The 57,671-nt window shown below is 41.2% G+C and carries 54 protein-coding genes, 20 tRNA genes, 2 rRNA genes and 1 riboswitch; of the genes, 60 read left to right on the forward strand and 16 right to left on the reverse strand.

Features of this window, described 5'->3' with window-relative positions:
• The 22 genes from WFH04_RS08150 to WFH04_RS08255 form a co-directional block, all read left to right on the forward strand.
• Window positions 1–87 (forward strand): 23S ribosomal RNA (locus WFH04_RS08150); the annotation flags it as partial.
• 201 nt (window positions 88–288) lie between these two features.
• Window positions 289–404: ribosomal RNA gene (gene rrf / locus WFH04_RS08155) — 5S ribosomal RNA — on the forward strand.
• 171 nt (window positions 405–575) lie between these two features.
• Window positions 576–651, forward strand: a tRNA-Val gene (locus tag WFH04_RS08160).
• Window positions 652–673: 22 nt separating this feature from the next.
• Window positions 674–749, forward strand: a tRNA-Thr gene (locus tag WFH04_RS08165).
• 5 nt (window positions 750–754) lie between these two features.
• A tRNA-Lys gene (locus WFH04_RS08170) sits at window positions 755–830 on the forward strand.
• Between the two features lie 28 nt (window positions 831–858).
• Window positions 859–940 (forward strand) — tRNA-Leu (locus tag WFH04_RS08175).
• Between the two features lie 8 nt (window positions 941–948).
• A tRNA-Gly gene (locus WFH04_RS08180) sits at window positions 949–1,023 on the forward strand.
• Window positions 1,024–1,030: 7 nt separating this feature from the next.
• A tRNA-Leu gene (locus tag WFH04_RS08185) sits at window positions 1,031–1,119 on the forward strand.
• A gap of 21 nt (window positions 1,120–1,140) precedes the next feature.
• Window positions 1,141–1,217, forward strand: a tRNA-Arg gene (locus tag WFH04_RS08190).
• Between the two features lie 12 nt (window positions 1,218–1,229).
• Window positions 1,230–1,306 (forward strand) — tRNA-Pro (locus WFH04_RS08195).
• A 6-nt stretch (window positions 1,307–1,312) separates the two neighbouring features.
• Window positions 1,313–1,388 (forward strand) — tRNA-Ala (locus tag WFH04_RS08200).
• Between the two features lie 18 nt (window positions 1,389–1,406).
• Window positions 1,407–1,480, forward strand: a tRNA-Met gene (locus WFH04_RS08205).
• A gap of 8 nt (window positions 1,481–1,488) precedes the next feature.
• Window positions 1,489–1,565 (forward strand) — tRNA-Ile (locus WFH04_RS08210).
• A 21-nt stretch (window positions 1,566–1,586) separates the two neighbouring features.
• Window positions 1,587–1,679, forward strand: a tRNA-Ser gene (locus WFH04_RS08215).
• 181 nt (window positions 1,680–1,860) lie between these two features.
• A tRNA-Met gene (locus WFH04_RS08220) sits at window positions 1,861–1,935 on the forward strand.
• A gap of 3 nt (window positions 1,936–1,938) precedes the next feature.
• A tRNA-Asp gene (locus tag WFH04_RS08225) sits at window positions 1,939–2,014 on the forward strand.
• Between the two features lie 86 nt (window positions 2,015–2,100).
• Window positions 2,101–2,176 (forward strand) — tRNA-Phe (locus tag WFH04_RS08230).
• 6 nt (window positions 2,177–2,182) lie between these two features.
• Window positions 2,183–2,256: transfer RNA gene (locus WFH04_RS08235), tRNA-Gly, on the forward strand.
• Between the two features lies 1 nt (window position 2,257).
• Window positions 2,258–2,334: transfer RNA gene (locus tag WFH04_RS08240), tRNA-Ile, on the forward strand.
• A gap of 3 nt (window positions 2,335–2,337) precedes the next feature.
• Window positions 2,338–2,412, forward strand: a tRNA-Asn gene (locus tag WFH04_RS08245).
• A 9-nt stretch (window positions 2,413–2,421) separates the two neighbouring features.
• Window positions 2,422–2,512 (forward strand) — tRNA-Ser (locus tag WFH04_RS08250).
• 7 nt (window positions 2,513–2,519) lie between these two features.
• Window positions 2,520–2,591, forward strand: a tRNA-Glu gene (locus WFH04_RS08255).
• A 45-nt stretch (window positions 2,592–2,636) separates the two neighbouring features.
• Here the strand turns inward: WFH04_RS08255 and WFH04_RS08260 are convergent.
• Both WFH04_RS08260 and WFH04_RS08265 read right to left on the reverse strand, forming a co-directional pair.
• The gene (locus WFH04_RS08260) at window positions 2,637–3,368 is read right to left on the reverse strand and encodes a TraR/DksA C4-type zinc finger protein (protein WP_336823577.1); all 732 of its coding nucleotides are present in this window, start codon (window positions 3,366–3,368) and stop codon (window positions 2,637–2,639) included.
• A 176-nt stretch (window positions 3,369–3,544) separates the two neighbouring features.
• Window positions 3,545–4,456, reverse strand: a complete 912-nt coding sequence (locus tag WFH04_RS08265; RefSeq protein WP_336823578.1) for a 1,4-dihydroxy-2-naphthoate polyprenyltransferase — start codon at window positions 4,454–4,456, stop codon at window positions 3,545–3,547.
• A 287-nt stretch (window positions 4,457–4,743) separates the two neighbouring features.
• Here WFH04_RS08265 and WFH04_RS08270 point away from each other — a divergent pair, with 287 nt between their 5' ends.
• From WFH04_RS08270 to WFH04_RS08290, 5 genes are all read left to right on the forward strand, one after another.
• Complete coding sequence (locus WFH04_RS08270; protein WP_336823579.1) at window positions 4,744–6,129, forward strand: isochorismate synthase; 1,386 nt, start codon at window positions 4,744–4,746, stop codon at window positions 6,127–6,129.
• Window positions 6,122–7,834 carry a 2-succinyl-5-enolpyruvyl-6-hydroxy-3-cyclohexene-1-carboxylic-acid synthase gene (gene menD / locus WFH04_RS08275; protein ID WP_336823580.1) on the forward strand — a complete coding sequence of 571 codons (1,713 nt, stop codon included), beginning with the start codon at window positions 6,122–6,124 and terminating at the stop codon, window positions 7,832–7,834. The genes WFH04_RS08270 and menD overlap by 8 nt, the downstream gene beginning before the upstream one ends.
• Entirely contained in the window at window positions 7,827–8,657 is an 831-nt protein-coding gene (menH, locus tag WFH04_RS08280; protein WP_336823581.1) for a 2-succinyl-6-hydroxy-2,4-cyclohexadiene-1-carboxylate synthase, read from the forward strand. Before menD ends, menH begins: the two co-directional genes overlap by 8 nt.
• An 11-nt stretch (window positions 8,658–8,668) precedes the next feature.
• Window positions 8,669–9,487: a 1,4-dihydroxy-2-naphthoyl-CoA synthase gene (gene menB, locus WFH04_RS08285; RefSeq protein ID WP_336823582.1), complete on the forward strand. Its 819-nt coding sequence runs from the start codon at window positions 8,669–8,671 to the stop codon at window positions 9,485–9,487.
• 62 nt (window positions 9,488–9,549) lie between these two features.
• Window positions 9,550–10,998, forward strand: a complete 1,449-nt coding sequence (locus WFH04_RS08290; RefSeq protein ID WP_336823583.1) for an o-succinylbenzoate--CoA ligase — start codon at window positions 9,550–9,552, stop codon at window positions 10,996–10,998.
• Window positions 10,999–11,078: 80 nt separating this feature from the next.
• Here the strand turns inward: WFH04_RS08290 and WFH04_RS08295 are convergent, their stop codons facing one another.
• Window positions 11,079–12,026 carry a metal ABC transporter solute-binding protein, Zn/Mn family gene (locus WFH04_RS08295; RefSeq protein ID WP_336823584.1) on the reverse strand — a complete coding sequence of 316 codons (948 nt, stop codon included), beginning with the start codon at window positions 12,024–12,026 and terminating at the stop codon, window positions 11,079–11,081.
• 123 nt (window positions 12,027–12,149) lie between these two features.
• A complete protein-coding gene (gene yidD, locus WFH04_RS08300) occupies window positions 12,150–12,380 on the reverse strand; it encodes a membrane protein insertion efficiency factor YidD (RefSeq protein ID WP_336823585.1) in 231 nt (76 codons plus the stop codon).
• A gap of 105 nt (window positions 12,381–12,485) precedes the next feature.
• Between yidD and WFH04_RS08305 the strand changes: the two genes are divergently transcribed.
• The 8 genes from WFH04_RS08305 (at window position 12,486) to WFH04_RS08340 (ending at window position 20,831) form a co-directional block, all read left to right on the forward strand.
• Window positions 12,486–12,935, forward strand: a complete 450-nt coding sequence (locus tag WFH04_RS08305) for a Dps family protein (protein WP_336823586.1) — start codon at window positions 12,486–12,488, stop codon at window positions 12,933–12,935.
• Window positions 12,936–12,997: 62 nt separating this feature from the next.
• Complete coding sequence (locus tag WFH04_RS08310; protein ID WP_336823587.1) at window positions 12,998–13,186, forward strand: putative motility protein; 189 nt, start codon at window positions 12,998–13,000, stop codon at window positions 13,184–13,186.
• Between the two features lie 118 nt (window positions 13,187–13,304).
• Window positions 13,305–14,621 carry an NAD-dependent malic enzyme gene (locus tag WFH04_RS08315; RefSeq protein ID WP_336823588.1) on the forward strand — a complete coding sequence of 439 codons (1,317 nt, stop codon included), beginning with the start codon at window positions 13,305–13,307 and terminating at the stop codon, window positions 14,619–14,621.
• 59 nt (window positions 14,622–14,680) lie between these two features.
• The gene (locus WFH04_RS08320; protein WP_336823589.1) at window positions 14,681–15,013 is read left to right on the forward strand and encodes a transposase; all 333 of its coding nucleotides are present in this window, start codon (window positions 14,681–14,683) and stop codon (window positions 15,011–15,013) included.
• Between the two features lie 135 nt (window positions 15,014–15,148).
• Window positions 15,149–15,613: an NUDIX domain-containing protein gene (locus WFH04_RS08325; protein ID WP_336823590.1), complete on the forward strand. Its 465-nt coding sequence runs from the start codon at window positions 15,149–15,151 to the stop codon at window positions 15,611–15,613.
• Complete coding sequence (locus WFH04_RS08330) at window positions 15,603–16,397, forward strand: alpha/beta hydrolase family protein (RefSeq protein WP_336823639.1); 795 nt, start codon at window positions 15,603–15,605, stop codon at window positions 16,395–16,397. Before WFH04_RS08325 ends, WFH04_RS08330 begins: the two co-directional genes overlap by 11 nt.
• Before the next feature lie 114 nt (window positions 16,398–16,511).
• Window positions 16,512–18,542: a catalase gene (locus WFH04_RS08335; RefSeq protein WP_336823591.1), complete on the forward strand. Its 2,031-nt coding sequence runs from the start codon at window positions 16,512–16,514 to the stop codon at window positions 18,540–18,542.
• A 240-nt stretch (window positions 18,543–18,782) separates the two neighbouring features.
• The gene (locus WFH04_RS08340) at window positions 18,783–20,831 is read left to right on the forward strand and encodes a catalase (protein ID WP_336823592.1); all 2,049 of its coding nucleotides are present in this window, start codon (window positions 18,783–18,785) and stop codon (window positions 20,829–20,831) included.
• A gap of 48 nt (window positions 20,832–20,879) precedes the next feature.
• Here WFH04_RS08340 and pckA read toward each other — a convergent pair whose 3' ends face one another.
• Complete coding sequence (gene pckA, locus WFH04_RS08345; RefSeq protein WP_336823593.1) at window positions 20,880–22,469, reverse strand: phosphoenolpyruvate carboxykinase (ATP); 1,590 nt, start codon at window positions 22,467–22,469, stop codon at window positions 20,880–20,882.
• A 175-nt stretch (window positions 22,470–22,644) separates the two neighbouring features.
• A riboswitch (SAM riboswitch) is annotated at window positions 22,645–22,759 on the forward strand.
• A gap of 352 nt (window positions 22,760–23,111) precedes the next feature.
• On the opposite strand from pckA, the gene metK reads away from it, so the two are divergent.
• On the forward strand, window positions 23,112–24,320 hold the full coding sequence (gene metK, locus WFH04_RS08350; protein WP_336823640.1) for a methionine adenosyltransferase: 1,209 nt from the start codon (window positions 23,112–23,114) through the stop codon (window positions 24,318–24,320).
• A 434-nt stretch (window positions 24,321–24,754) separates the two neighbouring features.
• Here the strand turns inward: metK and WFH04_RS08355 are convergent, their stop codons facing one another.
• Window positions 24,755–25,267, reverse strand: a complete 513-nt coding sequence (locus WFH04_RS08355) for a gamma carbonic anhydrase (protein ID WP_336823594.1) — start codon at window positions 25,265–25,267, stop codon at window positions 24,755–24,757.
• Between the two features lie 104 nt (window positions 25,268–25,371).
• Here WFH04_RS08355 and WFH04_RS08360 point away from each other — a divergent pair, with 104 nt between their 5' ends.
• From WFH04_RS08360 to nhaC, 13 genes are all read left to right on the forward strand, one after another.
• Window positions 25,372–26,172: an alpha/beta hydrolase gene (locus WFH04_RS08360; protein WP_336823595.1), complete on the forward strand. Its 801-nt coding sequence runs from the start codon at window positions 25,372–25,374 to the stop codon at window positions 26,170–26,172.
• A 13-nt stretch (window positions 26,173–26,185) separates the two neighbouring features.
• Window positions 26,186–26,776, forward strand: coding sequence for a histidine phosphatase family protein (locus WFH04_RS08365; protein WP_336823596.1), 591 nt, complete (start codon window positions 26,186–26,188; stop codon window positions 26,774–26,776).
• Window positions 26,777–26,915: 139 nt separating this feature from the next.
• Complete coding sequence (gene lepB, locus WFH04_RS08370; protein ID WP_336823597.1) at window positions 26,916–27,443, forward strand: signal peptidase I; 528 nt, start codon at window positions 26,916–26,918, stop codon at window positions 27,441–27,443.
• Window positions 27,444–27,512: 69 nt separating this feature from the next.
• Complete coding sequence (locus WFH04_RS08375) at window positions 27,513–27,701, forward strand: hypothetical protein (RefSeq protein WP_336823598.1); 189 nt, start codon at window positions 27,513–27,515, stop codon at window positions 27,699–27,701.
• 121 nt (window positions 27,702–27,822) lie between these two features.
• The gene (locus WFH04_RS08380; RefSeq protein ID WP_336823599.1) at window positions 27,823–29,973 is read left to right on the forward strand and encodes an ATP-dependent helicase; all 2,151 of its coding nucleotides are present in this window, start codon (window positions 27,823–27,825) and stop codon (window positions 29,971–29,973) included.
• Entirely contained in the window at window positions 29,970–30,344 is a 375-nt protein-coding gene (gene crcB, locus WFH04_RS08385) for a fluoride efflux transporter CrcB (protein ID WP_336823600.1), read from the forward strand. The genes WFH04_RS08380 and crcB overlap by 4 nt, the downstream gene beginning before the upstream one ends.
• A complete protein-coding gene (locus tag WFH04_RS08390; protein ID WP_336823601.1) occupies window positions 30,341–30,706 on the forward strand; it encodes a fluoride efflux transporter FluC in 366 nt (121 codons plus the stop codon). Before crcB ends, WFH04_RS08390 begins: the two co-directional genes overlap by 4 nt.
• A gap of 138 nt (window positions 30,707–30,844) precedes the next feature.
• Complete coding sequence (locus WFH04_RS08395) at window positions 30,845–31,573, forward strand: thermonuclease family protein (protein ID WP_336823602.1); 729 nt, start codon at window positions 30,845–30,847, stop codon at window positions 31,571–31,573.
• Between the two features lie 298 nt (window positions 31,574–31,871).
• A complete protein-coding gene (locus WFH04_RS08400) occupies window positions 31,872–32,372 on the forward strand; it encodes an SRPBCC family protein (RefSeq protein WP_336823603.1) in 501 nt (166 codons plus the stop codon).
• A gap of 287 nt (window positions 32,373–32,659) precedes the next feature.
• Window positions 32,660–33,007: an ArsR/SmtB family transcription factor gene (locus WFH04_RS08405; RefSeq protein WP_336823604.1), complete on the forward strand. Its 348-nt coding sequence runs from the start codon at window positions 32,660–32,662 to the stop codon at window positions 33,005–33,007.
• Window positions 33,008–33,020: 13 nt separating this feature from the next.
• Window positions 33,021–34,316: an arsenic transporter gene (locus WFH04_RS08410; RefSeq protein ID WP_336823605.1), complete on the forward strand. Its 1,296-nt coding sequence runs from the start codon at window positions 33,021–33,023 to the stop codon at window positions 34,314–34,316.
• 29 nt (window positions 34,317–34,345) lie between these two features.
• Complete coding sequence (gene arsC, locus WFH04_RS08415) at window positions 34,346–34,762, forward strand: arsenate reductase (thioredoxin) (protein WP_408020178.1); 417 nt, start codon at window positions 34,346–34,348, stop codon at window positions 34,760–34,762.
• A 385-nt stretch (window positions 34,763–35,147) separates the two neighbouring features.
• Window positions 35,148–36,530 carry a Na+/H+ antiporter NhaC gene (gene nhaC, locus WFH04_RS08420; RefSeq protein WP_336823606.1) on the forward strand — a complete coding sequence of 461 codons (1,383 nt, stop codon included), beginning with the start codon at window positions 35,148–35,150 and terminating at the stop codon, window positions 36,528–36,530.
• Between the two features lie 231 nt (window positions 36,531–36,761).
• On the opposite strand, the gene WFH04_RS08425 is transcribed toward nhaC, so the two are convergent.
• Window positions 36,762–37,268 (reverse strand): isoprenylcysteine carboxyl methyltransferase family protein, encoded by a 507-nt coding sequence (locus tag WFH04_RS08425; RefSeq protein WP_336823607.1) that lies wholly within the window; start codon window positions 37,266–37,268, stop codon window positions 36,762–36,764.
• A gap of 4 nt (window positions 37,269–37,272) precedes the next feature.
• Window positions 37,273–38,352 (reverse strand): type III polyketide synthase, encoded by a 1,080-nt coding sequence (locus tag WFH04_RS08430; protein WP_336823608.1) that lies wholly within the window; start codon window positions 38,350–38,352, stop codon window positions 37,273–37,275.
• Between the two features lie 131 nt (window positions 38,353–38,483).
• Between WFH04_RS08430 and WFH04_RS08435 the strand changes: the two genes are divergently transcribed.
• On the forward strand, window positions 38,484–39,503 hold the full coding sequence (locus WFH04_RS08435; RefSeq protein WP_336823609.1) for an LLM class flavin-dependent oxidoreductase: 1,020 nt from the start codon (window positions 38,484–38,486) through the stop codon (window positions 39,501–39,503).
• 445 nt (window positions 39,504–39,948) lie between these two features.
• Here the strand turns inward: WFH04_RS08435 and WFH04_RS08440 are convergent, their stop codons facing one another.
• The 3 genes from WFH04_RS08440 to WFH04_RS08450 form a co-directional block, all read right to left on the reverse strand.
• A complete protein-coding gene (locus WFH04_RS08440; RefSeq protein WP_336823610.1) occupies window positions 39,949–40,398 on the reverse strand; it encodes a YaiI/YqxD family protein in 450 nt (149 codons plus the stop codon).
• A gap of 477 nt (window positions 40,399–40,875) precedes the next feature.
• A complete protein-coding gene (locus WFH04_RS08445) occupies window positions 40,876–41,907 on the reverse strand; it encodes a DUF4097 family beta strand repeat-containing protein (RefSeq protein WP_336823611.1) in 1,032 nt (343 codons plus the stop codon).
• Complete coding sequence (locus WFH04_RS08450) at window positions 41,900–42,223, reverse strand: PadR family transcriptional regulator (protein WP_336823612.1); 324 nt, start codon at window positions 42,221–42,223, stop codon at window positions 41,900–41,902. The genes WFH04_RS08445 and WFH04_RS08450 overlap by 8 nt, the downstream gene beginning before the upstream one ends.
• A gap of 169 nt (window positions 42,224–42,392) precedes the next feature.
• Between WFH04_RS08450 and WFH04_RS08455 the strand changes: the two genes are divergently transcribed.
• The 3 genes from WFH04_RS08455 to WFH04_RS08465 all read left to right on the forward strand — a co-directional run bounded on the left by WFH04_RS08455 (window position 42,393) and on the right by WFH04_RS08465 (window position 44,387).
• The gene (locus WFH04_RS08455) at window positions 42,393–42,761 is read left to right on the forward strand and encodes a hypothetical protein (protein WP_336823613.1); all 369 of its coding nucleotides are present in this window, start codon (window positions 42,393–42,395) and stop codon (window positions 42,759–42,761) included.
• A gap of 21 nt (window positions 42,762–42,782) precedes the next feature.
• On the forward strand, window positions 42,783–42,938 hold the full coding sequence (locus WFH04_RS08460) for a hypothetical protein (protein ID WP_336823614.1): 156 nt from the start codon (window positions 42,783–42,785) through the stop codon (window positions 42,936–42,938).
• 69 nt (window positions 42,939–43,007) lie between these two features.
• Window positions 43,008–44,387 carry a leucyl aminopeptidase family protein gene (locus WFH04_RS08465; protein WP_336823615.1) on the forward strand — a complete coding sequence of 460 codons (1,380 nt, stop codon included), beginning with the start codon at window positions 43,008–43,010 and terminating at the stop codon, window positions 44,385–44,387.
• A gap of 146 nt (window positions 44,388–44,533) precedes the next feature.
• On the opposite strand, the gene WFH04_RS08470 is transcribed toward WFH04_RS08465, so the two are convergent.
• Window positions 44,534–45,706, reverse strand: coding sequence for a multidrug effflux MFS transporter (locus WFH04_RS08470; protein WP_381482579.1), 1,173 nt, complete (start codon window positions 45,704–45,706; stop codon window positions 44,534–44,536).
• Between the two features lie 341 nt (window positions 45,707–46,047).
• Between WFH04_RS08470 and WFH04_RS08475 the strand changes: the two genes are divergently transcribed.
• The gene (locus WFH04_RS08475) at window positions 46,048–46,398 is read left to right on the forward strand and encodes a PadR family transcriptional regulator (RefSeq protein ID WP_336823617.1); all 351 of its coding nucleotides are present in this window, start codon (window positions 46,048–46,050) and stop codon (window positions 46,396–46,398) included.
• Complete coding sequence (locus WFH04_RS08480) at window positions 46,385–47,401, forward strand: HAAS signaling domain-containing protein (RefSeq protein ID WP_336823618.1); 1,017 nt, start codon at window positions 46,385–46,387, stop codon at window positions 47,399–47,401. The genes WFH04_RS08475 and WFH04_RS08480 overlap by 14 nt, the downstream gene beginning before the upstream one ends.
• A 375-nt stretch (window positions 47,402–47,776) precedes the next feature.
• On the opposite strand, the gene WFH04_RS08485 is transcribed toward WFH04_RS08480, so the two are convergent.
• The 3 genes from WFH04_RS08485 to WFH04_RS08495 are packed head-to-tail and all read right to left on the reverse strand — an operon-like array spanning window position 47,777 to window position 50,260.
• Window positions 47,777–48,733 carry a TRM11 family SAM-dependent methyltransferase gene (locus WFH04_RS08485; protein ID WP_336823619.1) on the reverse strand — a complete coding sequence of 319 codons (957 nt, stop codon included), beginning with the start codon at window positions 48,731–48,733 and terminating at the stop codon, window positions 47,777–47,779.
• The gene (locus WFH04_RS08490) at window positions 48,730–49,305 is read right to left on the reverse strand and encodes a branched-chain amino acid aminotransferase (protein ID WP_336823620.1); all 576 of its coding nucleotides are present in this window, start codon (window positions 49,303–49,305) and stop codon (window positions 48,730–48,732) included. Before WFH04_RS08490 ends, WFH04_RS08485 begins: the two co-directional genes overlap by 4 nt.
• A 49-nt stretch (window positions 49,306–49,354) precedes the next feature.
• Window positions 49,355–50,260: a cation diffusion facilitator family transporter gene (locus WFH04_RS08495; RefSeq protein WP_336823621.1), complete on the reverse strand. Its 906-nt coding sequence runs from the start codon at window positions 50,258–50,260 to the stop codon at window positions 49,355–49,357.
• Window positions 50,261–50,581: 321 nt separating this feature from the next.
• Between WFH04_RS08495 and argH the strand changes: the two genes are divergently transcribed.
• On the forward strand, window positions 50,582–51,904 hold the full coding sequence (gene argH / locus WFH04_RS08500) for an argininosuccinate lyase (protein WP_336823622.1): 1,323 nt from the start codon (window positions 50,582–50,584) through the stop codon (window positions 51,902–51,904).
• A 26-nt stretch (window positions 51,905–51,930) separates the two neighbouring features.
• On the opposite strand, the gene WFH04_RS08505 is transcribed toward argH, so the two are convergent.
• Complete coding sequence (locus WFH04_RS08505; RefSeq protein ID WP_336823623.1) at window positions 51,931–52,707, reverse strand: SDR family oxidoreductase; 777 nt, start codon at window positions 52,705–52,707, stop codon at window positions 51,931–51,933.
• A gap of 390 nt (window positions 52,708–53,097) precedes the next feature.
• Between WFH04_RS08505 and argC the strand changes: the two genes are divergently transcribed.
• From argC to argD, 4 genes are all read left to right on the forward strand, one after another.
• Window positions 53,098–54,132 carry an N-acetyl-gamma-glutamyl-phosphate reductase gene (gene argC, locus WFH04_RS08510; protein ID WP_336823624.1) on the forward strand — a complete coding sequence of 345 codons (1,035 nt, stop codon included), beginning with the start codon at window positions 53,098–53,100 and terminating at the stop codon, window positions 54,130–54,132.
• Between the two features lie 129 nt (window positions 54,133–54,261).
• A complete protein-coding gene (argJ, locus tag WFH04_RS08515; RefSeq protein WP_336823642.1) occupies window positions 54,262–55,449 on the forward strand; it encodes a bifunctional ornithine acetyltransferase/N-acetylglutamate synthase in 1,188 nt (395 codons plus the stop codon).
• The gene (gene argB / locus WFH04_RS08520; protein WP_336823625.1) at window positions 55,412–56,191 is read left to right on the forward strand and encodes an acetylglutamate kinase; all 780 of its coding nucleotides are present in this window, start codon (window positions 55,412–55,414) and stop codon (window positions 56,189–56,191) included. The genes argJ and argB overlap by 38 nt, the downstream gene beginning before the upstream one ends.
• Window positions 56,188–57,333, forward strand: coding sequence for an acetylornithine transaminase (gene argD / locus WFH04_RS08525; protein WP_336823626.1), 1,146 nt, complete (start codon window positions 56,188–56,190; stop codon window positions 57,331–57,333). Before argB ends, argD begins: the two co-directional genes overlap by 4 nt.
• The last annotated feature ends 338 nt before the right edge of the window (window positions 57,334–57,671 follow it).

A 57,671-nucleotide genomic window follows, 5' to 3' on the forward strand; every position in this document is an offset into this window, starting at 1 on the left:
TCAAAGATGATGAGGTTGATAGGTCCGGGGTGGAAGCGTGGCGACACGTGCAGCTGACGGATACTAATCGATCGAGGACTTAACCTACAAGAAAAGCGGAGACGACCGTTTGACCGCTGAGGCTGGACAAAGAATAAATTGTTCGGTTGATTGATGTACAATGTCTGTTTTATCCGGTTTTGAACGAACAAATTCGTTCCAAAAATGGTTAAAAAAACAAAAAAAGTACTTGCAAAACTAAATAGAATTGATATAATAAGTATTGTCCTTAAGAAAGACAAGCTATAGTCTGGTGACGATGGCGAAGAGGTCACACCCGTTCCCATCCCGAACACGGAAGTTAAGCTCTTCAGCGCTGATGGTAGTGGGGGGCTTCCCCCTGTGAGAGTAAGACGTCGCCAGGCAAACCATTTCAATTCATTACATATGCAAGTTATCAACAAAATGAAATACACGAGCGAACATAAATGAATGTATGGAAGCGATTGAGAGTAGGAAGGAGCGTACAATTGTACGTGACTGACAGATCGAAAGAAGCTGACGCAGCATTTCGAAGCTTATCGCAATTTCAACCCGGAGGATTAGCTCAGCTGGGAGAGCACCTGCCTTACAAGCAGGGGGTCGGCGGTTCGAGCCCGTCATCCTCCACCATAACACTAACAAATGATTTATTGCCGGTGTAGCTCAATTGGTAGAGCAACTGACTTGTAATCAGTAGGTTGAGGGTTCAAGTCCTTTCGCCGGCACCACTACCGAGCCATTAGCTCAGTCGGTAGAGCATCTGACTTTTAATCAGAGGGTCACAGGTTCGAATCCTGTATGGCTCACCATTTTTAACTAACTGTTTTGAATTACTATGCGGGTGTGGTGGAACTGGCAGACACGCTAGACTTAGGATCTAGTGCCGTAAGGCGTGGGGGTTCGACTCCCTTCACCCGCACTTTCAATGCGGAAGTAGTTCAGTGGTAGAATACGACCTTGCCAAGGTCGGGGTCGCGGGTTCGAATCCCGTCTTCCGCTCCATACAATTGCCGGGGTGGCGGAACTGGCAGACGCACAGGACTTAAAATCCTGCGGTAGGTGACTACCGTACCGGTTCGATTCCGGTTCTCGGCACCAGATATATATATCAAGCAATTTGCGCCCGTAGCTCAATTGGATAGAGCGTCTGACTACGGATCAGAAGGTTGTGGATTCGACTTCTGCCGGGCGCGCCAATAAGTTTTGTTCGGGAAGTAGCTCAGCTTGGTAGAGCACTTGGTTTGGGACCAAGGGGTCGCAGGTTCGAATCCTGTCTTCCCGACCACTTCATGGGGCCTTAGCTCAGCTGGGAGAGCGCCTGCCTTGCACGCAGGAGGTCAGCGGTTCGATCCCGCTAGGCTCCACCAATATAATATATTTTACCCGGCGGCGTAGCTCAGCTGGCTAGAGCGTACGGTTCATACCCGTAAGGTCGGGGGTTCGATCCCCTCTGCCGCCATCCTTGAAGGACCTTTAGCTCAGTTGGTTAGAGCAGACGGCTCATAACCGTCCGGTCGCAGGTTCGAGTCCTGCAAGGTCCACCACTACTTGAATAGATTTCTTACGGAGGAATACCCAAGTCCGGCTGAAGGGATCGGTCTTGAAAACCGACAGGGGTGTTAAAGCCCGCGGGGGTTCGAATCCCTCTTCCTCCGCCATTCTTTTCATCATTGTGGTTAATATATAGGAAAATACGAAAGTTACAACTAATATTATCGTGGGGTAGAGCAAATCACATAACGCAGAATGTGATTTGTGAAATTTACCAAAAGGAAATTTCAACTAACTCCCATAAACAGCTGAATGCGTAGGATTTTAAAATCTTACAACTAATATTATCGCGGGGTGGAGCAGTGGTAGCTCGTCGGGCTCATAACCCGAAGGTCGCAGGTTCAAATCCTGCCCCCGCAACCAAAAGGTCCCGTGGTGTAGCGGTTAACATGCCTGCCTGTCACGCAGGAGATCGCCGGTTCGATCCCGGTCGGGACCGCCATTATTATTTTTTACATAACTTATTGATTTGAAGAATAGCGAATTTCTTAAGTAGATAGAGAAATAATGCTTCTACAAGTCCTATGTGGCTCAGTAGCTCAGTCGGTAGAGCAAAGGACTGAAAATCCTTGTGTCGGCGGTTCGATTCCGTCCTGAGCCACCATTCTTTGCGGGTGTAGTTTAGTGGTAAAACCTCAGCCTTCCAAGCTGATGATGAGGGTTCGATTCCCTTCACCCGCTCCATGGGCCTATAGCTCAGCTGGTTAGAGCGCACGCCTGATAAGCGTGAGGTCGGTGGTTCGAGTCCACTTAGGCCCACCATATTCCGCAGTAGCTCAGTGGTAGAGCAATCGGCTGTTAACCGATCGGTCGTAGGTTCGAGTCCTACCTGCGGAGCCAATTTTATACGGGGAAGTACTCAAGTGGCTCAAGAGGCGCCCCTGCTAAGGGCGTAGGTCGCGAAAGCGGCGCGAGGGTTCGAATCCCTCCTTCTCCGCCATATTGTTGGCCCCTTGGTCAAGCGGTTAAGACACCGCCCTTTCACGGCGGTAACACGGGTTCGAATCCCGTAGGGGTCATATTGAAAAAAGCGACATTCAAAATTGAATGTCGCTTTTTTTATATTAGTCATTTAGGTAACTGTCTTTCCGATGATATGGTATATCTCCGAGAGGAGATTCGATTCCTTCATCATCTAATCTTTCCTCATATTCTTCCGATATCTCGGATTTAACGAAACCGCGGGATTGTCCAGTAATGTCCGTGCTGACAAATTCCTCCATTTCCTCCGCCGCGCCATCCATGATCTTATCATCATATAAAGTATTATAGTCATCATGATCCCCTGTAAAGTCTGATGGTGTTTCCGATGTCCCTGACTTCGCTATTTCCTGAAAACTGTCTTCACTATCACGTGCGATGCCTTTGCGTCGGTCTGCAAAGGAATTCGGTCTTGCCATGATCAATATGTCCTTTTCTGAAGGACGATCATGTGCTATTTGTTGCTCGGTGGTATGTTCTTTGCATCGTGTGGCGTAAGGAATTGCTTCTAATCGTTCTAAAGGAATTTCCTCATCACATATCTCACATCTCCCATATGTCCCGTCCTGAATTGCCTGAAGGGCAATGTCTACCTTTTCTACTTCATCATTAGCGTGTATATTTAGCGCTAGGTCTTTTTGGCGCTCGTATAATTCAGTTCCCATGTCGCCAGGATGATTGTCATACATCGATAATTCTCCTACTTCATCTTGAGCGCTGCCTTTTAGATCTGATTCTTCTTCAGTCTTTGTTAATTCTTTCTTTAATTTCAACAATTCATTTTTAAAGTTGTTTATTTGTGTATTTGATAACATGCTTCGCACATCCTTTTCATTAGTGACGTTAGTATGGACATTGGTGGTGTTGTTCATATCCAATAATTCGTAGCAATTTTGTTTATCAATTCCCTTTTTGTTGACCTGTTTAAACCTGTTTTAAAACATAATAAAGCCGACGTTATATTAACGTCGGCCTACTAGAAATTTATATTTTATAATAAATAGCCAATCAGGATCCCGATACCTAATAGTAATCCGAACAATGTGTTTGTAACGGCTGTATTTTTCATTGCAGGCATAACTTCCAGAGGCAAAGTATGTTTGCGAAAAGTAGCGATCGCTTTAATTGGTTTCGCCACGCTTAAGAATACTAATAAAGACCATGGTGTAAGTTGTCCAGTTATAATTAGAACGATAATCCATAAATAAGAGACGATAAAGAAAGCAGACAGGATGGAAATCGCGTTGTTTCTTCCTACAAGAATCGCGAGTGTCTTTCTGCCACCTTCCTTGTCCCCCTCTAAATCGCGAATATTATTAGACATCATAATTGCAGCGACTAAAAGCATGCTTGGAACAGAAATGAGGACCGCTTCAGTGGTTACGGTTCCTGTTTGTATATAGAAAGCAATCAATATTAACAGCATTCCCATTACAAAACCGGATACCAATTCTCCAAACGGAGTGTATGCAATCGGATAAGGGCCACCGGTATATAAGTAACCGATTAACATGGAAATCAAACCGACGATAGCTAACATCCACGAGGTTTGCATGCAAATATACACGCCGATTATGATGGCAATTGCGTAGAATGTAAGTGCGATATTTAAGACGGTTTTTGCTTTGACACCATTTCGCACAATTGTTCCGCCTATACCAACTGAATGCTCTGTATCCAGGCCTCTAACGAAATCATAGTATTCGTTAAACATATTGGTAGCCATTTGAATGAGCAGGCTTGCTGATAGCATTGCAATAAATAAAAGGAAATGTACATCACCGTACGTTAAGGCAATCATTGTACCTAAAAATACTGGGGCAAACGCAGCAGTCAACGTATGTGGACGTGTCAACTGCCACCAAATTCTCCATCCAGTGTCAGCTTTAATGGTTTGTTGCAAATTATTTCGCTCCTATCTCATTTAACTTGATACAGCAGATGCCACTTTCTATAAGCAGCGAGTAGCATGCTGTAATCGCATATTCAGAGGAAGGTTAGACTTCCCGCTCAACCATGTACTGGCCACCAAAGAATCGTGACGTTACATGGTTGATTGCATATACCATTGTACTTCAAAAGCGGGGATTAAGGTATCCCGTTTGCATTAAAAATGCTATCACTCCGATGTTTCGGTATAATAGAGATAAGAAAGTTATTCTTACTTACACATAATAAGGAGCGAAAACAATGAGTCGGAAGTTGACCGATAGCCATACTATGAAAAATACTATCAATTCTCCCTATACTCGTTTTTTTACTGAAACGATTGAGGTTGGGAGGATGTCGCCGTTCGCTTTTTTTGAAGCGGGATTTCAAAAATATAAAGAGGAACGTTTTTATTGGCAAAATGCCGATCAGACGTTAACTTTGGTTGGCATAGGACATGCTGTTACGTTAACAAGCGACTTGCATGAAGAGCGATATAAGGATATTTCTAACCAATGGAACGGCTTATGCAATACGTTGATAAAGGAAGAGGAAGATGCTGCCCCAATCTTGTTTGGCGGTTTTTCTTATGATCCGAATCAAGTACTTCAATCGGAATGGAATCAATTCCCTTCTGCTTATTTTGCTGTGCCTTCTTTTCAGCTGAAAATTGAAGATGGAAGATCATACGTATCGATTAATTTAGTGACGGATAAACCGGAGGCTTCTTTGGAATTTGAATGGCTACGGCAAGAAAGAGATCGTTTAATCCATCTTGCTCAAGTGAAGGAGTTTTCATTCCAATACGATAATCCGATCGTTTCAATGGAGGAGCGGGGAAAAGATCGTTATATAGAAGCTGTCAATAATGTTACAAGTCTTATTCAAAGCGGAAAGGCAGATAAAGTCGTCATTGCGAGGAGTCTTGTGTTGCATTTTGAACAAGAACTGTCCGCCGTTGCAGCACTTTATGCAATTTCAAATGAACAACAGGAGAGTTATCAATTTGCATTGCAGCATAATGATTGTCTTTTCTTTGGTGCTACACCTGAACGCTTAATTGAGATGAAGAATGGAAAAGTCCTTTCAGCATGTGTTGCGGGCTCGATTCGACGAGGCAACTCAGCAGAAGAAGACAAGCAATTAGGGGAAGCCTTACTTGCTGATCCAAAAAACAGGGAAGAACATCATTACGTAGTGGAAATGATTTCAAAAGTGTTCCGTACACATTGCCAACAAGTAGTTGTCCCTAAAAATCCTAAGTTGATGAAAATTAGAGATATCCAACATTTATATACACCTGTTGAAGGGGAAATAGCGAGTGAAAGTGATATTTTCACACTTGTGAAGGCACTTCATCCTACACCTGCGTTAGGCGGAGTCCCGACTTCAGCTGCAATGGAGATAATTCGACAAGAGGAAGGAATGGACAGGGGCTACTATGCAGCTCCAATCGGTTGGACAGACTCCTCTGGAAATGGTGAATTTGCAGTGGCTTTGCGTTCAGCGTTAATTAATGGAAAAGAGGCTTACTTATATGCAGGTGGAGGCATTGTAGCCGATTCAAATGCAGAAGATGAATATGACGAGACATGGGTAAAGTTCAGGCCAGTTTTACGCGCGCTTGGAGGACAGTTGAATGGATGATAAAAAAATTTTAACAGACCATGTGTTGCGATTGACAAACGCACTTTTAAACGCCGGTGTGGAGGCTGCTGTTATAAGTCCAGGCTCACGTTCCACCCCACTCGCTTATGCATTTGCAGCATCCAATGCTCTGAAAACCTATATGCAGATCGATGAACGCTCCGCTGCATATTTTGCATTAGGAATGGCAAAGGCATCAAATAAACCGGTCGTCCTGCTTTGCACTTCAGGAACAGCTGCGTCGAACTATCATCCGGCAATAACAGAAGCGTATTACGCTAAGATTCCACTTATTGCAATCACTGCAGATCGTCCCCACGAGTTAAGGGGAGTAGGAGCACCGCAGGCAATTGACCAATTGAATTTATACGGTAAACACGTTAAATTCAGCGTTGACTTACCGTTGCCTGATGAGCATCCGGCAATAGCTGATTTCTTGGATCGACATATTCAAAGAGCTGTTTCAACTGCGATGACAAGTCCTGCTGGTCCGGTTCATTTGAATGTCCCTTTGCGAGAACCATTGCTCATTGATTTTGAAAGGAAAATCGCTCCGTCGACTTTCGTTGAAAGCGTTAAAGGAAAAATAGGGTTAAGTGAAGTACAAGTAAACCGTTTAAATGACCTGCTTTCAAATACGAAAAAAGGATTGTTTATTGCAGGTGAATTGCCGGTCGGCTTCGATCAAGATGCCTTTTGGACTTTCGCTAAGTCCCTTCAATGGCCCATCCTTTGTGACCCGCTCTCCAATTTGAGATCGAATGTGCCAGCAGATTGCAGGGATCTATGCATTGAACATTATGATGCACTTCTAAAAAGTGAATCCTTTTGCGGCCGTGCAGTGCCCGATACTGTAATTCGAATTGGAGCCCAACCAGTTTCTAAGCCTTTAACTTTGTTTTTAAGCAAAGCTAAGCCACCTGTCTTTGTAGCAGTTGATGAATCTCCGGAATTCCGCGATTCGATTGGTGTTGTGACGCATCATATCCAAGCGGCTCCCGAAGCACTATTCAATTTGAAAATAACTAGTGAACATGTTGCGTACAAAAAATTATGGATTTCCGCAAATGAAATTGCGTCAGAAGTAACTGCTCAATATACTGGTGACTTAGGTGATGAGGGGATCATAGTAAAAAGACTGCTTGAATTATTGCCTTCGGAAAGTGATGTTTTTGTTGGCAGCAGCATGCCAATTCGTGACGTGGATACATTTTTCAGCAAGACAAATAAGGATATTGCGCTATTCGCCAATCGGGGAACAAATGGCATTGATGGAGTTGTATCAAGTGCATTTGGTGTACAAGCTGTTCGAAAACGGAATTCGTTTTTATTAATTGGAGATTTATCTTTTTTGCATGATGTAAATGGATTAGCCATTTCTCGTTTTCAAGAGACTGATTTGACAATCGTCATTTTAAATAATGATGGTGGAGGTATTTTTTCATATTTGTCACAGGCAACGGTGCCGAATCATTTTGAAGAATTGTTTGGAACACCGACAGGGCTTACGTTCGAACATATCGCTGCGATGTATGATGCACAATATACGGCGGTACAGAATGCTGACCAGTTTTCGAATGAACTGCAGAAAGAGAAAACGAAACCTATACGAATCATAGAAGTATTCACAAGTCGGCCAGTAAATGTAAAAACTCATCGAGCTTATTGGACTGAAATTATAGAAAGACTTGATCGCAATGAATGAAATTTCTTTGAAAGTTCGCGGAGTAGACTATTATGTGGAAATAAGCGGTAAAGAAGATCAACCTTCGATCGTATTTTTACATGGCTTCACAGGATCGACTGCAACTTGGAATGAAGTCCGTTCGAAAATAGCTCATCAATATAGAACGATTGCCATTGATTTGATCGGTCACGGGAAAACTTCTGTGCCGGATGATCCTTCACGTTACACAATGGAGCAAATTGTAGAGGATTTACATTGCATCTTTAAGCAAATTGACTTAGATAAGTTTTCTTTAATAGGGTATTCTATGGGGGGCCGCGTTGCCCTCTCATACGCTATTGCTCATTCTGAAAGCTTGAATTCCTTACTATTAGAGAGCGCTTCACCGGGTTTAAAAAGTGAGGAACAAAGGGCTGAGAGAAGAAAAGCGGATGCAAAACTATCTGAGAAAATCATTAAGGAAGGCATTCATAGTTTTGTTGACCTTTGGGAGAATATTCCTTTATTTCATTCGCAGAAGCGCCTTTCCTCTGAAACGAAAAAGCAAATTAGAAACGAACGGTTGCAACAGCGAGAAAAAGGCTTGGCGAACAGTTTGTTAGGATACGGTACTGGAAGTCAACAGTCCAATTGGCAGTACTTGCATACATTGCATCTACCTGTTCTTTTAATAACAGGGCAATTGGATGAGAAGTTTGTAACTATTGCCCGGGAAATGAAAAAAGAAGCACCATTATTTCAGCATACTATTGTAGAAGATGCAGGACATGCAATTCATGTGGAAAAACCTAAGCAATTTGTTACAATAGTAGAGGAGTTTCTGAACGATTTAAAAATTTGAGGAGGAATAACATGACACGTCAATGGGAAACAATCCGTACATATGAGGATATTAAATATGAGAAGTACAACGGCATTGCAAAAGTGACGATCAACCGTCCTGAAGTGCGCAATGCGTTCCGTCCAAAAACAGTTATGGAAATGATCGATGCTTTTTCTCGGGCAAGAGACGATGAAAGCATTGGAGTTATCATTTTGACTGGCGAAGGAGAAAAGGCGTTCTGTTCAGGGGGCGACCAAAAAGTCCGTGGACACGGCGGCTATGTAGGGGATGATGAAATTCCACGTTTAAACGTATTGGACCTTCAACGTCTAATCCGTGTCATTCCTAAACCAGTAGTTGCGATGGTAGCAGGTTACGCAATTGGCGGAGGACATGTATTGCATGTTGTTTGTGACTTGACGATCGCTGCAGATAATGCCCGTTTCGGACAAACAGGCCCTAAAGTAGGTTCTTTTGATGCGGGGTATGGTTCCGGTTATTTGGCACGTATTATCGGTCATAAGAAAGCGAGAGAAATTTGGTATTTATGCCGTCAATACGACGCACAGCAAGCTCTTGATATGGGTCTTGTCAATACAGTCGTTCCTTATGAACAATTGGAAGACGAAACTGTCAAATGGTGTGAGGAAATGTTGGCGATGAGCCCGACTGCACTTCGTTTCATCAAGGCAGCTATGAATGCAGATACAGATGGACTTGCTGGTCTTCAACAAATGGCAGGAGATGCAACACTTCTTTACTATACAACTGACGAAGCGAAAGAAGGACGCGATGCGTTCAAAGAGAAACGCAAACCGGACTTCGGTCAATTCCCACGCTTCCCTTAATCAATCATGAAAAACCGCCTTTTTCTAAGGCGGTTTTTCCTTAGGAAAGAGGAGATGTTTTTATGATTCCAAATTGGTTGTTACAGAGGGCATATTTAACGCCGGATAGAGTGGCATTGTCATTTGAACAACAGCAATGGACATTTCAGGAATTGCATGATGAGGCAATGCGCATTGCTCGGAAGCTATATGCAAATGGACTTCGTGAAGGTACGCGTGTTGCGCTTTTGGGGCCATCCAATGCACATATGATGTTCATGATTCACGGATGCCTATTAGGAAGTATTGAAATTGTCATGATCAATAGCAGATTGTCTGAAAAGGAAATTGCTTATCAGTTATTGGATTCTGAAGCAGAAGCCATTATTGTTGAAGATTCACTTGCGGAAAAGCTGCAAACAATTGATCGTAAAAAGTTGTTATTTTCATTTATTGCTTCTTCTGAGGAAATCGATTTTACCCCAATCAATACATGGAAAGCCGAACAAACCATTACAATCATGTACACATCGGGTACGACAGGTTTTCCGAAAGGTGTTCGGCAAACTGTAGGAAATCATACATCCAATGCATTGTCGTCCGTCTTGAATTTAGGCCTTTCGGAAAATGATGTATGGCTTTGTACAACACCGCTTTTTCATATTAGTGGATTTTCAATCATCGTCAGGTCCTTGTTATATGGCATGGGCATTAGGCTCTATGAAAAGTTCGACGCGATCGAGGCGGCTGAGGAAATTCAAAAAGGCTCGGTGACAAGAATGTCCGTAGTTGCAAATAGCTTGGATCGTATTTTACGTGAAATGGAAAAAAGCGAAATGTTCGCGCATCCTAATTTCCAAACGATGTTAGCTGGAGGGGGCCCGCTGCCGATCGATTATTTAAGGCGTGCAGAAAAACGTGGCATAGCTGTCTTGCAAACATATGGGATGACGGAAACAAGTTCACAAACAGCGACATTATCCGCAGATGATGCACTTAGAAAAATAGGCTCAGCTGGAAAACCGCTCTTTTTTAATCAAATTAAAATAAGGGATGCCGAAAAGCCGATGCAGCATGGGGAAGTAATGATTGCAGGACCGCATGTGACACCAGGCTATGTCGGCAGGTTTGCCGATCGAAACCCGTTAGAAGATGGTTGGCTCCCTACCGGGGATATCGGTTATATGGATCATGAAGGCTATTTGTATATTGTAGATCGACGTTCTGATTTAATTATTTCTGGAGGAGAGAACATTTATCCAGCCGAAATAGAAAATGTACTCGTTTCCCACCCATCCGTATTGGAAGCTGGGGTGTGCGGGCAGGAAGATGAGAAATGGGGCAGTGTACCAATCGCTTTTTTAGTTTGTAAAGAACCGATTGAAAAAGAAGAAATTGAAAAGTTTTGTTTAGAAAGATTAGCAAAATTTAAAGTGCCAAAATCGTTTTATATAGTTGACGAGCTTCCACGCAACGCTTCTAATAAATTGATGAGAAGGGAATTGAAGCATTTCAGAAAAAGGCCGCTCTAATAAACGTTTTTTTGCATGGCTGTTGCTATTCAAAAAGGACATAACATCTTAACTCGTTATGTCCTTTACTTGACCTTCAATTATTTTGAAAGAGCTTTTTCAAACACTTTTAAATTTCGTTCCATCAATGAGAAATAGTTCTCTTCATTTGCAATGTCTTCTTCCGTTAACACTCCTAAATTGTGCAATGTTAATGATTCGGCGCCAATTTCTTTACGGATTACTTCCGTTAGCTTAGAAGAAATATTTTGTTCAAATAAAATATAACGGACGTTTTGGTCTTTTGCCTGTTTAACGATGGATGCCAGTTCTTTTTGGGACGGTTCGCTCTGGGAATTCAATCCTGCAATTGCGACTTGATGCAAGCCATATTCATTGGCAATATATCCGAAAGCGGCATGCGACACAAAAAAGGTTTTTTTAGGGGCATTGTGTGCCATCTCTTTAAATCGATTGTCCAATTCAATCAAATCGTCTTCCAGTAAATCAAAATTTTTCTCGAAATCCTCTTTATGTTCAGGCATCTGATTGATTAACGTTTCTTTAATAGCTGAAGAAAGCTCAATACTTAAAATTGGAGAAATCCATACATGGGGATCTTTTTCGTGATGATGTTCGTCATGTTCCTGATCCTGATGTTCTTCTTCGTCTCCTTGCAATAGATCATCAGAAATGCTGTCAGCAACGGCAACCATTTTAACATGTTCTGTTGATAGCGTTTTTTCAGCTTTATTTACGAAGCCTTCAAGGCCTAAACCGATATAAAAGAATAAGTCCGCATCCGAAAGTGCAATCATATCTTTTTGGGAAGGGTCAAAAGAATGCTCATCAGCGCCAGCAGGGTAGATCGACTTCACATCTACATATTCTCCACCGATCCGTTCCGTGAAATATTGAAGTGGATAAACAGTTGTATAAACGGTAGCCTTATCACCTTTGTTTTCAGGCTTTTTTTCGCTTTTACTGCAACCGACTAGATATATGGTTAATGAAAAGATGAGCAGCAGCAGAATAATGTTTTTCTTCATATATACTATCCTCCGTAATAGTAATCATTACGATTGAATCGCTTTCCCATAATACAAGAACTTGCTTATAATAGCAAACAAAAAGAAAAACCGGACGTTTTGCCGGTTGTGAGAGGGGAACAATTAATCTTTATTTGGAAATTTCTCTGGTACTGGGTCATAACCGCCTTCATGGAAAGGATGACATTTCGAAATTCGGCGTATTGTTAATAAACTGCCTTTTAATGCGCCATGTTTTTGAATCGCTTCCACTCCGTAATGTGAACATGTCGGGTAAAAACGGCATGAAGGAGGGGTTAATGGTGATATAAATTTTTGATAGCCCTTAATTAGGCCAATAAATAAAGTTTTCATAAAAAAGCTCCTTACGTTCTTCTATGTTTAGTTTATTGGTTTTGGTGGTAAAATAACAGGGAGAAGCATCGAACTGGTAAATACGAGCGAAAAGGGGAATACTTAATGTCGACAGAGTTAATGAAAGAATTAAATGTCCAAGTATCTACTTGGTCGGTAATGTACACAAAGCTACATAATTATCACTGGTACGTGAAAGGAAAAGCATTTTTTACTTTACATGCAAAATTTGAAGAACTATATAATGAAGCTACCGCTCATATGGATGATATTGCTGAAAGGATTTTAACTTTAGGCGGCAAACCGACAGCTACATTAAAAGAGCATCTAAGGCAATCTGTCGTTGAAGAAGCAACTGGCAAAGAGCAAGCTGAAGATATGGTAAAGACGATTGCGGACGACTTCGATAAGATTATGAAGTCATTGAAAAAGGGAATGGAGACAGCCGGCAATGAAGGTGACGAAATGACAGAGGATTTATTGAATGCGATCTATCAAAGCATTGAAAAACATCAATGGATGCTGAATGCATTTCTTGGTGAAGACAATAAATAATGCAATAATCCTTAACAAATGACCGAACTCTCCGATAGAAGGATGGAGAGGAGGAATGGGAAATGGAACTGAATGCAATGATGGCAAGCCAGCTCAGAAGCTTGCAATCTACAGTGCAAATGAGTGTCATGAACAAAGCGCTTTCAATGAATGCCAATGTAGTAACGGATTTGTTACAAGGCATGGACAATCAATCTGTTCAAGCAGTGGTCCATCCTCATAAAGGTCAAACTGTTGATTTGAAGGCTTAGGATTTAGCAAGAGAGCACGTATTCCTCTGTTGGAATGCGTGCTTATTTTTTGTTGTGGCCTTTAATTGGTGTAAAATAGGGTAGGGAATAGGAAGAGGATTTTTTAGGAGGAAATAGCATGTCGGATATACAGTTTATTAGAAATTTAATTATTGAAACGCCTTCAGTGCCCGGGAACTTTGCAAAAGTGGCAGCGGCAATCGGTGAATTGAAGGGTGATATTGGAGATATCCAGACAATAAAAGTAGGGACATTATCTACAATACGGGATATATCAATTCAATGCCAAAGCGAAGAGCATTTACATACGATTGTTCAGGCCGTTAATGCAATCGGCAATGGAATTCATGTACATGCCGTAACAGACGATGTATTGCAAGCGCATGAAGGCGGAAAAATTCAAATGAAAAGCAGGTTTGAAATCCGTTCTTTAGGCGATTTAAGAAGAGCGTACACGCCAGGCGTTGCAAACGTATGTAAAGTGATTCAAGAAGACCCGGAGCAAGCAAAATATTTTACTGGAATTTCAAATACAGTAGCGATTGTTACGGATGGCACTGCGATTTTAGGATTGGGAAACATTGGGCCAGTGGCAGGAATGCCCGTCATGGAAGGGAAATCCGTCTTATTCGATCAATTTGCCGGAATTAGCGGGATTCCTATTTTATTGAATACAAGTGATCCAGATGAAGTGGTTGCGACGGTAAAACATATTCACCAAAGCTTCGGAGGTATTTTGCTTGAAGACATCGGATCGCCGCATTGCTTCGAAATCGAAGAAAGACTGAAAGCGGAATTAGATATTCCTGTCATGCATGATGATCAGCATGGGACAGCTGTTGTTACATTGGCATCCGTGTTGAACGCATGTAAACAGACAGATGTTGAATTGTCACAATCTGTCGTAGGGCAAATCGGTTTAGGGGCAGCAGGACTTGCAATTAGCAGAATGCTCATGGCATATGGAGTAAAAGAGATGTGTGGAGTCGATCGGAATCCGGATGCTATTGAAAGAATGAAAAAGCATGGCGGAACGATTTTAAATTCAATCGAAGAACTCATGGAAACTTGTGATATTGTCATAGCGACAACTGGTGTAGAGGGATTGATCAAACCAGAAATGGTAAGGGAAGGTCAAATCATCTTAGCATTATCGAACCCGAATGCTGAAATTAAACCTGAAGTTGCTTTGAAAGCTGGAGCAGCATACGCAGCAGATGGACGTCAAGTGAACAATGTATTAGGATTCCCTGGAATTTTCAGAGGAGCGTTGAATGCACAAGCGAAAGAGATTACTTATCCAATGCTGATCGGAGCTGCGCTTGCGATTGTCGATAGCACAAAGCCTGGTGATTTAGTTCCTCATCCACTTGACCCGAATGTACATGCAAATGTCGCAATCGCGGTTGAACGCATTGCAAATGAGGGGAAATAAAAAAATACTGCATTGATTCAATGCGATAAGCCATACTACCTAAAAAAGGATGGTTTTGTATGGCGAACGACAAGGTTAGAATGTATGTTTCTGTTAAAAATCAACAAGTATATCCTCATAAGCATGCAGCCCCGTGGGAATATGAAGTAGAAATGAGCAAGGAGTTTCTTCCGGTCTTTCATCAATTATTTTCCCAAATAGGAAAATTGGAATTCAGGAATTTTCTCAGAGGTCATACATTGCCTTATTTGCCCTATCACTATGATCGGGATAACCATGATATTGATCTTAGAACGAAGAAATTGTATGCTTTAATCCATGAATTTACAGACGATGAATCGAAAAGGTTCATTGAGCAGCTGCCCTATTTTAGAGAGCCGGCCAAACGTTAAAGTTGACTGTTTTAGTCCACTTCAAAAATTCTGCAAAAGGCTTCTCTATGTGATTGATTAATCGAATGGCTACATAGGTGAGGCCTTTTGTAGAAGAATGCCGGACGGTTCATTGATTGAAAGGACGTGATGTCGTTGGTTACTACGTTCAAAGATTTACAAGGCGCAAAAGTGGAACTAACATTTGGCGATAATCCGATGGGAATGGAGGCAAGACATGTTCTTGTCGTTTTAAAACATGAAGGAAAATGGCTTATGACTCGACATTTGCTTCGAGGCATCGAATTCCCAGGAGGCAAAGCGGAAGAGGGCGAATCAATCGAAGAGGCCGCAGTTCGCGAAACGATTGAAGAGACGGGTGTCCATATTACGGACTTAGTAAAATTTGCAGAATATGTTGTCATAAGCAATGTGACATTTTGCAAAGCGGTTTTCACTGGAAAAGTAGTCCAGATTGAAGAAGACCCGACGCTGTATGAAACTGCTGGGGCATTATGGATGTCAGATGAAGAGCTATCCAACTGCGATCAATTAAGTTTCCATATGAAAGATGCAGGGATGGCAAAAATTAAGGAATGGGTAAATGCCTATGATTCATAATGCCGCTATTTTGCATCGGCGGGATTACCCTTCTCCAAATCCTCATGTGCGCCTCGAAGAAATAACGTATTGGTCCGATGGCTATAAGGTGAAAGGCATGTTAGCTGAACCAGTAGAAGAGGGAATGTATGAAGGCATCGTTTATTTGCGCGGAGGCATACAGCATGTTGGTATGGTACGCCCATCCCGCATAGCGCAATTCGCCTCTCAAGGGTTTATCGTTTTTGCCCCTTATTACCGTGGCAACCGCGGTGGCGAGGGACGTGACGAATTTGCTGGGGAAGATCGACAAGATGCTGTAAACGCAGTCGATGTTCTGAAACAGCATCCAAACGTTGAGAAAGAAAGAATTCATTTATATGCTTTCTCAAGAGGCGGCTTAATGGCACTGTGGACGGCCATTCTCCGTGAAGATGTTTGTTCGGTTGTCATATGGGCAGGGATGTCCGATGTCGTGTTTACATATAACGAACGAAAAGACATGCGACGGATGATGAAAAGAGTGATTGGCGGAACACCTAATAATATGCCGGACGCCTATCGTGAACGGACGGCTTTATTTCGTATAAATGAAATTGAAGCACCTCTTTTGATTATTCACGGCATGAAGGATGAACATGTTTCTTTCGAACAGGCAATCCTTTTAGAGAATTCGTTGAGAGAAAATGATAAGCCGTATTATACATGGTATTTCCCCGACTATACACATCATTTTCCAGCTCAGCATAATGCACAAATTGTCCGTGACCTATGTATATGGATGAAAGAACAAGTAAATCTTTAAATCCTTATGGGAATCTCTCCCATAAGGATTTTTTATTGATAACTAACAGGAAATGTATCTCCAAGTATAGATTACTTAGTTAGGGTAAACCTTATAGAAGAGAGGTGATTGAACATGGAAAATAACAATAGCAAACAAGAGCAATTGGATCAGTACCGTGTACAAAACACAGGCAAGCCGATGACAACTAACGAAGGAAGAAAAATTTCAAATGACCAGGAGACTATAAAAGCAGGTGTGCGCGGTCCATCTCTTCATGAGGATTATTGGTTCTTAGAGAAGATGTCCCATTTTAACCATGAAGAAATACCGGAAAGAGTCGTACATGCTAGAGGATATGGCGCATACGGTGAGTTTGAGTGCTACCAATCAATGAGCCAATTTACGAGTGCAAAATTTTTATCGGAACCGGGGAAAAAGACGCCTTTACTATGTCGGTTTTCCACGGTGCAAGGAGCTAAAGGGTCTTATGATACAGCGAGAGATTTGCGCTGTCTCGGTGTTAAGATGTATACAGAAGAAGGGAATTATGATCTTACAACGATTGCTATGCCAGTGTTGATCATTCAAGACCCGATGAAGTTCCCAGACTCAATGCATGCATACCAAAATAAGCAAGACGATGGTATACCGACAGCGACAGGAGCACATGACAGGTTTTGGGATTTCGTTGCCAATAATCCGGAATCAATCCATATGGTGACGTGGATCATGTCCGATAGAGGCGTTATTAAAAATTATCGAGTGATGGAATCTTGGTCAATTAATACGTATTTATTTATAAACGATGAAGGAATTGCCACTTTCGTCAGATTTGTTTGGAAGCCTGTTTTAGGCGTCCATTCCTTGCTTCACGATGAAGCGCTCAAAATTGGCGGACTGGATCCTGATTATCATAGAAGGGATCTTCGGGAGGCGATTGACCGTGGAGCGTATCCTGAATACGAATTGGGTGTCCAATTGATCCCGATGGAAGATGAATTCAAATATGATTTTGATGTGCTCGATCCTGCCAAGTTTTGGCCAGAGGAAGTTGTTCCAGTTCAACTAATCGGCAAAATGACATTAAATAGGAATGTCGACAACTACTTCGCAGAATTGGAGCAAGTAGCCTTTAACCCTGCCAATGTCGTGCCAGGAATTGGTTTTTCTAACGACCCGGTGCTGCAAGGAAGGCTACTAACGTATAGGGATACACAACAGCATCGACTTGGCAGTGCCAATTACGATGAATTGCCTGTAAACCGTCCACTTTGCCCGTTTCATAATAATACACGAAGAGGCTATATGAGGATGCGAATTGATGTAGACCAAGTGAATTACCATAATAATTCACTGGCGAATAACACGCCTCATACATCGAAACCAGAAGAAGGCGGTTATGTCCATTATCCTAAAAAAGTGGAGGGGCATGTCATTCGAGGCCGAAGTGAATCATTTAATGATTTCTTTTCACAGCCGAGAATTTTTTGGAACAGTTTGTCACCTGTTGAAAAGCAGCATACAATCCAAGCGTTTAGTTACCAACTTGGGAAAGTGAAAAGTGAATCCGTTCGACAGCAAAATGTCAATTTATTAGCCAATGTTGATCAGGAACTTGCGACTGTCATTGCAGACAATATTGGGGTAGAGCGACCAACAGGGACGCATGTCCAAGTATCGACAAGCTATCCTTCACTTAGCCAGACGAGTACACCGAAATCAGCATATACGTTAAAAGTTGGGGTGTTAATTGGCAACGGATTTGATGCGAGTGAAGTTCAAGCAACCTTAAATACATTGCAACAAGGCGGTGTATTTGTTGAAATTGTTAGTGAGCGATTAGGTGTAGTCACCGGTTCAGATGGAACAGAGCTAAAAGTTACTCAAACATTTCTAACGACGAGCCCTTATTTGCTTGACGCAATTTACGTTGTAGGTGGCAAAGGGACATATGAAGAAAAATTCGAACAGGATATTTTAAATTATGTAAGAGTTGCCTATACACATTATAAGCCGATTGGCGTTGCTACATCAGGAGGTTCGTATATAGAAACGACAGAGAAAAACAATTTACATGGCGTAGTTTTTGCGAAAGATCGACCTGAATTTGCAAATGAATTCATTAACGCTATCGCCCAGCAACGCTTTTGGGATCGCAAGTAATGTAAAATAAAATACAATGCAAAGAATCAATTACTTATTTTCGTAATTGGTTCTTTTTTACATACAAAGCCTATTACTTTGTATATTAACAATTGCATGTATTTATAATGGATTGGAGTACTATTACTGGACTCGCAAATAATCCTCTAAGCGATGTAGACTACTAATTGGGTAACCTATCATTTCCGCCACACATATATATAGTTGGGGAAGACCTAATGTGTGGAAAGGTGAGTGAAAATGGATAACAATTTTGAAAATGTTGATCAAAATAAGAAACAAGAACAATTGGACGAATATCGTGTAGTAAACGCAGGAAACCCAATGACGACAAATGCATCAAGAAAAGTTTCGGATGATGAGAGGATTTTAACGGCCGGTAAACGGGGACCTGGATTGTTGGAGGATGTTTATTATTTTGAGAAAATGACATCTTTTGTCCGTGAAGAAATACCGGAAAGAAAGGTCCATGCAAGAGGATATGGGGCTTATGGAGAATTTGAATGCTATCAGTCAATGAAACAGTATACGAAGGCAGGATTTCTGCAGGAGGCTGGCAAAAAAACACCTTTGATCGTCCGATTCTCTACGGTACAGGGAAGTAAAGGTTCAAAGGATACAGCACGGGATTTGCGTTGCTTAGGTGTTAAGTTTTATACAGAAGAAGGAAATTATGATATGACGATGATTTCGTTCCCTGTTTTAATTAACCAGGATGCGATGAAATTTCCTGACGTTATGCATGCCTATCAACCAGAACCGAGAACGGGTATGCCACAAGCATCGGGTGCGCATGATACCTTCTGGGATTACGTTGCGAATAACCCCGAAGCACTTCATATGACGTTATGGGTTATGTCAGATCGCGGCATTATTAGAAGTTATCGGATGATGGAATCCTGGTCTGTTAATACGTACCTATTTGTCAATGATCAAGGGGTCGCGACATTTGTAAGATTTGTTTGGAAACCTGTACTTGGGTCGCATTCTTTGCTTATGGATGAGGCGCAGAAAATCGGCGGCATCGATCCCGATTATCATCGTCGGGATTTAAGAGAGGCGATCGATCGAGGCGCTTTTGCAGAATATGAATTAGGTGTTCAGTTAATTCCGATGGAAGATGAATTTAAATATGATTTTGATATTCTGGATTCTACAAAATTTTGGCCTGAAGAGCTTATCCCTGTCCAAATCATCGGCAAGATGACGTTAAATCGGAATGTGGATAATGAGTTTGCAGAGCTTGAACAAGTAGCATTCAACCCAGCAAATGTCGTTCCTGGAATTGACTTTTCAAATGATCCTGTTTTACAGGGAAGGTTAATTGCTTACCGGAGTGCACAATATCATCGTTTGGGAAGTAAAAACTATGAGGATTTACCAGTTAACCGACCTGTTTGTCCATTCCATAATAATCAGCGAAAAGGATACATGAGGTATCGGATTGATGTTGATGAAACGAGTTACCATAGAAACTCCTTAGAAAACAATACACCGTATACAACCCCGCCTGAACAAGAGGGATATGAGCATTACCCTATGAAAGTGGAGGGGCGTGTCACACGGGAGCGCAGTGAAAAATTCGATGACTATTTTACACAGCCAAGGATTTTCTGGAATAGTTTAACGCCTATTGAAAAGCAGCATATGATCGAAGCGCTTAGCTATCAAATCGGAAGTTGTAGAAGCAAATCAGTCCGCCAGCAAAGTGCCGATATTTTAGTGAATGTCGATAAAGAGTTGGCCAATATTGTTGCGGATAATGTTGGCGTAGAGCGACCAAATGGAACGCATGTACCGGTTTCAACAAGATACCCTTCTTTAAGTCAGGCAAGCACACCAAAGTATGCATATTCGTTAAAAGTCGGTGTATTGATTGGCGATGGATTTAACGCGAATGAAGTGAGAGCAACTCTTAATACATTGCAGCAGTACGGCGTTTTCGTTGAAATTGTCAGCGAAAAATTAGGCACAGTTACTGGTTCAGATGGTACTGTAATGGAAGTTACCAATACATTTTTAACGACAAGTCCTTATTTGTTGGATGCGCTCTATGTAGTAGGAGGAGAGTCAGACAACGAAATGAAATTTATGCAAGACATTATGGAATTTGTAAGAGTTGCCTATACACATTATAAGCCGATTGGTATCGCTGCATCGGGGCGTTCATATTTACAAACAACAGATAGAAACAATTTGGATGGCGTCGTATTTGCAGAAAACAATCCGAACTTTGCAAATGAATTTGTCAATGCAATTGCCCATCAACGATTTTGGGATCGAACGTAAAGAAAAAAACACACATGGATTGATAGGATCACCATGTGTGTTTTTATATTATTCAGCGATAGGTCCGCCTTTTTGGACGAAATCATCGGAAACGTACTTAAATTTCTTGAAGTTTTCACGGAAAAGGTGAGCGAGTTCTTTTGCTTTTTTGTCATAAGCTGCTGGATCGCTCCAAGCGTTGCGAGGGTTCAGAACTTCGCTTGGAACGCCTTCAATTGCTTTCGGCATAGCAAGGCCAAAAATTTCATTTACTTCGAATTCAATATCGTTCAATTGTCCGGCGATTGCAGCATTTACCATTGTACGAGTATGTTTGAGCTCCATACGCTTACCTACGCCATATTCGCCGCCAGTCCAGCCAGTGTTGACAAGGAACACTTGTGCATTATGCTCGTCAATTTTTTGCCCTAACATTTCTGCGTATACTGTCGCAGGCAACGGCAGGAACGGAGAACCGAAGCAAGTTGAGAAGGTTGCTTCAGGAGCAGTAATCCCACGTTCAGTGCCGGCTAATTTCGAAGTGAAGCCGCTAAGGAAATGATACATCGCTTGCTCTTTCGTCAATTTAGAAATTGGGGGCAACACGCCGAATGCATCAGCAGTTAAAAACACAATTGTTTTCGGATGGCCAGCCATTGACGGCTTTGCAATGTTTTCGATATTATGGATTGGATAAGCAGCACGCGTGTTTTCAGTTAATGAATTATCATCATAATCAGGAACTCGTGTTTTGTCATCCAAAACTACGTTTTCAAGCACAGAGCCAAAACGGATTGCACCGAAAATTTCTGGTTCTTTTTCTTTTGATAAGTTGATGCATTTCGCATAGCAGCCGCCTTCGATGTTAAAGACGCCGTTATCGGACCAGCCATGCTCATCATCGCCAATCAATTTGCGTTTCGCGTCTGCAGAAAGCGTCGTTTTGCCTGTACCGGATAGTCCGAAGAATAGTGCGACATCGCCTTCTTCTCCTACGTTAGCGGAACAGTGCATCGGCAGGATGCCGTGCTCAGGCAGCAAGTAGTTCATTACTGAGAAAATCGATTTTTTCATTTCTCCAGCATATTCAGTTCCGCCGATTAGCACGATGCGTTTTTCGAGAGAAACGATAATAAATGTTTCGGATTCAGTGCCGTCGACTGCTGGGTCTGCTTTAAAAGTAGGAGCCGATAAGATTGTAAATTGTGCCTCATGTGTAGTAAGCTCTTCTTCAGTCGGGCGGATGAATAAGTTATGGACAAATAAGTTTTGCCATGCAAATTCATTGACGACTTGAATGGAAAGCTGCGATTCTTTATCCGCACCTGCATATCCTTTGAAAACGAATAATTCGTCTTTCGCTTTCAAGTGGTTGATAACTTTTGTATATAATGAATCAAAAATTTCTTGAGAAATCGGCCGGTTCACTTTGCCCCAATCGATTTTGTCTTTTGAAGAAGGTTCCTCAACAATGAATTTATCCTTAGGGGAGCGCCCTGTATACTTGCCGGTTTCAGCAGATAGCGCACCATCCGCAGAGAGCTTTGCTTCTCCTCTTGAAGTAGCTTTCTCGATCAGCTCTGCCACTGAAGGCTGGATATTGACATTAGCTCCTGAAAGCAATTCATTTAGTCCATTTTCGATCTTCGCAGAAATCATATGTTTTGTACCGTCCTTTGCGTATTAATCCCATATAAATGGGTATCATTACATTCCGTAAATAGTATAACACATTAAGAATAATAATCTATACTAATTCAAAACTCAAGCAGTTAAGCTCAAAAAGATTTGACAAAGTGAAAACTTTTTCGTAGCATGGTTACATGAACGGATACTCTTATCCCGAGCTGGCGGAGGGACAGGCCCTATGAAGCCCGGCAACCTGCGTAGTGCAAGCTACGAGAAGGTGCCAAACCTGAGGCAAGGTTTTACACCTTGGACGATAAGAGTGAAAGGTGCTGCATTTGAAATCATGCCTTTCCTCATGTGCTTTTACGTGAGCGAAGGGCTTTTTTATCTTCATTAAGATAGAGATCCATCTTTGAAGCGTTGAGATACATTTCACTTTTTAGCGAGAGTTCCTATACTCGACAAATGAAGATAAGCCTCCGGCGGTTGTCATGAATTTTGCATTGCGCATTCAGGCGCATGCAAAACGATGATGCGACTATGCCAAGGCCCAATTGATTTTATCAAGCCCTTAATCCTTGTGTATGTTGACGTCGACTCTCTTCAGGCGTGGAACTATCTGGGAAAAATAGAGTACCGTATCAATATTTGCAAGCCGTTAAGGAGGAAATTATAATGACAAACCGCCGACTGTTTACTTCAGAATCAGTAACGGAAGGACATCCAGACAAAATGTGCGACCAAATTTCGGATGCCATTTTGGACGCTATTTTAGAAGAAGATCCGAATGCACGAGTCGCATGCGAGACGACAATTACGACAGGATTAGTGCTTGTGATCGGAGAAATCACAACAACGACTTATGTCGATATTCCAAAAGTTGTTCGGGATACTGTGAAAGAAATCGGCTATACTCGCGCCAAGTTCGGATTCGATTGGGAGACATCTTCCGTTTTAACTTCGATCGACGAACAATCGCCTGATATTGCTGCGAGCGTTGACCAAGCATTAGAAGCACGTGAAGGAACGATGACGGACGAAGAATTGGAAGCAATCGGAGCGGGCGACCAAGGATTAATGTTTGGGTATGCTTGCAATGAAACACCAGAACTGATGCCGATGCCAATTAGTTTGTCCCATAAGCTGTCACGCAGACTAGCGGAAGTGAGAAAAAATGATACACTTCCTTATTTGCGTCCGGATGGTAAAACGCAAGTGACAGTTGAGTATGATGACAACAATCGTCCAATACGGATTGATACAATCGTCATTTCTACACAGCATCATCCTGATACGACACTTGAACAAATCCAGCAAGACATTAAAGAGCATGTCATTTATCCAGTCGTACCGAAAGAATTATTGGATGAAGATACAAAATACTTCATCAACCCTTCAGGTCGTTTCGTTATCGGCGGTCCGCAAGGAGATGCCGGATTAACAGGACGTAAAATCATCGTTGACACTTACGGTGGATATGCTCGCCACGGCGGCGGAGCCTTCTCCGGAAAAGACGCGACGAAAGTTGACCGTTCCGCTTCCTACGCAGCGCGTTATGTAGCGAAAAACATTGTTGCTGCTGGACTTGCAGAGCGTTGCGAAGTGCAGTTGGCGTATGCGATCGGCGTTGCGAAACCTGTCTCTATTTCGATTGATACATTTGGAACAGGAAAAGTTGAGGAAAGCAAATTGGTTGAGCTTGTGCGCGAACTATTCGATTTACGCCCTGCAGGCATAATCAAAATGCTTGACCTTAGACGTCCAATTTATAAACAAACTGCAGCATATGGCCATTTCGGCCGAACGGATGTTGAGCTTCCTTGGGAGCAGACAGACAAAGCGGCAGAGTTGGTTGAAAGGACCGGTTTGTCAGTACGGTAATAAAATATCTATGTAGGAAGCAAGGGTTCATTCCTTGCTTTCTTTTTTTATTGTAGGTATATGAAACGCCTCGCTCGAAATGTGTAGAGAACCGTTAGAATGAAGAGCTGAATCGCTCGAAATCTGCAAGTGTCCCCTCGAATGTTGTGTAAAATGGCTTGAAGAACCCCTGTCTCTGCTTGAATGCGGAAGTGCTTGAAGTTTTCATGTATCCGCTCGAAGTGTGTGGATAACCGCTTGAAGCCCTCGTTCTCTGCCCGAATTGGGTGTTAAGACGCTCGTATTACAGCTGAAACCGCTCGTATGGTGTTATAGAACGCATAAACTACACGTTTGCCGCTCGATACTAATTCGTTAATTACAAGCATTACAAAAGGTTGTAGCACCCAACAAAACATAAAACAGACGCTGCCCCTATTCAGAGCAGCGCCTGTTTATTTTTGCATCTTTTTATAAACCTGTCCTTTTTCAACATAGCTGTTGACGATGCGCAACATATCTTCGCGGTCTTCGTCGTTTAATTCACGGACTACTTTTGCTGGAGAGCCCAATGCCAATGTGTTTGGCGGGATTTTCTTGCCGGGGGGTACGAGGCTGCCGGCACCGATAAATGCGCCTTCGCCAATTTCTGCGCCATCTAAAATAATTGCTCCCATTCCAATAAGAGCACCTTTACGGATGATACAGCTATGTAATGTTGCTTTATGCCCAACAGTTACATCGTCTTCAATAAGCAGAGTGCGATTCGGGCTTTGGTGCAAGCAGCTTAAATCTTGGATACTTACACGCTCGCCAATTATGGTTGGCGCTACATCTCCCCGGATAACGGTGTTGAACCAGATTGAACTATTTGCGCCAATTGTTACATCCCCTGTAATTGTTGCGTAGTCAGCGACATAGACAGAAGGGTGAATTTTTGGAGATTTTTCTCCATACGGATAAATCATGATGACCACCTCATTTTATCAAAATCGTGTATAATCTATCATATCATAAAAAACATGATGATCTTTTAATCTAATTGAATTGCACGAACGGAGGACGATGGAACATGTGGAAATGGGAAGCAGAAGGACAGCCGAAAGCGGTTGTTGTCATTGTCCATAATGCATATGAACATCATCGTCGATATGCATGGCTCATTCAAGAATTACGCATAGGCGGTTTTCATGTTGTAACGAGCGATTTACCTGGCCATGGCGAGGAAAAGGGCAATAAACTACACGATGAATCTTTTGAGTCTTATGTGCGTCATGTGAAAAGCATGATGGAAATCGGTTTGCAAGACGGCTTGCCTATGTTTGTCATTGGACATGGATTAGGCGCTACGCTCATTATGCACATTTTACAAACTCAGAAATTGGAATGCGCTGGTTGTATTTTCATGTCTCCTTGGCTGTCGCTGAAACACCAGCCATCTAAATTTTCGGGAGTATTAACAAAGTTATCGAGCTCCGTTAAATTAAAGCATGATGTGACGATTGAGATGCTGACGAAAAATTACGACCTGCATGTTGAATATCAAAATGATCGATTTTATAGTTCAACAGTTGTCACATCTTGGTATCGCGAGCTGCTGTCGATGATGAAGTCGGTCATGGCGCACGAAGAGAGTATTCAAGATGTGCCGATGTTAATTCAGACGGGGGAGAATGACAAAATCACCGATATTTCATTTGCGAAAAAATGGTTGCAAAATCAACAGCTCTCCGAATTTCAATATAAAGAATGGAAAAGGCTCTACCATGATTTACATCAAGAGCCTGAGCGAGTAGAAGTGTATTTATACATTCAAGCTTTTATGGACAATGTGCTTCGATCATTAGGTTACGTTATAGATTCAAATCATTAAGGGAGTGGTTGAGATGACAGTTATCGGTTTTGTAAGACATGGGGTAACAGCTTGGAATAAAGAAGGCAGGGCGCAAGGCAGTTCAGACGTCCCTTTGGATGAAGAAGGGATTGAAATGGCCGGACGTGTCGCTAAACGATTGTCTACTGAACAATGGGATGCCATTTACACAAGTCATTTAAGCCGTGCGAAAAAAACGGCGGAAATTGTAGCTGAGAAATTGCCGCAAGCTATATTCGTTGTCGATCAGCGATTGGCGGAGCGAGGTGGCGGATTAGTTGAAGGCACGACCGAAGCGGAACGCATCGAAAAATGGGGCATCAATTGGAAAGAATTGGATCTCGGTTTCGAGCCGCATGATGCAATTATTGAAAGAGGGATGGCCGCCATTCGAGATATAAAAGAAAAGCACCCAAATGAAAGGGTACTGTTGATTAGCCACGGAGCTTTTATTAAAAGACTATTCAACGAACTCATTCCGGATGAACAATATGAAAAAAGTTTGGATAACACATCAGTAACTATAGTCGAATTGTCGGATGAAAGAAATAGATGCCACTTATTCAACTGTACAGCGCATTTAAAGCAGGCAATGGATGCATAGCACAAAAATTTATAGACTCTACTAACTTGTAGCAGCAGTTTTTAGAGAATATTGTAGTGGAAATCATTTTCTATAAATCATTTAAGGCAAAAGTTCGTTATAATAGATAATAGCTTTGAATGGATGGAGGAATTGAATCGTGAAAAAAGAAACAAAAAAAGAGATTTTCTCATGGGTGAAATCACTTGTTATCGCATTTGCTTTAGTTTTAATCGTACGGCAGTTTTTATTTTCTCCTGTATTAGTCTCAGGACAATCAATGGAACCGACATTCGAATCGAATAACCGGGTCGTCATTTCCAAAATCCACAAACTGGATCATTTCGATTTAGTCGTTTTCCATGCGCCGAATTCAAAGGAAGACTATATTAAACGAGTAATCGGGCTGCCTGGCGATACAGTTGTCATGAAGGATGATCGTCTTTTCATAAACGGAAAAGAATATGATGAGCCTTATATTCAGGAAAACAAAGATAAATTGTTCAAAGATCAGAAACTGACGCAGGACTTTGAAGTAACCGTACCAGAAGGTCAGCTTTTCGTCTTGGGCGATAACCGGAGGAATAGCACAGATAGTCGTGCGATTGGCTGTATCGATGAGTCCTCTGTCGTTGGAAAAGTGGAATTCAGATTTTATCCATTCAATTCAATCGGCTTTCCAAAATAATTATTTTGATGATTACATTTCTCCATTGAGGGTATTCTAAAAAGGACTATTTTTGGAGGAGTGATCAAGTTGGCTGAAGATAAGCGACATAAGCGTGCTCACAATGAAGCGGACAATGAGACAAAGGCAAATATGGCCGGTGTGGAATATTCGGACGAGCAAAGACGTCAAAATGAAGTTGCCTCCACTGCATATACGGGTAGTAAAAATGAGAAAGTCGATATTCAAAATGACAAGCTTGAGTCTGGCGGATTTTAACGTAATTATGAAAAGAAACCTCTGCGTAAAATAGCGTAGAGGTTTTTCTTTTGTGTATCTAAACAAATGGGTGTTCGTATGTTACAGTATGTGTAGGAACATATTGAAGGAGCAAATGGCAATGGATGATTTTTTTGAACGAAAGAAAAAGGAATTGAATATCGAATTAAATGAAATACAAAAATTAGCCGTCATGCAATCGGAAGGCCCTTTGCTTCTTTTATCATGCCCCGGTTCAGGTAAAACTACAACAATCATCATGAAAATTGGTTACTTACTTGAAGAAAAAAACGTGCCTGCAAGCCGTATTAAGGCAATTACGTTCAGCAGGGCTTCTGCTAGGGATATGGCTGAGCGGTTCAAGAAATTTTTTCCTGATCAAAAACCAGTGGAATTTTCGACAATACATAGCTTGGCATTTACTATTACACGTCAGTTTTTGCAAAAGACGGGTGTAACCTATGATCTAATAGAAGGATCTAATAGCAGGAAAGGATCTGTGCAAAAGCATTTTCTATTAAAAGATTTATATAAAAAGGTTCTAAAAGAAGATTGCACAGAGGATGAATTAACTGCACTTTCAACTTTTATCAGTTCTTTGAAAAACCGTATGATTCCTTTTAATGAATGGCAAGAGATTGAAGGGCCTTTTGAAAGAGCGGGACAAATTGCGTTACAGTACGAACAGATGAAAACACGTACATACAAACATTTACTCTTAGATTTTGACGATATGCTCACAATTGCTGAACAAGCATTGCGCACGGATGAAGAGTTGGCGGCTTATTATCAAGGCTTATATGATTATTTACTTACCGATGAAAGTCAGGATACGTCTCTTGTCCAACATCGAATTATTGAGCATATCGTCGCTTTCCACGGCAATTTATGTGTTGTGGCGGATGACGATCAGTCCATTTATACGTGGCGAGGAGCAGAACCGGATTATTTATTGGACTTCAAAAAGGTTTATCCGGATGCTCAATTGCTGAAAATGGAAAGAAATTATCGATCTTCAAAGGAAATTGTCGATGCATCAGCTCTTTTCATTGAGCGAAACAAGAACCGCTATCCGAAAAAAATGCATACAGCTAATCCGGAAGCAGGGCCGATCCAGATCAAACAATTGGAAGATCCCAAACGGCAGTTAGAATATATTACATATGAATTACTAAATGAGCAACGTTTGAACGAAGTGGCAATTTTATTTCGAAATAATTCTTCCTCAACCTTATATGTGAATGAATTGCACCGCCGAGGCATCCCTTTCTATATGAAAGATGCGGATGACAAGTTTTTCTCCCATTGGGTCGTTGAGGATATTTTGAATTTCATGCGTCTCAGCTTCAATATGACTCGGAAGGATATATTTTTAAAAATCATTATGAAAATGAACGCTTATATTTCCAGATCAATGATCATTACTTTTGAACGAACAAATACAAGGGGCAATGTTTTTGATTCGTTTATGGAGTGTGTGGATTTAAAAAAAGACCAAATCGACAAATTGAAGCATTATCAAGAGGTATACGATAAAATTCCTCAAATGCGTCCAGCACAAGTCATTCGAATGATTCGCTATGAATTGGACTATGAAGAGGCGTTGAAAAGCCGCGCGAAAAAATTTGGTTTTCGTTTCGATCAGCTTTCAACAATTTTGGATACGCTTGAAGGGATTGCGTCTCAATTAAAGACGATGGTTGAATTTGCGAACCGTTTAAAAGAGCTTGAGCAAGCCGTCCAGAAAGCGAAATATCACCCTTCCGAAAATGCTGTGACACTTTCCACTTTCCATAGCGCAAAAGGATTAGAGTTTAGACGAGTGTTTATGATTGATCTCGTCAAGGGAATCATTCCTTCAGACGAAGATGAAAAAGACCGAACGCTTTTGGAAGAGGCAAGGCGATTATTTTACGTTGGCATGACAAGGGCAAAAGAGCGATTAGAATTGCTTTCCTATCAGTCAGTGGATGGAAAACAGAAAGAGGACTCGAAATTCATTAACGAAATGCGAGGGATCTTAATGAAACCTGAAGAGAGGAAAATGGAGAAGCTGCAAAAAGCGGATGTATCGATTCCTTTAAATCCAGACGGAATCTGTCAAAGGGAAGAATTATCCGTAGGCATGCACATATCTCACAGAGTATTTGGCCGCGGAACGATTCAAGAAATCACCGATGAAATGGTGTCCATTCTTTTTGGAAATACAGAAAAACGTTTATCTCTTGAAATGGTCTTATCCCGTAGGCTGTTGGAAAAGGTAGCTGTATGAAAAACGCTTTGTTCGTCGGTATTGCTGGTGCATTTGGTGCAATTGCGAGAGTGTGGATGGGCACGATTTTTCATAGTGAGGCCTTTCCATTCGGCACGCTCATTCCGAATTTAATCGGTTCGTTTTCATTATGTTTTCTATCCGGAGGGGCAATTCGGAAACTGACTTCGGATGAATCATTACAAACTGCCGTCACGACAGGTTTTTTAGGTTCCTTTACAACTTTCTCCGCGTTTAGTTTAGAGACTGTAGAGCTGTTTCAAAATGGACAACATCTGTTAGGCATTGCCTATTTGTTATTGAGCATAGTTGGCGGACTGGCTGCTGGATTGTTAGGCAGCAGCGTATCTCGTAAGAAGGTGTCAGTATGACCTTTGCAGATCTTGCCATAATCGGATTAGGCGGGGGCATCGGCACATTGATTCGATACATTCTTGCATTGAAATGGAATGCAACACGTTCATTGCCAATAGGGACTTTATTCGTCAACTGGTCGGGTTCTTTTTTGATCGGTTTCATAGCAATGCTCAACTTGAATAGTTTATGGACGTATTTTATCATTTCAGGCATTGCGGGTGGGATGACGACTTTCTCTACGCTCAATAAAGAGTTAGTGATCTTATGGAAAGATGGTAAAAGAAAAATATTTTTCTTTTATTTAATTGGAACGTATAGCATCGGAATTTTCTTCGCTTACTTAGGGATTGTGGCGGGTAGGTTACTGGCGCCATAATCCTTTTTCTGTTTGCTAATTGAATGGTCCAGCAGCTACAATATTGAAGTCTCAACTGATCGGATTCTATGGAAGAAAGGCATACGAATCGATCTTGAAACGAATGTACGAAATAACTTTAGAAAGGAAGTAACAAGTTTGAGCAGTAAAAGAAGAAATAAAAAGAAGAAAAATAGTGTGCTGTCAGCAGTCGTTGTAATTATTTTGGCAGCTGTCTATTTGGTCTGGGGAAAAGAAGATGCAGAACCGACCCGTTCGGGGCTTATTCCGGTTGAACTCATTAAAACAATTGATGGCGATACAATTAAGATCAAATACGAGGGCAAGGAGCAAAATGTCCGTTATTTATTAATTGATACACCCGAAACAAGTCATCCGAGATTAGGAAAGCAGCCTTTCGGAGAGAAAGCGAAGGAGCGGAATCAGGAGTTGCTCAATAGCGGAAAGTTAGAAATTGAATTTGATATAGGCGAAAAATATGATAAATATAATAGACTATTAGCTTATATTTATATTGATGGTGAAAGTGTCCAAGAAAAATTATTGGAAGAAGGATTAGCGAGAGTCGCTTATGTCTACCCGCCGAATACACGTCACTTAGATGCATATGAAAAGGCACAGGAGCGCGCTAAAAAAGCAGGGATCGGCATTTGGACATTAGAAGACTATGCAACGGATCGTGGATTTGATAGCGATACCTATTCCATTACTGACAAAAATACAGAAACGAATTCCAAAACGGATGCTGAGGAATCCTTTAAGAACTGTACGGAGCTGAGGAAAAAATACCCGAACGGTGTTAAAAAGGGGCATCCTGCTTATTCTGAAAGGATGGATGGCGATAAGGATGGCTATGCTTGTGAATGAACAATGGAGTTGGAAGCACGGAGTCTTGGGGCTGAAGTTGTCGCTATCTATGCGGATGTTTCAAATGCAGAGGATGTAGATCGTTTCGTATCGATTGCAGAGAAATCCTACAAACCTCAAAAAGACTGTAGACAAAGTGAAAAGATGCTTTGTCTACAGTCTAATGGATAATTAGTTTATCTAAACGGGTATACTGATTTTTGGTATAACCAATTTCGTTTATAACGAACAACGTTTTACGTTTTAAATAATGTTATAATCAATCGAAAGAAAACGAATTATGCAAAGGATGGTTCGCATGACAAAAACATCAAAAACAACTCTTAAAATGAACCGCAAGTTTAAAGTTCCAGCGGAAAAAGTGTTTGCCGCGTGGACGAACGAAGAATTTCAAAAAAAGTGGATGTTTACTATGGAACATACGAATAAAATTGCAAAGAGTGATCCTCGAGTCGGCGGAACATGGGAAATTGTGGATCACCGAGGTGGAAAAGACTACCGAGCCATTGGCGAATATAAATTGGTGGAACCGCCAACAAAACTCGTATTCACATTCAAAATGCCTCAATTTAGTGATTTAGAAGACGACATTACAGTCGAGATTCATCCGTTAGATTCAAGTTGTGAAATGATCTTCACACAAGAAATTAACGTTCCCCATGAAGAAGGTTGGACAGAAGAAGATATTGAAAAAGCACATGAAGAATGGAAGAAAGAGACCGAAGAAGGATGGCATTATATGTTTTTAGGTTTGAAAGAATTAGTAGAAACAGGGAAAATTACATATCCAACATTGTAGTATAAAGAACCTACCGAATCCACATTACTTTGAAGAAAAAATCCTGAACCGTTGTTAAGGGCATGCCTCCTATTCTGAAATGATGGATGGCTAGCTTGAATGGTAGATAAATCAAGGACAGATTGTGGAAAGAATCTGCTTCTCAACAGTTCACCAAATTTAGTATCGGGTCAATCAAAGTCTTAATTTTAGTGATGATTACTGAAATTAAGACTTTTTTATTTTACACTTTTGCATTTACTTATATAAGCATATAATTATATTGTTGTTAACAAGGAGGGTTTAATATGAGTACAAGAGTGACAGCTGATTTACAACAGGCTTCACAGCTTCTGAAACTATTAGGCGATCGAACACGTTTGACGATGGTCAAGCTTCTGTCTACTCATGATTGTTGTGTCTGCGAATTTGTTGCGATATTCAACATGAGCCAACCAGCCATTAGCCAGCATTTACGTAAGATGAGAGACAACGGCTTAGTGAAAGAAGAGAGAAGAGGGCAATGGATTTTTTATTCGATAAATCGAGAGCATGAAGATTATCATTTGATACAGAGCATCCTTGACCAGTTGCCAAACCAAGATCAATTAATTGTCGAGTTGGAACAACAAGGTTTACGCATTTCGTGCGAATAGGGAGGTACAGTTATTGGTTTCAGTTATAACTGCGTTAAGTATTTTTATGATTACGCTAGTGTTTGTAATTTGGCAGCCAAAAAATTTATCAATCGGATGGACGGCTTGCATTGGCGCAGCGATTGCACTCTTATTGGGAGTCGTTGATTTTAATGATGTCTTGGACGTTACAAGTATTGTATGGAATGCGACATTAGCGTTCGTGGCCATTATTATCATTTCTTTAATTTTAGATGAGATCGGATTTTTCGAGTGGGCTGCGTTGCATATGGCACGTATTGCGAATGGTAGCGGTATCCGAATGTTCATTTACGTCAGTATTTTAGGTGCTATCGTTGCAGCTTTATTTGCGAATGACGGTGCAGCGTTGATTTTAACACCGATTGTGCTGTCGATGGTGCGTAATTTGAAGTTCAGTGAAAAAATGGTCTTTCCATTCATCATGGCGAGCGGCTTTATCGCTGATACGACATCTTTGCCTTTCGTTGTCAGCAACTTGGTGAACATCGTTTCAGCCGACTTTTTCGGAATTGGTTTTGTCGAATATGCAACAAGGATGATTGTTCCAAATCTGTTTGCGCTTTTGGCAAGCATCTCTGTGCTTTATTTATTTTTTCGTAAAAGTATTCCGGGAAAATATGACATGGCGGATTTGAAGCAGCCAAACGAGGCAATCAAAGACCGTAAAATGTTTAAGCTGTCATGGTTTGTGTTGGCAGTATTATTAATTGGCTATTTTCTAAGTGAATTTTTGCAGATTCCCGTCTCTTTCATTGCGATAATAGCCGCGTTTTTCTTTTTGCTAATGGCAAATAAAAGTCCAGCAGTGGAGACTAAACAAGTGCTGAAAGGAGCACCATGGGCAATCGTCTTCTTTTCAATTGGGATGTATGTCGTTGTGTATGGTTTGAAAAATGCTGGTTTGACGGTCATCCTGTCAAATCTTATTCAACTTGCTGCTGATCAAGGATTATTGACCGCGACGCTTTCTATGGGCTTTATCGCTGCTTTTTTATCTTCCATCATGAATAACATGCCAACAGTCATGATCGATGCTTTAGCAATTGCAGAAACGAATACGTCAGGAGTCATTAGAGAAGCACTTATTTATGCAAATGTAATAGGATCGGACTTAGGGCCAAAAATTACACCGATCGGATCCTTAGCAACTTTGTTATGGCTGCATGTGCTTTCTCAAAAGGGCGTAAAAATCAGCTGGGGCTCGTATTTTAAAGTCGGTATTATCTTAACGATTCCTACGTTGTTCATTACACTATTTGGATTGTATTTATGGTTGTGGATTTTATAAATGTATTAAGAAAGGGATAATCTATTGTTGTGAAAGAGACATTGTACTTTCTATGCACGGGGAACACATGCCGCAGCCAAATGGCCGAGGGATGGGGAAAGCAAATGTTAAGCGACAATTGGAATGTATTCAGTGCAGGTATTGAAGCACACGGAGTAAATCCTTTAGCCATTAAAGTCATGTCAGAGGCCGGGATTGACATTTCTGATCAAACATCGGATAAAGTCGATTATGCTATTTTGAAGAACGCGGATCTTGTCGTGACGCTTTGTGGAGATGCTGCAGATCATTGTCCAACGACTCCATCATCCGTACAACGTAAACATTGGGGATTTGATGATCCTGCTAAGGCGACAGGCACTGAAGAAGAGATTTGGAGGGAGTTTCAACGCGTACGTGATGAGATCGGTGAACGGATTAGAAAGTTTGTCAGGGAGGAAGCATAATGATCTTATAAACTGGGCCATGCCAACCTATACTGAAAAAATAACTAATACTTGTCTGCCTAATCACTTACATAGTTCGAAAAACCTCTTGACATTTACGACAGACATGATAAGATTCAAAACAATATAGCGCGCTATAAATTTAATTGTATAACCTTGGAGATTTGGCGCAGTAATGTCGTCGTAGGCAGCAATAAGAAACTGAATGGTCGATGGAAATTCAGGCAGCGACGAACATGAAGTACACCAAAAGCAATTCTCCTTTTTGAATGAAGTGGATGACGGCTTATGCTGTCTTCAATTAGGGTGGTATCGCGGAGAACTTCTTCGTCCCTTGTGTAGGGATGAAGGGGTTCTTTTTTATTTTATCGAGGAGGAAGCGGCCATGTTTAAGATTAAAGCGATTCATAAGCCTACTGCAGTAGAATCGTTTCTGCTTGTGATAGGAATTATCATATTAATTAGCGTCAGTATTATTAAATTCGAATCAGTTCCGCATTTGCCGATTCTGTTTTCGATATTATTGCTGATAGCGTATGGGCTAACGAAAAAAATTCCGTTTAAACATCTCGAAAAGGGATTGATAGATGGCGCTGGAGCTGGAATGGGCGCAGTTTTTCTGTTTTTCTTTATCGGTATTCTAATTAGCAGTTGGATGATAGGAGGTACGATTCCAACTCTTATTTACACAGGTTTTCAGTTAATTACACCTACATTTTTCTTTGCAATTGTTTTTGTCGTTACGGCAATTGTCGGCATTTCCATCGGGAGTTCATTGACTACAGTCGCAACAGTTGGCGTTGCATTTATCGGTATGGCGCATGTTCTTGACCTGTCATTGCCGATTGCTGCGGGAGCAATTGTCTCCGGTGCATTCTTTGGAGATAAAATGTCCCCTTTATCGGATACGACAAACTTGGCTTCCTCCATCGTAGGGGTTGATCTATTTGAGCATATCCGCAATATGGGATGGACGACAGTGCCCGCATTTTTCTTATCACTTTTGCTCTTCGGTATACTATCTCCAGGAGCCAAGAAAGATGATTTCGAACAGATTGCATTGTTCCAAAATACTTTGTTAGAGACAAACATGATTCATTGGTACGCAATTATCCCGTTAATTCTTTTGTTTGTATTAACGATCAAAAAAGTTCCGGCATTGCTCACTTTAGCCATCAGTTCAGCGGTCGCTGTCATTATTTCATTTTTCCACCAAAGTTTCGCTATTTCCGAAGTGTTAGAAATCCTGTTTTTCGGCTTTAAGTCTACGACGGGGGTGGCAGATGTAGATGCTTTATTGTCACGAGGCGGAGTGGAAAGTATGATGGCTACGGTCGGTCTCGTCCTATTGGCGCTAAGCATGGGCGGATTGTTATTTAATTTAGGTATCGTTCAAACATTGCTTGCGAAAATTGAAATGTTGCTCAAAAAAGTCTCGTCTGTAATAATGGCATCCGCCTTAACCGCGATTGGTATAAACGTAATGATCGGAGAACAGTACTTGTCCATATTATTGACGGGCCAAGCGTTCCAATCACAATATGAAAAAGTCGGTTTAGCAAATAAAAACTTGAGCCGGGTAATGGAAGATGCAGGAACGGTCGTCAATCCATTAGTGCCATGGAGTGTATGCGGCATTTTCATTACAGATGTGTTGAATGTGTCAACAATATCGTACTTGCCATTTGCATTCTTCTGCTTGTTATCGCCAATTTTGACAGTAATGTTCGGTTATATGGGGAAAACGTTGACTCGCATCCCTTCTTAACAGTAAATGCGCGCCAAGCTCCTTTATAGGTAGCTGGCGCGCATTAGAGTTTATTGGCGTAGTTAGTTGCTATACTGTCGTGCATCACATATATACTGACGAAGTCAGTCGGATTCACTCCACAGGTCTACTGACACGCTTCTCTTCTTTATAGACGTGAAGAAATTCATCTGTCTGCTCCGCTGTTCACTGTTTCTTGTTTAAAGAAAGTCATTCAATCAAAAACTGTTCTCAGTAATTTGTCACTTCTGCCAACGCTTTTTCTTCTGCCGGAATTCGTACGGTCATCATCCATATATTTAGGCATGTGAATAGGAGGGCAGTGAAATAGGCGTTGAAGAGGAGGGGCAGTACGATGAGCTCAGTTGCTACGATGATGTAATTTGGATGCCGCAACCATTTATAAGGCCCTTTTCGAACTACTTCCGCGTTTGGGAGGACGATGATTTTTGTATTCCAATACTTTCCTAAAGATAATAAGCACCATACTCTGAACACCTGAGCAATGACAAATAAGGAAAGCCAAACGATCCAAATGGCGGATACTGATCGATTGAAAAATACTACTTCTGCGATGAGTGAGACGAAAAAAGCAATATGCATGGCGACCATAAAAGGATAATGCCCCTCGCCGGCTTCGATTGCACCTTTGCTTTTCATCCAGCGTTCATTGCGCCGCGCGACGAAAAGCTCGATGATCCTTTGTAATATGACTAACATAAGAATATAGATGAACATCCGCTCACTCCCATTTTAATAGCAACAATTCGCCGCTGAAGCCTGGACCTAATGCTGCCATTAAGCCATACTCCCCAGCTGCAGCTTCGTTTTCCATAAATTCCTTCAGTACGTAAAGAACAGTTGGTGATGACATATTGCCATGGTTTCGCAAAATATTTCTTGAGATTTCTGTTTTGCTGGAATCAAACCCCATCGCTGCTTCGTAGGCCTCTAACACTTTCTTGCCGCCTGGATGCGCAACGAAATGTGCAATATCATCTTTATCCAAATGATAGGAATGTAAAAACTCATGTACGAAAGGTCCTAACCAAGTTGAAATGATGGAAGGGATGCTTTTTGAGAAAATGACGTACAATCCATTGTTCTGAATATCCCAGCCCATAACATCTTCAGAATCCGGCATTAATTTAGATGTCGTGCCGAGGATGGAAGGAACAGTACCTGAAGTAGCAATTTCAGATTGATTGCCTGATATTAATGCGCATGCGACCCCATCGGAAAATAAGGAGACGCCAACTAAATTACTCTTTGAATAGTCCTCTTTTTGGAAAGTCAAACTGCAAAGTTCAATCGAAAGAACGATGACATTCGCCTTCGGAAAGGCTTTGCAATATTCGTAAGCCCTGCTAATTCCGGCAGCTCCTCCGGCGCATCCGAGTCCCCATATTGGAATTCTTTTCGTATCATCGCGGAACGGAAGACGGTTCATAATGCGCGCTTCTATACTTGGCGTTGCAATGCCTGTGCTTGAAACAAAAAAGATTGCGTCAATTTCTGATGGTGAAACGGATTTAATTAACCCATCCCCATTGTTCAAACAGTGATTGATTGCTTCAATCCCTAAGTTCACTGCATGATGGATAAATAAATCATTCCGTTCTTTAAAATCATGCGGCTCGCTATACCATTCAAGCGGCATGCAAACATCTCGCTTTTCAATTTCCGCATTCTCAAACACTTTTAGTAGTCTTTCAATATCTTTATATCGATTGCTGAATAAGGAGCGAGTCAGCTCTACCGCCTGCTCTTGCTTCACTTCGTAAGGAGGGAGGACGGTGCTAACAGAAAGGATTTTCGGCATAAGAAACCTCCATATTTTCTTTTTATTCTTTTACCACTTAAAAGTCCGTGCAAACAATTGATGAGGCAATTCTTATGAGATTACAAATTACTTTGTGTACAATGGTCAACAATAGATAGGAGGATGTTGACATGTCCATTAAATTGAGTATTTTAGACCAATCGCCAATTGCTGAAGGGAGCAATGCAACCGAGGCTTTGCAAAATACTGTTCAGTTGGCGAAAAAAGCAGAACAATGGGGTTATCATCGATTCTGGGTATCTGAACATCATGACTCTACGACGTTAGCAGGTTCTTCCCCTGAAATATTGATGGCTCATTTGGCTTCTATTACATCATCGATTCGTATCGGTTCTGGTGGAGTTATGCTTACACATTATTCTCCATTTAAGGTGGCTGAAAACTTTAAACTGCTGGAAGCACTCTTTCCTGAAAGAATCGATGCAGGCATTGGACGTGCTCCTGGTGGGATGCCACGGGCTACATATGCGCTGCATGACGGCAAATATCGGGATGTCCATAAATTCCCACAGAAAGTCGATGATTTGATCATGTATTTAAATGACAGTATTCCTTCCGATCATCCGTATGTTGGATTGAAAGCGACCCCAGTCACATGTACCAATCCTCCAATTTGGATGTTAGGTTCTAGTCAAAACTCCGCATTGTTGGCAGCTGAAAAAGGTTTGCCATATATGTTTGCGCAGTTTATCAATGGCGAAGGGGGTGAAGCTTGTGCGTCCATTTACCGTGAACGTTACAAGCCGTCTAACAGTCAGCCGAAGCCACAGCAGGCAGTCGCCATTTTCTTCGCATGTGCAGAAACGGAGGAAGAAGCTGAAAGGATCGCTTCATCGTTAACTCTTTCTATGCTGATGTCAGAACAGGGGATGTCTTCGAAAGGAATTCCTTCACCAGAAACGGCAATGGCTTATTCATATAGTCATTTTGAGCAAAAGCGTGTCCAAGAAAATCGTAAAAGGATGATTGTAGGAACACCGAAATCGGTCCGCCGCCAAATTGAAGAGTTGTCTGCCGTGTATGAGGCGGATGAAGTGATGTTAGTCATGATCGCTTACGATTTTCAGGATAAACTACGTTCGTATGAATTGATTGCAAAAGAAATGGGATTACAGCAGCATGGAAAGTGATTGAAAAGATCGTAAGGTATTGTATGTAAGTGGCAAACTGTTTATGAAAGGCCACTGCAAGCAGGGTTTTCAGTCTTTTAGGGTTTGTTGTAAAGGATAGGAGTTTCTTCAGCTTGGCTTGAAAACGCTTAGCATGTGGATGATAGTCTAAGAAAGCGATGTCCACAGCGCCTTAATTTTTGCAAAGGACGCAGAAATTAAGGCCAATCGAACTCAGAGGTGCCTTAATTTCTGCACAGGTCGCAGAAAAACGGCCAATCGAACTCGGAGGTGCCTTAATTTCTGCACAGGTCGCAGAAAAACGGCCAATCGAACTCAGAGGTGCCTTAATTTCTGCACAGGTCGCAGAAAACGGCCAATCGAACTCGGAGGTGCCTTAATTTCTGCACAGGTCGCAGAAAACGGCCAATCGAACTCTTCGTTGTTCGATTCGCTGTAGGCGGGTTTATTCTTTGCTGAGAAGTGTTTTGCAGAGTTCTCTCAATTGAAAAGAGAAGCGCTCATTCAGTTCTTTTGATCGTTTTTTTGGACCACGCAGTCTGCCGCCGGCCATTCTAATTTTCTGTGCGGTATGTCTAGCGAATAGCAATTGATCAATGTTTTCTTCTGTATATCGCCTTCCATTCTGATCTATCGGATGAGCCAATTTAGCCAATACCATTGCCGCTAACCCATAATCTTGTGTAATGACGATGTCTCCTTTTTGCACTCTGTTCACTAAAACAAAGTCAACTGCATCTGCACCTTTGGAAACGATGATCGTTTCAGCGCCTTCTCGATGCATTTCGTGTGCAGTATCGCAAATGAGCTTGCATGGCAAATTAAATTGTTTAGCGATCGAAATGGTTTCATTTACAACAGGACATCCATCTGCATCGACAAAGATCGTAACCATCTTATGACCCCTTTTCGTTTGTTGTTGAATGATAGTTCATAAAAGGATTGATGTCTCACTATATCATATTCTTTTGTTTTTATTTGATTCGGAAAGGGTTAAACACGTAAAAAAAGTGCAAAGGAGAGACTGTGATGGTTAGGGAAGAGAACAAGGGAAAGTCAATTGTCTGAGCGATATGGGCGAGAAGTGAATGCGAAGAATAAAGCTGTAGAGCTCAATCAAGTGTATGAAGAGGAAAAGGTGATCTCTGCAGACTAATTACCGCTATTATTAAGAGAAGATGAATTTAATAAGCTGGTTGGAGAAGAGAATTATGACAATGTTACAGACTTCAACATGATGAACTCTATCAATAGTCGAGCAAACTGTCCGGAAAATATCTTCTTGAAAGATCCGGACAGTTTCCATTTGTTTTGATACCCCTTTTGCTGTACGTTAATGAATCGATGCATACGTTTGCTCAACCGAAAGCTATCACTTCACGGTAATTCTGCCGTTGTCTGATTTCAAGCGAATCTGATATTGTTCAGAACCGAATCGTGTGCGTGTGTTCCTTTCCCCATACACATCGATTTTGCCGTATCCAGTTTTCGCAATGATTGTTGCATTTTCAGGCATTTGATCGGTTTGGATTTCAATGCTGCCATTATCCGTTTGGAAATCGATATGGTGGTTCAATTGCTCTGTTTGTAACGTAATCCTGCCGTTGTCTGTTACTCCTGTCACATCGCTCTTAATGTCAACGAATTCGAGTCTGCCATTATCCGACTCTGCATAAATCGAGTCCGCTTCGATATGACGCATATGAATTCTCCCGTTATCCGTCTTCGCTTTCAGACGGTCCGTTTGTACTTTCTTAATCACGATTCTGCCATTATCGGTTTCTGCTGTTAAAGAGGTCGAAGCGACTTCATCGATTTCAATTCGTCCATTATCTGTTTTTGACATGATGTTACGTCCGATTAATTTTTGTGCTTTTATTCTACCGTTATCTGATTTCATTGCGACAGATTCATACACTTTTTTCGGAATAAACACGTTCAAAGCCACCGCCCTTGTATGGAAATTAAATAAGAATAACCAATGAGACTTGTTCTTTAACCGAATCTTTAATGTTTCCCCAATAACATCTGCCGTTAACTCCAATTTATCCTTTTGACCGATCAACTCGACTGTCGTCTCCGACGTATCGGAAGGAGAAACGAAAAGCGCTCCATGTTGAACGTCAATATCGACTTTCGTAAATGAATTGTCTGGAATGGTCATCTTTTCACTCATTGTCGTGTGCATGGAAACTTCTTCCTGGTTGAATGGATAAGCTTCTAACAGTTCACTCGCAATTTTATTTGGAGAACCAAGTGATGCAGCAATTTCTTCTTCCGATTTACCATCCTCACGCCCGTTTGAAAAATACTCTTTTATGTCCAAGATAATGTCATCTCGTTCATCTGCAGGCAACCTTTTCAATGCCTGTTCAAGTTCATAGATAAATTGATTTTCATTCATTCGAAGCACCCTCCTCGATTAATTGATTGACTCCTTCAGTAAAGCTGCGCCATTCTGATAGTTGCTCATGTAAGTATTCACGTCCGGCTTCCGTCAGTTGATAATACTTTCGAGGCGGACCTTCAGAAGACTCTTGCAAATACGTTGTAAAATAGCCTTCTTTCGTTAATCGACGCAGCAAAGGGTAGACGGAACCTTCCGAAATGGAGATCCGATCTGAAATTTTTTGAACTAATTCGTAGCCATACCGATCTTGTTTATCTAACAGCACGAGTACACATAAATTTAAGACGCCTTTTTTAAATTGGATATTCACCATATAGCCTCCTTTCGCTACTATATATAGAACGGTACTGACTTATAGTAAGTAGTAACATCAATATATCATATGGTATTGTTCATTGCAAGGTACTGAATTTATTTATTTTCGGAACTTTATACATCTTCAAACGTAGTAGTAAGTAGACTTTGGAGGTGCATCTAATTTGTTTGGCAAGCCAAAATATCGTAATGAATTTTGGGCAGACGAGTTGATGGATGCAGCAAATAATGTAGGGACTACTTTACCCTTATTGCAAGACGAGTTTGATGATAAACAGTTGGTCATCCTTTTCAGCCGATTTCAAAAGGTCGAAAAAGACAAAGCGCTGTTTATGATTAATGAAATAAATTATGAAGCGATTCAGCAAGAGGTAAAGAAAGTGGAGAAAAAATACAAGTGGAAAGAGTTCTTCAATAGAAGCCCACTTTCGGAATATATTGACATAGAAAATAGGGTTGTAACAAATGTGGAAAATGCGTTATTATGCACAAATAGCGTAAAAGAAGCAAATGAATTTTTGAAAAATATATGATGGAAAATGGAGGGATATGTAATGGAAACCGGATATTTTGTAGGATGGGGAACTCTATCATTAATCAATGCGGGAATTGCACAAGGAAAAAACAGAAGTGGGTTGAACTGGTTTTTGCTGTCGCTAATATTGGGCCCTATTGCAACTTTTTGTCTAGTATTAGCAAATAAAAGATAATTCTTTATTGACGCTCTATATATGGTAAACTATTTCTGAAGTCGAAATAGTAAGTAGGGGGAGAAGGAAATGTCCAACGTCGTAAATATTATCTATGCACAAAACGAAAAAGTTACAGGAAATGCAGCAGTACAGCAATATGTCGATCAGCAACAAGCAGCTTTTTGCTCTGTATTAATCGGCGATGTTCAATACGTTGTTTTAAAAGAGCAGAAGAAACCTTCACTTGAAAAAGTACGATCTATAGCGGGTGACATCGCACGCCATCTATCTGAACAAAAAATAGTGGAAGCTGTAGTGAGCAGTGAAACATTAAAAACAGCATTTGCTAATTTGGACAAAAATAACGTCTCTACAGCTTTTGCTGAAGGTTGGGATTTAGGCAGCTATCAGTTCCTGAATTACAAAACGAAAGAAGAACGAAGCAAGACAGAATTGCAAGTGGATGGGGAAGAGGCAAAATCATATGCTGAAATTGGCAAAATCCGTGCTGCAGCAACAGCATTTTCCCGCGACTTAATGAATGAAGTTTCGAATGTATTAAATCCTGAAACGTATCCAGAAGTGCTAAAAATGCAGCTTGAGGATAAAGGGATTGAAGTGACCGTTTTTGATCAAGAAAAGATCGAAGAAATGGAAATGAACGGAGTCCTTACTGTCGGAAGAGGCAGCAAGTACAAACCATCTTTTGTCGAGCTGCGATATAAGGGTGATGAAACAAAACCGCTATTGGCACTTGTCGGTAAGGGAGTCACTTTCGACACTGGCGGTATTAGCTTAAAGAGCGGCAAAGATTTAAGCGACATGAGAATGGATATGGGAGGCTCAGCTGCAGTTGCAGGTGCAATGCAGTTATTGGCTGAAACAAAAGCGCAGGTGAATGTCGTGGCGCTAATTCCAATGGTGGAAAATACGATAGACAACACGGCTGTCCTTCCAGGTGAAGTGATTCATTATAAAAACGGCCTAACTGTTCAAATTGGCAACACTGATGCGGAAGGGCGCCTTATTTTAGCGGACGCTTTAATTCGCGCTGGTGAATTGAATGCCGAATATATTGTAGACATTGCTACATTGACTGGCGCAATTGTCAATGCATTAGGAACTGCCCTTGGCGGTGTGTTTGGCGATGAAGAGCTCTCTTATGCGATGAAGAAAATAGGTGACGAAAACGGGGACTTCGTTTGGCCGATGCCATTAGTAGAAGAGTATGACAAAACATTATCGAGTGATTATGCGGATATGAACAATATTAGCTCATTGAATTTTGGTGGTTCCATTACGGCGGCCCTCTTCCTTCGACGCTTCGTTCCTGAAGGCAGCAAGTGGCTGCACGTCGATATGGCTGGAATGATGAGCAAGTCAAAACCATCCGGCTATTATGCAAAGTCGGCGACGGGATATGGCGCACGTTTGTTAGCTGATTATGCGGTGAAGATTTCAGAGTAAAAAATTGTTGCTGGGGCGGTTATAATGTTGCTCCAGCATTTTTTGATCGGTAAAAGTTATTGACGTTCATATGATACATGGATAAAAGAACAGTTATGGAAAACGATTTGTTTGTCCATAACTGTTCTTTTTTAGGTAATCCTTTTTTATTTTTGTATGCGGAATCCTATTAAAAGCATAACAAAGCCCAACAGTAAGAAGTATAATGGCATTGCTAGTATTGTACCATTTTGAAGTACGCTCATCCCATATGTTGTAGCGCTTACGAGTAAATAGTAGCATAGACTAAAGATCGCCCCGGCAGATCCGATAACATCCTGAAAATCATTTAGAGCCAAGCTTAAACAATTTGGCAAAGCTGTTCCTATACCAAATAAAATAATAAACACACTGGTTATCATGATTGGTAATTGTAACGTTGGTAAGAGCGGTGTAGAACAAGCGAGTATTGTTCCACTGATCAGAATGATTAATCCATGCATAATAATTTTCTCTGGTTTTATTTTGCTAACAAGTCGATTGGACAACATTGCACCTGAGATAGTAGCGGTTGCAACGATTATTCCTAAAAAGCCAAACATTGCACTCGTTAACGAAAAATATTGAATGAATATAAAAGGTGCCTCAGTATAGTAGCTGAACAATATACCGTTTAATCCACCAATTAATATACCGTAGTACCATAGGCGCTGATTTGTTATCATACGCTTTATAATTGGAAGCAGAAGTTGCAATCTAATAGTAGCAGGCTTGGTTTCAGGTAATCGTAAAAATGCGTAGCAAAATAATGCAATGCTCATTGCGACCAACACCCAAAATACAACTTTGAAACCAAAGTAGTATTCAGCAAAACCGCCAATTAATGGGCCGATGGCAGGCGAGAAAGCGAGTACAGCTGAAATTTTGGCAAATAATCTATGACGATGTACACCAGAAAAACTCTCTCGTAAAATCGTTTGTGTCACAATAGATCCAACACTTGCACCAAAAGCTTGAACAAAACGTGCAACTAATAAAACCGATATCCCATTGGATGCCAGACAAAGTAGATTTCCAATAAAATAGAAAAATAAACCGACTAGCATTGCCTTTCTACGGCCAATTCTATCGGATAATCTTCCAAAGAAAAATACTCCGAAGGCAAAAGCGATAAAGTACACACTCATCGTAAGTTGTGCATTACTTGTTGAAGTGTTAAATTCTTTTGCAATCGAAGGTAGAGACGGACTGAAAATGGTTTCACTAATTTGTGGAAAGCCTACTAGTAGAATTAATAAAAGTAAGCTTGGTGTATTGTTTTCGATGCTTTTCTTCAAAATAACCCTCTCCTAAAAAATCGTAATAGGTTTGAAAGAAAAACATCGTAGCTTGGGAAATGGTGGCTTTATGAGCTTGATTTTTTCTAAATCACTCATAAACTCACATCCTTTATTAAAAATACATACAAAATTATACTATATTTGAATGCCATCTTATATAAAACGTAGTCAATAAAGTCATAATTTGAAGGATGTAATTAATCGAAAATCCAGCTATCACAATGTGGCTGGATTTTTTGATGTTGGATGTTCAAATGTTTTGATTTTACTTTTCACAATAGTGTATAATGCACAGTATAAATAATAATGTACGTCATACAGTATAAAGGAGAAGAAAACGGATGGACCAAATTATCGATTCGCTTTCAACTGAATTAAGAAGGGGAAACTTGACGTTGGCGGTTTTAAGTCAATTACGAACGCCTCAATATGGATATTCACTTGTGCAATTGCTTGCAGAACTTGGGGTGGAAATCGAACAAAGCACACTATATCCTCTGCTTCGGAGGTTGGAAAAACAAGAGTTAGTGGTGAGTTTTTGGGATACGTCCGGTGCAAGGCCACGAAAATATTACGAATTAAGCCAGGAAGGAGAAATTGTTTTTCAACAAATTAAAGAAGAATGGATAAAAAATACAAAAAAACTTTATGAAGTTTTAAAAGAGGAGGATGATGCAGATGGATTTAATTAAACTGTACATTCAGGAAGTCACTCGGAGGCTGCCAGATAAAACCCGAAATGACATTGCGCTGGAATTAGAATCAACAATCTATGATATGTTGCCTGAAGATTATTCAGAAGATGATGTCAAACGGGTACTTGAAACATTGGGGAATCCTGCTGTTTTAGCAAGTCAATATAATGAAAAACCAATGCATTTAATCGGACCGAAGTATTATGAAGCGTACACTACATTACTAAAGCTATGCTTGCCGATCGCAGCTATTTGCTCATTTATCGCCATTGTTGCGGTGAAAGTTTTTAGTCCAGTCGATGAGGGTGCAGTATTGGAAACGATGCTTGTAATTATGGGAGAGGGGATTTGGAATGTCATCAATGTGATTATCCATACATTTTTTTGGATAACTGCCGTCTTTGTGATTGCCGAGCGTGCAGACGGGGTTAAGAAACATTCCCCTTTATCATCGAATTTTCGACCGTGGACACCTGAGGATTTAAAGCAGAGTATCTATGTTCCGAAATATAAGATGATTAAAAGCTTTGAATTGTCTTGTGGCTTAGCTTGGACAGCGATGTGGGGAACGACTTATTTTTATGCCAATCATTTAATAGGCATATATGAAAATGGCGATAATGGCTTGCGAATGGTAACGACAGCGTTCAATCAAGAAGTACTTCTATCCTTTTGGCCGTTAATCGTTTTGTTGATTGGATTAGAAATTGCTTTAACAATTAATAAACTGATTAAAAAACAATGGACATATAAGCTATCAACATTTTTTACAATTCATCAAGTCGCATCGCTTGTTATCTTAGTTATCATTTTAACGCATGCGAATCTCTTTACACCTGAATTCCTTAATCAAATGGGTGAAATTTTTACAACAAGCCCAACAAGGATTGAGAATAGCATCATTTGGGGTACGATCACGATCTTTGTAATATTTGCAGTTTGGGGAATGATTGACGTGTATAAAAGAGCGGCAATTAAAAGTGATCTAAATAGACTTTGAAATTATTGTTTATAGTGATATTCAATGATGATCATAAATAAGTGATTCAGTGAAGATAAGCCGTAGTAGAAAAAAAGGATTTTATTAATCCCGTGTCGGGTTGCTGACCCAATAAGGCCGTTAGTTGGTATATTGACTGGCGAGCATGATCGATTTACTGGCGTAGGTATCATGAATACTGGCGTGCATTGCAGATTTACTGGCGCAGATAGTCTGCATACTGGTGTGCTTTACGCTTGATGAAATAAGGCTTCTTGTCACTGTTTAAAATCGGGTATAATCTATTTTAGCTGCAGGATTTATAGTGGTTTGTGAATAGATTTAAGACACAAAAAAGCGGGCAGGAAAGTTACTCTTCCACCCGCTTTATTTATTTCAGAGACAAACAATCACTTGCCGCTCAAACGTACCTTTCCTTGCAACACAACGGTCTACGATGTTAAATCCGGCTTGTTCGATCATGTCGTCAATCGTTTCGATCGTCACAACGACTAATTTTTCTGTTATCCGTCTAGCATCTTTTAGAATGCCCAATTGCCCTTCGGCTGTAATATGGGTGAATAAGTTGTAGGGCATGTCGATGATTGCTGAATCATATGTATCGGTCACTTCTGAAATTGGGCCTTTTACAACTTCGCATTCTAAACCGAAGTGGAACAGGTTTTTCCTCGATCCTCTGCACACTAATGGGTTGATGTCTCGGCCGACAATATCAATGCCCATCGAGCGGGCTTCGACTAAAACGGTTCCGATGCCGCAGCAAGGATCAATTGCCTTTACGCCTTCAGGATGGGGCACGGCGATATTCGCAACCGCACGTGCAACACGGGTACTAAGCGCTGTCGAATACATATGAGGCTTCTGCTGATGGAACCGCCAATAAGGAACACTTTCCTCTACACTTCCAAAGTAGTATACGCCATCCAAAAGTACGAAGCCGTAATGCGTTTCGGGATGATCCAAGTCAGCTTCTCCTGTAATTTTTTCGCCAATCGCCTTTTCCATTTTACGCCTTTTGTTGTGGCCGATTTTTTCTGTGTCTCCTAAATCTATTGTATTCAAGCAAGTGACCCGGAATGTTTTGTGAGAAACAAATCGTTCTGCTTCAGACATAAGCTCTTCAAAGCTGTTACAAGTAATTAAAACTTCAAGCCGTTCTTTCATGAAAGGGCTGCGACTCGGATCGATTGCTGTTTTACTTATGAGGACGTTCGAATCGCTATCGTATCCGAAAAACGACCTCATCTCTAATTTGCAAAGGTCATGTTCATCTTTGTGCCTGACATACGTGTAAATGAACTCTTTGCTGTCTGTTTTAAAAGATTGCTTCAATTCATCGCCTCAATGACTGTTTCCAATTCAAACACTGTTTGATACGTAACGTCAATTGCAGTTTGCAATGAAACTTCTGGATTGAAAGTAGGCAGCCGATCGAGCGGAATATTAATTTCCCATAAACCGTCTTGGGGTGAGAAAAGGGCACTGTACGTTTTCTCACCTAATTTTTCATCCAAATAGGATTTAATTACTGCTTCCCATTTTTTTTGGAGCTTTAATCCGAATAGGGCAGTATATGTTCCAAATAAATCATCGACTTCAAGGGCGATGCCATCGACTCCGATCATGTCAAAATGATCCGATTCGACATAGAGGAATTCATCCATATTGTCCGATAAAAAGGAGATTGGCTGTTCCATAAAGGCCGCCGTTTCCTCTTTTTTCAGCTCTTCCGTTTCCTTCACACATCTTTCAATCAATGTAAATGTCCATCGTTTATCAATGACGTTGCTGTCGGCATCCATAACATTTTGTTGTTTAGCAAATTCTTGTTCGATCGGAAATAATGCAATTTGTTCATCACGGTCAAATTGGTTTATATATTGCTGCAATTGTTTTGAAATCATGTTTGCACTCCTTTCATTTACTATTATACATATCCGCGGGAGGATCCGCTCATTCTTCTTCCTCTGGATACCACGGGTTTAAGTGGATGAGCACTTCATCTACATCCTGATGTTTTTCTAAAATCGCATTACGGATTTCACTCGATATGTCATGGCCTTCTTGAATCGTCAAATTGCCTGGTACACCAACCCGCACATCGACTAAAATATAATGCCCATGTTCGCGAGCGCGAAGCCTGTCAATTCTCTTCACTTCCGGAAAGGTGCGAATTAAAACGGAAAACTCTTTTAAACGTTCTGAGCTAACGTTTTTCTCCATTAATATATCGATTGATTCTTTTCCGATTTCATATGCTAAACGTAGTACTAAAATCGAAACGATGACTCCAGCAAACGGATCGCCGTACGATAGGAATGCAATGTCATATGCATCTCCAATTAAAGCAAGCCCTATACCGAGCACTGCAGCTAATGAAGCGTACACATCCGCCAAATGGTCATATGCGGTTGCGATTAATCCTTTACTGTTCGTTTCTTTTCCGACCCGCATTGTATAGACATAAAGCAATTGCTTCCATACGAGAGAAATAATTGCGGTAATCAATGCAATTTTGCTCGCTTTTGCTGGCTCCTCGAAAAAGGTGGAAATCGCTTCAATACCGATGTAAATTGCAGCTATGATTAGGATGATCGCCACAATTCCAGAGCCGATCACTTCTGCTTTGCCATGTCCATAAGGATGGTCGTCATCAGCAGGCCGCTGCGAAATGCGCATGGAAGTAAGCGCAGCTGCCGATGCAACGACATCACCGGCATTATGGAAGCCATCTGCTAACAGCACGGGACTATTGAATAAAATTCCGACGATAATTTTCAACACAGTGAGAACAATATTACTCATTAAACTGATCCAGATGGCAAAAACAGATGCAATGGAATGCTTTTCTTTATTCATCTTCTAACCTCCAACATATTTTTCCCAGAGGAAACAAAATCCCTTGACATATAGCTGTCAAGGGATTGGAAATTTAAAAATAATAAGGTTGATTCGTTGTTGTTCAATGTCATCACTCGTTTTCATTCGATATGATTAGCATAGCACCCCATAAAGCTTTGAGCAAGAAAATGGCTATTGAAAGTAAATAAGATGAGTTTGACTAAAAAGTAACGGGTATCTTTTTTATAGAAGAAATAGGGGAGTTCCATTGCAATGAAGATAAATATTCATTATAATACAATAAAGTGAATAAAAATACATAACGGAGGTTGATGATACATGAAGTTATGGGGTGGACGTTTTACAAGCCGTGCGGATGAAATTATGGAGCAGTTCAATACATCATTGCCGGTTGACCATCGTTTATATAAAGAAGATATTGCTGGTAGCCTCGCGCATGTGACGATGTTAGTGCATAGCGATCTTTTATCACCCGAAGAGGGAGATTTATTAGTTCAAGGTCTTGAATCGATATTGACCGATATTGAATCGGGAAAATTGAAAATCGAAGGCGACTTTGAAGATATTCACTCATTCATAGAAATGCATCTAACGGAGCGAGTAGGAGAGACAGGCAAGAAGCTACATACTGCCCGCAGCAGAAATGATCAAGTTGCTGTTGATATGCGCTTATACGCAAAAAATAAAGCAACGGAAGTGATTGATAGCCTTCAAACGTTAATCGACTCTTTGCATGAAAAAGGGAAGGCGAACAATGTCATTATGCCGGGCTACACTCATTTGCAGCGTGCTCAAGTCGTGACATTTGGACATCACTTAGGGGCTTACGAGCAAATGTTCAAGCGAGATAAAAAAAGAGTGGAAAATGCATTGGAGCTAATGGATGAAAATCCTTTAGGATGTGGAGCACTTGCGGGGACAACGCACGCAATCGACCGCCAAGTAACGACGGAATTGCTTCGTTTTGCAAAACCGGTCGATAATTTTTTGGATGGGGTTAGTGACCGCGATTATATGCTCGAGCTTATGTCTAATTTTTCGATCATCATGATGCATTTAAGCCGTTTAAGTGAGGAATTGGTATTATGGAGCAGCCAAGAATTCAGATTCATAACGATGGCGGATGCGTATTCAACAGGCAGCAGCATAATGCCGCAAAAAAAGAATCCGGACGCAGCAGAACTAATCCGCGGCAAAACGGGAAGAGTGTATGGCTCGTTATTCTCTTTATTGACAACTTTGAAAGGGCTGCCGCTTACGTACAATAAAGATATGCAGGAAGACAAAGAGCCGTTTTTCGATGCGCTTGATACAGTATTGGACTGCATGGAAATAATGTCGAAAATGATTGACACACTGACAGTAAATGCTGATCAGATGAAGGCGGCAATTAAAGCAGGATTTTTGAATGCGACAGAAGTGGCTGACTACTTAGTGAGCAAGGGAACACCATTCCGCGATGCGCATGAAATTGTTGGCAAGATCATTTTATATTGTGAAATGGAGAAAAAAGCGATTGAGGATTTAACAATAGAAGAATTGAGCGGATTTAGCAGCGCCATTGAGGAAGATATATATGCATATATCGAATATGAAAGTATTTTAACAAAAGGGAATAAGAGCCTTATGAAAGGCGAATGAAAAAAGGAGCTGATCAGCTCCTTTTTTTATCCCATTATATGATAGCCCGCATCGACGTAAATCACTTCGCCAGTTACACCGCTCGATAAATCACTTAACATGGCAATTGACATTTTTGCAACTTCTTCTTGTGTAATATTTCGCTTCAAAGGAGCTTTTTCTTCAATTTGGCCCAAAATGGTGTTAAATGAAGGAACGCCCTTTGCAGATAGGGTGCGTACTGCTCCAGCTGAAATGGCATTTACCCGGATGCCGTCTTTTCCGATATCGTTTGCAAGATAGCGGACGGAAGCTTCAAGAGCTGCTTTTGCAACTCCCATAACATTGTAGCCATCAAGAACACGTTCTGCACCTAAATAACTCATTGTTATGATAGAGCCGCCTTCCGCCATATAACGACGTGCTTCACGAGCAGTTGCAATTAAGGAATAAGCGCTCGAATCTTGCGCAAATGCATAACCGCTTCTCGTCGTCTCTACAAAATCGTTTTTCAAATCTTCTGCATGGGCGAAAGCGACTGAATGGACGATGCCGTGGATCGTGCCAATTGTTTCGCCAATTAATGTAAATGCATGTTGAATGCTTTCATCTTCATTTACATCGCATTGTACGACCATTTTTGGTTCATAGCCATGGCTTTCCAACGCTTTTTCAAGCTTCGCCAGAGAGCGTTCTTTCCTATATGTGAAAATGACGTTAGCTCCGACTTCAAACAGCGACTTGGCAATTCCCCAAGCCAAACTTCTTTCATTTGCCACTCCCATGACAACAACATTCTTATCTTTCAGTTTCAATAAATCCATTGCAGTACCCTCCCTATTCAGTCGTAATGCGTTCGAGAATTATATAGCTGCTATTATGACCTGTTACCAATATGATTATAGCATAATCGGGCAATGAAGTTAATATGCATTTAAATCAATTCGAAAAGGGGCAATGTGAATAAGCTATTAGTCTTTGGTGAATAAATCCATAGCCAATCAAGCAGGTACGTGTCACTGTATATAGGATGAATAATGAGGAGGGGCAGTAATACGTAAAAATTTTTGTGGAATATCCTTAGTCCCCTCTACAGTCTTCTAAAAACTTCATTTTTACTCCATTCGTACTAAATTCAAATTTTAATAATAATACAGTTGACTTTATAAATATACATGCGTATACTAACCATATTGAATAAAGGGGTGGGCAATATGAAAATAGGAATCATTGGTGCTTCCGGCTATGGCGGGCTTGAATTGATCCGTTTGCTACATGAACACCCGGAAGTCGGACAAATCGATTTATTCACTTCTTCGGAGGAAGGAACGATTTTTTCAAACAAATATCCGCATTTGACAGACTTATACGATCAGCCGCTAAACGAGATTGATTTCGATCGGCTTGTTACTTACGACGTCATATTCGCGAGTACACCCGCAGGGGTGACGAGCAAGCTTTTCCCTCCGCTACTTGATAGAGGGCCGACGTTGATTGATCTGTCAGGCGACTTTCGTTTGAAGGATTTGTCTGATTATGAAGCATGGTATAAAAAAGCCCCCGCTCCGATCGAGGCAATCGAGAAAAGCGCCTATGGCTTAACCGAGTGGAATGCAAAATCAATTCGGGAGGCACAGCTTATTGCCAATCCCGGATGCTATCCGACAGCAGCACTCTTATCCATATTGCCGCTTTTAAAAGAACGGCAAATAGATGTGTCTCATTTAGTCATTGATGCGAAAAGTGGAGTGTCCGGCGCAGGGAATGCGCTTAGTCCGATGACACACTTCAGTGAGACAAATGAAAACCTATCAATTTATAAAATCCATCAACATCAACATATTCCAGAAATAGAGCAAGCAATGGAAATTTTCGGGGGCATGAAATCCCCAATTACATTTACGACACATTTGACACCTATGACAAGGGGTATTATGACAACGACCTATGCAATGTTGGTAGATGGGATAACTGAGGTTGACCTTATTTGTAATTTGAGAGAAACCTATCAACATATGCCTTTCGTTCGAGTGATTGAAGATATAGCGAAATTCGGAACGAAGCAGGTGTACGGGTCAAACTACTGTGATCTTCACGTTAAGGTGGATGAAAGGACGAATCGTGCGACGATTGTTTCTGTTATCGATAATTTAGTGAAAGGGGCTGCAGGGCAAGCGGTTCAAAATATGAATGTTCGATTTAACTTCGACGAAAAGGCAGGGCTTGAACAAGTTCCATTATTCATTTAACTTCATTCAGAAAAATGTCCTCGATGAAGCACCATGAAAAATGAAACGCAATCGTACCAAGTAGGAATTGATAAGAGGAGGAGAGCGATCTTGACAATTGCAGTTCAGAGGATAAAACGAATATCGCGTATGAATATCGTTTCGCCTAAAGGATTTAAAGCTGTCGGCATTCACTGCGGCTTAAAGCATAAAAAATATGATTTGGCTTTATTAGTGAGCGATGTACCTGCGAATGCGGCCGGTGTGTTTACAACGAATGCAATTCAAGCTGCTCCGTTAGTCATCACAAAAGAACTTATTCAAAGTACCGGAAAAATGCAAGCGATCATTATCAATTCCGGCAATGCAAATGCGTGTACAGGAACAGCTGGTATGCAAGATGCATTGACAATGCAACTAAAAACAGCAGAAAAGATTGGCATATCTCCTGATTTAGTCGGTGTAGCCTCTACAGGCGTCATAGGAGAGAAGTTGAATATGGAACCAATTGTAGCTGGCATAGCGTCTTTTGAACCGACGAATACGCTCGAAAGTTCCATTCAGTTTTCACAAGCGATATTAACAACCGATACGGTGACAAAAAATACATCATACCGCGTTGAAATTGATGGCAAGGAAGTGGTCGTTGCCGGAACAGCGAAAGGTTCAGGGATGATTGAGCCGAATATGGCAACGATGTTAGGTTTCATTACGACGGATGCGAATATTGAAGCGACCCATCTTCAAGAGGCGTTGAAAACTGTGACAGATGTTACATTCAATGCGATTACAGTGGATGGCGACACGTCAACGAACGATATGGTCATCGTCATGGCAAACGGAATGGCGCAAAACGAACAGTTGACACCTTCTCATCCTGAATGGGAGATCTTCTTGAATGCTTTGCATGCGGTATCGCAAGATCTTGCGAAAATGATTGCAAAGGACGGGGAAGGTGCTACGAAATTGATTGAAGTTGAAGTAAATGGCGCTATTTCGGATAGCGAAGCGAGGAAGATTGCAAAAACAGTTGTCGGTTCTCCGTTAGTTAAAACTGCTGTTTTTGGATGCGATGCAAATTGGGGCCGCGTCATTGCCGCGGTAGGCTATAGCGGGGCGACGGTAAATCCTTCAGACATCCACATACAAATTGGCCCGACTACTGTTGTTCAAGGCGGGGAGCCAGCTAATTTTTCCGAAGAGGAGCTGCTCGTCTACTTAAAACAGCCTGAAGTGAAAATCATTGTAGACTTAAACATAGGAGAAGGAAATGGATTGGCGTGGGGGTGCGATTTGACTTATGACTATGTCCAAATTAATGCAACGTATCGCTCATAAACGTGTTGTCATCAAATTAGGCGGTAGTATGATCGATTCATTGGAAGAATCATTCTTCGCACGATTGCGCCAAATGCGCAATGACGGGATGGAAATGATTATCGTTCATGGTGGAGGACCTTCTATCAATGCCGCTTTGGAGAAAAAGGGGATTGTTTCCACTTCAATCGACGGCATTCGGGTTACATGTAGCCAATCAATTGAAGTTGTCAATCAAGTACTAATCAGTGAAGTGAATACTGCGCTTGTCCATCAGATGAATGAAGCCGGCATTGAATCGATTGGTCTAAGCGGCTTTGATGGCAAACTTCTGTCTTGCAAAATGTTAAATAAAGAAACGTACGGCTATGTTGGAGAAATTGAGTTAGTCAATCACTTTTTAATTGATAAACTTCTTCAAGCAGACATTGTACCTGTTATTTCTTGCATCGGCACTACAGCGGACGGTCACCCCCTCAATATTAATGCCGATACAGTTGCAAGTAAAGTGGCGCAATCAATCGGTTCGGAGTTACTTTACTTCGTATCGGATACTCCAGGCATAACCATTAGCGGTAATGTACAGCAAAAAGCGTCACCGTCGGCAATCTATGAATGGATTGCTGCTGGGGAGATTTATGGTGGAATGATTCCGAAAGTGAAAGCGGCGTTAAGCTGCATTGAGGAAGGGATCCCTTCCGTTGAAATAACAGATCAGCAATTGAAGGGCACAATGATCTCACATGAAGAGGTGTGCGTATGAGTGCATTATTTAACAATTATGCGAGACGGCCAATCCATATCGTAAGAGGGAGTGGAACGACGGTCATCGATGATACGGGAAAAAGCTATCTTGATTTTACAAGCGGTATTGCAGTGTTAAGTTTAGGCCATTCACATCCTGTAATCGTCAATGCGATTCAAGAGCAAAGTGAAAAGCTTATGCATATTTCCAATCTGTTCGAGAGCCCTGAACAGGAACAGCTGGCCCAATCATTAATAGAAGGAACGCATTTCGCCCACGCTTTCTTCTGCAATAGTGGTGCAGAAGCGAACGAAGCGGCTATTAAATTGGCTCGTAAGCATACCTCAAAGAGTACGATTATAACGTTTGAACAATCTTTTCATGGGCGTACATTCGGAGCCATGTCAGCAACGGGCCAAGATAAAGTGAAAAGTGGATTTGGCCCGTTGTTGCAGACATTTAAGACATTGCCGTTTAATGATAGCCATGCATTGGAGGAAGCAGTAGATGATAGCGTAGCAGCCATTATGCTCGAAATCATCCAAGGTGAAGGGGGCGTCAATGAAATCACGCCAGAATTTGCGGCTACAATTTCTTGTCTATGCAAGGAAAAAGGCATTTTGCTTATCGTCGATGAAATTCAAACTGGTATAGGACGTACAGGAACAAAATACGCATACGAACAAACGATTTTACAGCCCGATATACTTACACTTGCGAAAGGATTAGGCGGTGGTTTTCCAATCGGTGCTATGATCGGTACAGCGAAGCTATATGAATCGTTTGGACCTGGATCACATGGCACAACATTCGGAGGGAATCCTTTGGCAATGGCCGTTGCCTCGGCGACGATCGGGCAAGTGTTCAATAAGCAGTTTTTAGAAGATGTCAAAAAGAAGTCTGTCTTTTTAGTTAGTAAACTATGTGAAATATTACCTGAAAACCAATTTGAACTTCGAGGAAAAGGTCTTCTATTAGGAATTAAGTGCAAGGAAGAAGTTGCCTCGATTATACAACAGGCAGAAGAAAACGGTTTGCTTCTTGTGCAAGCAGGCTCAAATGTTATTCGGTTATTGCCACCGTTGACAGTTACGGAAGAGGAAATGGAACAGGCGGTTTCAATCCTATCTTCTCTTGTCTTAACGGCTCAATATAAATAATGGAACTGTTTGGCAGTTTGAATTAAGGCGTTCAGCGAATCGCTATTCAAATTGGATTAAACTAATTCCAACTAAAAGCGGATCTCACGGACTGGGGGGATCCGTTTTTACTATGTTAAAATGGAAGGCATAGACAAACACAAAAAGATGAACAGTAAATTGACTGTCCGAAAAGGAATCTCTATGATATGCTCGTTAAATGTTAGAGATCGTTTTAGTAGAATCTATAGCTTTCAAAAGACTTACGAATATTTTACACGATGAAGTTTTTACTAAGATTGAGTTTTGGGCTGTCAGATGGAAGTGATTGTGTTTGATAGGGTGATCAAACTATGCTG

This window comes from Sporosarcina sp. USHLN248 (genome assembly GCF_037144575.1).
GTDB classification, from domain to species: Bacteria; Bacillota; Bacilli; order Bacillales_A; family Planococcaceae; genus Sporosarcina; species Sporosarcina contaminans.

Bases quoted from the DNA above. Each gene is read 5' to 3' on its own strand.
- WFH04_RS08260 (WP_336823577.1), bottom strand. From the start codon at position 3,368: ATGTTATCAAATACACAAATAAACAACTTTAAAAATGAATTGTTGAAA.
- WFH04_RS08270 (WP_336823579.1), top strand. From the start codon at position 4,744: ATGAGTCGGAAGTTGACCGATAGCCATACTATGAAAAATACTATCAAT.
- menD (WP_336823580.1), top strand. From the start codon at position 6,122: ATGGATGATAAAAAAATTTTAACAGACCATGTGTTGCGATTGACAAAC.
- menH (WP_336823581.1), top strand. From the start codon at position 7,827: ATGAATGAAATTTCTTTGAAAGTTCGCGGAGTAGACTATTATGTGGAA.
- menB (WP_336823582.1), top strand. From the start codon at position 8,669: ATGACACGTCAATGGGAAACAATCCGTACATATGAGGATATTAAATAT.
- WFH04_RS08290 (WP_336823583.1), top strand. From the start codon at position 9,550: ATGATTCCAAATTGGTTGTTACAGAGGGCATATTTAACGCCGGATAGA.
- WFH04_RS08295 (WP_336823584.1), bottom strand. From the start codon at position 12,026: ATGAAGAAAAACATTATTCTGCTGCTGCTCATCTTTTCATTAACCATA.
- yidD (WP_336823585.1), bottom strand. From the start codon at position 12,380: ATGAAAACTTTATTTATTGGCCTAATTAAGGGCTATCAAAAATTTATA.
- WFH04_RS08305 (WP_336823586.1), top strand. From the start codon at position 12,486: ATGTCGACAGAGTTAATGAAAGAATTAAATGTCCAAGTATCTACTTGG.
- WFH04_RS08310 (WP_336823587.1), top strand. From the start codon at position 12,998: ATGGAACTGAATGCAATGATGGCAAGCCAGCTCAGAAGCTTGCAATCT.
- WFH04_RS08315 (WP_336823588.1), top strand. From the start codon at position 13,305: ATGTCGGATATACAGTTTATTAGAAATTTAATTATTGAAACGCCTTCA.
- WFH04_RS08320 (WP_336823589.1), top strand. From the start codon at position 14,681: ATGGCGAACGACAAGGTTAGAATGTATGTTTCTGTTAAAAATCAACAA.
- WFH04_RS08330 (WP_336823639.1), top strand. From the start codon at position 15,603: ATGATTCATAATGCCGCTATTTTGCATCGGCGGGATTACCCTTCTCCA.
- WFH04_RS08335 (WP_336823591.1), top strand. From the start codon at position 16,512: ATGGAAAATAACAATAGCAAACAAGAGCAATTGGATCAGTACCGTGTA.
- WFH04_RS08340 (WP_336823592.1), top strand. From the start codon at position 18,783: ATGGATAACAATTTTGAAAATGTTGATCAAAATAAGAAACAAGAACAA.
- pckA (WP_336823593.1), bottom strand. From the start codon at position 22,469: ATGATTTCTGCGAAGATCGAAAATGGACTAAATGAATTGCTTTCAGGA.
- WFH04_RS08355 (WP_336823594.1), bottom strand. From the start codon at position 25,267: ATGATTTATCCGTATGGAGAAAAATCTCCAAAAATTCACCCTTCTGTC.
- WFH04_RS08360 (WP_336823595.1), top strand. From the start codon at position 25,372: ATGTGGAAATGGGAAGCAGAAGGACAGCCGAAAGCGGTTGTTGTCATT.
- WFH04_RS08365 (WP_336823596.1), top strand. From the start codon at position 26,186: ATGACAGTTATCGGTTTTGTAAGACATGGGGTAACAGCTTGGAATAAA.
- WFH04_RS08380 (WP_336823599.1), top strand. From the start codon at position 27,823: ATGGATGATTTTTTTGAACGAAAGAAAAAGGAATTGAATATCGAATTA.
- crcB (WP_336823600.1), top strand. From the start codon at position 29,970: ATGAAAAACGCTTTGTTCGTCGGTATTGCTGGTGCATTTGGTGCAATT.
- WFH04_RS08390 (WP_336823601.1), top strand. From the start codon at position 30,341: ATGACCTTTGCAGATCTTGCCATAATCGGATTAGGCGGGGGCATCGGC.
- WFH04_RS08400 (WP_336823603.1), top strand. From the start codon at position 31,872: ATGACAAAAACATCAAAAACAACTCTTAAAATGAACCGCAAGTTTAAA.
- WFH04_RS08405 (WP_336823604.1), top strand. From the start codon at position 32,660: ATGAGTACAAGAGTGACAGCTGATTTACAACAGGCTTCACAGCTTCTG.
- nhaC (WP_336823606.1), top strand. From the start codon at position 35,148: ATGTTTAAGATTAAAGCGATTCATAAGCCTACTGCAGTAGAATCGTTT.
- WFH04_RS08425 (WP_336823607.1), bottom strand. From the start codon at position 37,268: ATGTTCATCTATATTCTTATGTTAGTCATATTACAAAGGATCATCGAG.
- WFH04_RS08430 (WP_336823608.1), bottom strand. From the start codon at position 38,352: ATGCCGAAAATCCTTTCTGTTAGCACCGTCCTCCCTCCTTACGAAGTG.
- WFH04_RS08435 (WP_336823609.1), top strand. From the start codon at position 38,484: ATGTCCATTAAATTGAGTATTTTAGACCAATCGCCAATTGCTGAAGGG.
- WFH04_RS08440 (WP_336823610.1), bottom strand. From the start codon at position 40,398: ATGGTTACGATCTTTGTCGATGCAGATGGATGTCCTGTTGTAAATGAA.
- WFH04_RS08445 (WP_336823611.1), bottom strand. From the start codon at position 41,907: ATGAATGAAAATCAATTTATCTATGAACTTGAACAGGCATTGAAAAGG.
- WFH04_RS08460 (WP_336823614.1), top strand. From the start codon at position 42,783: ATGGAAACCGGATATTTTGTAGGATGGGGAACTCTATCATTAATCAAT.
- WFH04_RS08465 (WP_336823615.1), top strand. From the start codon at position 43,008: ATGTCCAACGTCGTAAATATTATCTATGCACAAAACGAAAAAGTTACA.
- WFH04_RS08475 (WP_336823617.1), top strand. From the start codon at position 46,048: ATGGACCAAATTATCGATTCGCTTTCAACTGAATTAAGAAGGGGAAAC.
- WFH04_RS08480 (WP_336823618.1), top strand. From the start codon at position 46,385: ATGGATTTAATTAAACTGTACATTCAGGAAGTCACTCGGAGGCTGCCA.
- WFH04_RS08490 (WP_336823620.1), bottom strand. From the start codon at position 49,305: ATGATTTCAAAACAATTGCAGCAATATATAAACCAATTTGACCGTGAT.
- WFH04_RS08495 (WP_336823621.1), bottom strand. From the start codon at position 50,260: ATGAATAAAGAAAAGCATTCCATTGCATCTGTTTTTGCCATCTGGATC.
- argH (WP_336823622.1), top strand. From the start codon at position 50,582: ATGAAGTTATGGGGTGGACGTTTTACAAGCCGTGCGGATGAAATTATG.
- WFH04_RS08505 (WP_336823623.1), bottom strand. From the start codon at position 52,707: ATGGATTTATTGAAACTGAAAGATAAGAATGTTGTTGTCATGGGAGTG.
- argC (WP_336823624.1), top strand. From the start codon at position 53,098: ATGAAAATAGGAATCATTGGTGCTTCCGGCTATGGCGGGCTTGAATTG.
- argJ (WP_336823642.1), top strand. From the start codon at position 54,262: ATGAATATCGTTTCGCCTAAAGGATTTAAAGCTGTCGGCATTCACTGC.
- argB (WP_336823625.1), top strand. From the start codon at position 55,412: ATGACTATGTCCAAATTAATGCAACGTATCGCTCATAAACGTGTTGTC.
- argD (WP_336823626.1), top strand. From the start codon at position 56,188: ATGAGTGCATTATTTAACAATTATGCGAGACGGCCAATCCATATCGTA.